Raw genomic sequence first — 57,671 nt, forward strand, 5'->3', positions numbered from 1 at the left:
TAAAACCACACCTGAACTCGTTAAGTTTATTGATCGTGAAAAAGCGAAAGGAAACAGCAACCTGAATTCTTATCTCAATGAGTTTCATCAAAGAACATCCATGCCGGTTTCCATTATTATTCTTACATTTCTGGCTCTTTCGCTGGCTTCCCAGAAAAAAAGAGGAGGTCTTGGCGTAAACCTTGCCATAGGGATTTCCCTTGCATTTGTTTTTGTTTTCTCTTTTGAAGCATTGAAAGTCGTCTCTGAGAACAAAAGCTTATCTCCTGCTGTAGCCATGTGGCTGCCGAATATGGTATTTCTTCCGCTTACCTTGTATTTATACCTTAAAAGGGCTAATCAGTAAGATCAGTAAAGGAGTTTTACTTCTTTATGGTAGAACTTCCTCATCCCATCATTTTCCAGCTCTATCCAGAGTTCTCCTTTTTCGTCTGCATGACGGATGATGCCATTTTGTCGCTCTTTTTCAATTTCAAAAACAGAAATTTCGTCCTTTCGGAATAAATGTTGGTTAAAAAGGCTTAAAATTTCCTGTTCAGAAGGAATGCTTTTCAATCTTTCAATCATAAAATCATGAAGCTGGGATGTGAAATCTTCAAGGTTAAAAACCTTCCCTGTAAGCGATAGAATAGAGCCTGCATGGGATATCTCTTCAAAATTCTCCTGAAGAATATTAAACCCGGCCCCAATGATGAAATAATTATTTTGATTAATTTTCTTCTTTTCAATCAGAATCCCTGTAATTTTTTTACTTTTAAGGATCATATCATTCGGCCATTTTATCTTTACAAGGTTATCAGTCAAATTGGCAAGGAAATCCCGGATAATGATTGCGGTATAATAATTGAACAGAAAATCAGAGAGTAAAAAGTTTTGAGTCTTCACTGCCAGCGTATAAGCGAGATTCTTTCCGGCAAGTGAAGCCCATGTATTTCCGTACTGTCCGCGACCTTTGGTTTGGTTGAAGGTATGCACTCCTATAAAATCTGAATTTTCGTAAAGTAAAAACTTAGAAACTTCGTCATTAGTAGAAGAGCAGTCTTTTAAGTAGAATAGTTGGGTCATTTAAGAAAACTTTAAGACTTTCAGGGCCTAAAAGTAAGGCTAAAGTAAAGAAAAAACAATAAATTTGCAGATTATAGTATTTTTTTAATGAATAAAACAGCAGAAAAGCAAGAATTATTAGATAAAATCGTTGAAGCTATCCAGGATGTAAAGGGAGAAGATATCATGATCTTCGATCTATCCAAGATTGAAAACTCAGTAGCAGAAACGTTTGTAATATGTAGTGGAAACTCAAATACGCAGGTAGCCGCACTTGCAGGCAGCGTAGAGAAAAAAGTAAGAAACGAACTTAAAGACAGACCATGGCATGTAGAAGGTACAGAAAATGCGATGTGGGTGTTGGTTGATTACGTCACCGTAGTGGTGCATATTTTCCAGAAAGAAGTACGTGAGTACTACGATATTGAAGAACTTTGGGGAGATGCAGCCATTACAAAAATTGAAAGTAAGTATTAAATTTTAAAAAGTATAAATGAACAATAAAGGATTCAACTGGTTTTTTCCAATTGTGATCATAGGTCTTTTGTTATTCTTTGGTTCCAATTTTTTAGGGGGCGAGAGTGCAAAATCTATTGATGAAGACGGATTCTTCAGAGAGATGCAGGCAGGAAAGGTCCAGAATATTATTATATACAAGGACACAGAAAAAGCTGATGTTTTTCTTACCAAGGAAGCAAAAGCGGCAATGGTAAAAAAATCTGCCAATCAGAATAATCCCCTTTCTGCGTTCGATATGGCTCCCAAAGCAGATTATTCTGTAAAATATGGAGATCTTCAACTTTTCCTTCAGAAATTTGAGCAGGTAAAAGGAACTAATTCCGCAATCAAAACAACCAAAGATTACGGAGCAGGTAAAAATCCATTTATGGATATCCTGGTATCTGCCTTGATCTGGATTGCCATTTTAGGATTATTTTATTTCCTTCTTTTCAGAAAGATGGGTGGAGGCGGAGGTCCTGGAGGACAGATCTTCTCTATCGGAAAATCTAAGGCGAAGCTTTTTGATGAAAAAGAAAGAATTCAGGTAACATTTAAAGATGTTGCAGGTCTTGAAGGTGCTAAAGAAGAGGTACAGGAGGTTGTAGACTTCCTTAAAAATTCTGAAAAATATACCAAACTGGGAGGTAAAATTCCTAAGGGAGTTCTTCTGGTAGGGCCTCCGGGAACAGGTAAAACCCTATTGGCAAAAGCTGTTGCGGGAGAAGCCAAAGTTCCGTTCTTCTCACTTTCAGGTTCCGATTTTGTGGAAATGTTTGTAGGAGTAGGAGCTTCCAGAGTAAGAGACCTTTTTGCCCAGGCGAAAGCAAAATCTCCGGCTATCATCTTTATTGATGAGATTGATGCCATTGGACGTGCCAGAGGGAAAAATAACTTCTCAGGCGGAAATGATGAAAGAGAAAATACCCTGAACCAGCTTCTTACGGAAATGGATGGTTTCGGAACAGATGTGAACGTTATTGTAATGGCAGCCACCAACAGAGCTGATATCCTTGATAAAGCTTTGATGAGAGCAGGACGTTTTGACCGTTCTATTTATGTAGACCTTCCTGAACTTCACGAAAGAAGACAGATCTTTGATGTGCATTTGAAGAAAATTAAGCTTGACGATAATGTTGACAGAGATTTCTTAGCAAAACAAACTCCTGGATTCAGTGGAGCAGATATTGCCAATGTATGTAATGAAGCGGCATTAATTGCAGCAAGAAATAGCCATACCTCAGTAACAAAACAGGATTTCCTGGACGCTGTAGACAGAATCATCGGTGGTCTTGAAAAGAAAAATATGGCCATAAAGCCATCAGAGAAAAGAAGAGTAGCTTTCCATGAGGCAGGACACGCAACAGTGAGCTGGCTTGTAGAACATGCAGCACCACTTTTAAAAGTGACTATTGTTCCAAGAGGACAGTCTTTGGGGGCAGCATGGTATCTTCCGGAAGAAAGACAGCTGACAACCACCCAGCAAATGCTTGATGAAATGTGTGCTACACTGGGAGGAAGAGCCGCTGAGCAGGTGATTTTCAATAATATCTCTACCGGAGCCTTATCTGATCTTGAAAAAGTAACAAAACGTGCTCAGGCGATGGTTACCATCTACGGTTTGAGTGAAAATATCGGAAATATCTCATATTACGATAGTTCAGGCCAGTCTGAATACAGTTTTGGAAAACCTTATTCGGAAGAAACCGCTACGAAAATTGATGCAGAGATCAAAGCAATTATTGAAGATCAATATGAAAGAGCAATAACAATTCTTACCGAAAATAAAGATAAGCTGGATGCTTTAGCGAATAAGCTTTTAGAGAAAGAAGTGATCTTCCGCGAAGATCTGGAAGAAATATTCGGAAAAAGAGCATGGGATCCTGAATTAACAGAGAAGCCTGTGACGAATACCATTCCTGAAAAAGAAAAGGAAGAGGCTGAAATACCTCAGATCAAAGAAAAAGAAGAAGAAAGCGAAATTCAGGCTCCCGAGAGTCCGACGCAACTCTAAAACTTCTGAAAAATAAACAATGAAAAACCTGACAACCTTAAAATTGTCAGGTTTTTTCATATTTAAAGAGACATTTTTAGAATCTATTGTAATTTATTTCTATTTTTGTATAAAGTTGACTAAAAATAGATTAAGTTGAATTTATTCAAGAGGATTGTAAGCAAACTGACCAACCAGCCTGAGGAAGAGGACCTACAGAGCCTGGAGAAGCTAGGGGATTCGCTGAAAAATGCGGATCTTGACTATAAGTTTGCGCAATTATTTACGCATTCGGGGGGATTTTTTAATTATTGTGCAGATGAAGCGGAAGCTCTACAGACTTTAAATCAAATTATCAAGATAGAAGGTATCAGCAGTACTTTCTGCTGGGACAAAGAACTGCAGAGTTTTTTAAACGTTATAAAGACGCCGTACAGTTCAGAACTGGAGCATTCCAATAATGCTGCATTCATCACCTGTGAGTACCTTATTGCCTATGACGGAAGGATTATGCTTTCCCACAACAATATCCTTCATTACCATTCTTCAAGACTGCCCAATAAAATCATTATCATGGCCAATGTATCACAGATTGTGAACAACCTGAATGATGCGATGGGAAAAATAAAAAGAAACGGTAATATTAAGAACCTGACTTCCATTAGCGGAAGCCAGTCGAAATTAGACTCTTCCAATACCAATACGAAACTTTTTTTATTGCTGCTTGAAGATTAAGCATCAACTTATAAACTCTACATTTTGGACAAAAACCTTATTCAAAGAACCCTCTCCGGACTTGTTTACGTAGCTGTGATCATCCTGTGTACAACTCCGTTGGGCGCACAGCTCATCAACAGTATTTCTCCGGGGCTTATCAAACAGGAATATCTGTATCACGGATTAATCACTCTTTTGCTGGTCGTAGGTTCCTGGGAATGTGTCAAAATCATGAAATTCGGAAAAGGTTATGAAAAATGGATTGTATTTCCGTTGGTCATTTTTATTTTCTATGTATTTTCCAAAAGATATTTTCACCACGATTTCTTTTTCGATTTCAGGTTGAGCGAAATTCTGGCTCTACTGCTGATTGCCATTGCGGTGGTGACTTTATTCAAATATCCTAACGAATTGTATTATGACAGTGGGAAGCTGATCTTTACTGTGATCTATGTGGCGCTTCCGTTCAGCTTTGCATTAGGGCTTCCTAAATATTCAAGTTATAATGAAACCTTTTCACTGGAAGTGATCTTTTTGTTCATTCTGATCTGGAGTAGTGATACCTTTGCTTATTTGGTAGGAAAGTTTTTCGGAAAACATAAAATGGCGCCTAAAATTTCGCCTAAAAAAACCTGGGAAGGATATGGAGGCGGAGTAGTGCTTACGTTGGTTTTATCCTACTTTATAGAACATTACCAGCCTGAACTCAGAGGGAACTGGATGATCGTAGGATTTCTGGTGGCTGCTTTTGCTCCATTAGGAGATCTGGTAGAAAGTCAGCTGAAAAGAAATTTCGGCGTAAAAGACAGTGGGAACATCATTCCGGGGCATGGAGGAGTATTAGACAGGCTGGATAGTTTTATTATCTGCGTTCCTGTCGTATATTTGTACTTTATTTTAGAAAAATTTATTTAATCTCATGAAATTACACAGAGAATCGAAAGGAACGATCACCGTAGCTACCATCGTTTTTATTATACTGGGGGCGCTGGCAATCTATTTTTTAAAGATGTGGTCGCTGCTGATCATTTTACCATTGCTGGTTATTTATAGCCTGGTGTTTTGGTTTTTCAGAGTTCCGGACCGTGATATTTTAGAGCATAGAGAAAACGTAATAGCACCGGTAGACGGAAAAGTGGTGATGATCAAAGAAGTGGAGGAAAATGAATTCCTGCAGGGAAAAGCCATTCAGGTCTCCATCTTTATGTCTCCGCTGAACGTACATATTTGCCGTTATCCGGTTTCAGGAAAGGTGATCTATAAAAAGTATCATCCGGGAAAATATCTTGTAGCATGGCATGAGAAGTCTTCTACAGAAAATGAAAGAACAACCATAGCGGTAGAGACTCCAACAAATCATAAAGTAGTATTCAGACAGATTGCAGGATATGTGGCAAGAAGAATTGTTTTCTACTGTAATGAAGGCGATCAGGCAAAAGCCGGACATGAGTTCGGTTTCATTAAATTCGGATCAAGAATGGACGTATTCCTGCCGTTGGATACTGAGATCATCTGTAAGATCGGAGATATTACAAAAGGCGGTCTGGATGTGATCGCAAGAATGAAAGATTAAGAGTTATCATTCATCATAAAAGCAAAAGACTGTTCGTATTGAACGGTCTTTTTTGTTTGTGGTTATGAGTTTTAATACGCGCGAGTAGAATTGAGTGCTTAGAGTGACTCTCTGTTTTTTTTGGATGTATAATTTTGTTGAACCATAAAAAACACAAATCTGCATATGTTTATTTTTTACATATTTTAATGTAATCGTGAGCTTTATATTCATTATAAGGTTCTAATTGATATATTTTTTTTATTCTAATGATTATTGTGAATTAAAAAAATATTTATATTTATCTAATCGTCATTAAGCGTGACAATTAAACACAACCACCAGTCACTTTTCTTGTTAAAATCAATATTTCAGGTATTTTTTTCTCTCCTGCAGTTTCATATGTTTTTTAACGAGTATTGATATGTGCTTAAGTAGCTATTGGTATTAATAGCTGCATAGCGTTTAAAAAAACAAAAACAAAAAAGATGATATATGAATTTTTCGTTAAGGTGATCCATGGTCAACCTGAAAAAAATAATGCAGATTTTGAAAGCAATTATGCGAGCCTTATTAACAGGTACCTTTTGTTTTTATTCTTGTTATTCTTTTTTTATTCCGTTTTCATTATCCTTTTTTTTGGAGATATTTTGACGTCTACATTTCTCACGATAATCACTTTATTCTGGCTTTTTTTATTGTCTTTGAAAGGTAAAACAAAAAGATTTAAGAGAATTTTTAAAGGTGTTGTGTTTTCTATTTTTATTCTGTTGATATTTATTGTCAGTTTTTTTTACATATACACCTTTAAAAATGCCGGTGTAGAATACTTTTATTTTTCTTTATTATTTGCATTGCCCTTTTTTCTCAATTACAGAGAAGATAATTATTTGGTGCTTATTGTTACTGCAATAATCAGTATCAACTTTATCAGCTGCCTTTATTTCGATTTCAATTTTCTTCCTAAGAGTAATTTTTTTCGGGAAGGGGATTTCAAAACGGTCAGACTCCTCAATATTTTGTTTTCCATTGCTACCTTTTTTATGGATATTGTTTTTATCAAGCAGAAAGATGATCTGATATACGGTCTAATCAAAGATACCCGCATGAAAGATTCTACCATTGAAGATCTGCTGAAGGAAAATAAGGAACTGCTGAAACAGCAAATGCTTCTTAATGATCTTACAGAAGAAGATATACAGGAGATTTTTAGCCTTGCGGAAAATAATTCGCCCCTGTTTTATGATAAATTTCAGATATTCTTCCCTCATTTTATTCCGGCAGTTCTGGAGTTGAATCCCGGTCTCATTTATTCTGAATTATATTTCTGTGCATTGATGAAACTTGATTTTGATACCAAAAAAATAGCCCAATGTACCAACACCAGCATCCGGGCCGTTGAGAGCAGAAAATACAGGATCAGAAAAAAATTGAATATTCCCTCTGAAATCAACATAAACAGCTTTATTTTAAAGATCTGAGGTTCTGTTTGTGATTTTTATTACGCACAAGTAGAATTGCGTACCGGCATACGTCGTGTCATCACAGGATAGAAGGTACTTTTGTGTGTAAGAAATAAAAACATGAATTTGAAAATTATTCATATAGGGACTTTGGTGAAATCGAAAGTCGAAGAACTCTCTATACCCCTCGGTAGAATTGCAAAATTTATGCATTGTAATGAAGAACAGGTAGAGGATATGTATCTGCAGAATAGTATGGATACCGAAGTGCTGTTAAGATGGAGTAAGCTTCTTGAATTTGATTTTTTCAGAATATACTCAGGGCATCTGATTCTCTATGCGCCCCCTACAATGACAGACCGTACCATTAAAGTAGAAAAATCTACTATGGTATTCAGAAAAAGTATCTATACACAGGAAGTAAAGAGTTTTATACTGGATAAAATAAAATCCGGACAGATGAGTACGGTCGAAGTCGTTTCAAAATATAAGATTCCTAAAACCACTCTTTACAAATGGATCAAAAAATGAGTATGCAGCATCCGGATTACCAATGCATCTACACAGATATTATCTCTGAAAAATTTCCTGAAAAATTTTCAGATCCGCTTATTCAGAAGAAACTTCAGTCGCTTTTCACCACAATAGATATTTTACAGCTTGATCAATTAATTTTCGGAGACATGGAATATACATCCGAATTAGAAAACCAACGATTGAAATCGTATGATAAAAATTCTGTGTTGAAAATTCTTGAATATCAGAAGAAAAATAAACTGACGAATGCCCAGACCGCAGCCCATTTTAAAATGAGCAGAAATACCCTTGCCAAGTGGAAGTCTTTATTTCAGGTATAATATATAAATGATACCCACGATTTTAAAAAAGGAATGATGAGTGGGCAAAATCATATTCTGCTGAGAAAATGTGAGTTTTATTACGCACGCGTAGTATTGCGTAGCTATCTTTTAAGCTAAAAGGCTGAAAGGAATATACTTTTGCGGAGGATCATACCGATCACTTTAAAGAACGCAATATTAACCAACAATTAAAAAAACGATGAAAACAAAATTTACAAAACCCAAATTAGGAGTACTGCTTTTAGTGCTACTCTTAACTTTTGGAAAACTGTATTCACAAACCAATGGGGCTGTAGGGATCAATACTGTACTGCCTAATGAAAATTCTGTACTGGATGTTGTTTCAACAGCTAATAATAAAGGGATACTTATTCCACGCCTTACAGAAGCCCAGAGAAATGCAATAATCATTAATAAAGCAGCTGATGACGGTCTTACCATCTATAATACTACGGAAGACTGCTTTAATTACTGGAGCCTGGCAGATGATGAATGGAAAAGTGTATGCGGGCAGCTTGGAAAAGCAGTGTTTACAGTTGACTGCGCCAATACCAAAGCCATGGGAACTTATGTGAAAGGTCGTGAGTTAACCCCTTCAAACTATCTGAGCATTTTTGTGAATGTGACCAAACCAGGGAATTATACCATCTCGGGAACGACTTCCAACGGATATAATTTCTATGGAACGGGTGTTTTTCTTAATACGGGAACACAAACGATCCAGATCGCAGGACAGGGAACCCCTCTGAATATTCAGACAGATACTGTATCATTGACAGCCAATGGTACCGATATAACCTGTACTCCTCCTGTTTCTGTTAATGTGCTCAGTCCTGCAGGAAGCTATACCATGAGCTGTGGAAGTGCAACGGTAAATGGAGTTTATAAAGTTGGAACCGCTCTTACTGCCTCCAATACAATTACACTACCAGTTAATGTTTCCTCATTAGGAAGCTATACCATTACAACCAATACCGTAGATGGAATTTCTTTCAGAGGTTCAGGAACATTTACTGCGACAGGGAACCAGAATGTTACCTTAAGCGGAACGGGTACACCCTCTTCCACAGCCGTAAAAAAGATAACGATCACTTCTGACAGTCAGGGAGGAGTTTCTACCACCTGCAGTGTGAATGTTATAGTGGTGATTCCTGCAAAAAAACTGCTTACAATAGGACTTGGAACAACGTATGGATATAATCTTAGCAATAGCGGAAGACCTTCCAATACATTAATTACAACCAATACTAATTATGGAACACTTCCTGCAAGTACCGTAAAATATGAAGGATGGTCTCAGATTATTGATGGAAGCAATTCTCCAAGTGCTGCCCAATTGAATACCTGGCTATTAGGCTCTGCTCCCGTTGATATCGTGGTAATAGGGTACAGCTATGGAATGAATGCTGCTGAAGCTTCCATTTTCCTGCAATATCTGCAAAAAGGAGGTGTTGTTCTTTCATTCTGTGAAGATAATTCAGGGAATCAGAATTTCTTTAGAACAATCTTTAACGATCCGAGTATTTCTCAATCTACAACAGGAGGTTCCGGAGACGGAAGAACGTATACTTTACCCATTACTTCCGATGATATAACTAATGGTCCTTTCGGAGATATCCGGGGCAAGCTTTGGGGAGATGATGCTACAGATGTTGTATATTTTACAGGATTGCCATCAGGAGAAATAAGTGTTTACTCCAATGCGACTAATGCCAATAACAACACAGGTACAGTTGCGGGTGCTGTCACAGCATTTAAACATAAAAGTTTCAACCTGATATGGGTTGGAGAAGGAGGATTTAATTCTCAAAGCGGAAATACGGGTGATTTAAACTCAAGTACAATATGTCCGTTTATTTTAGATGTAAATAAAAAACCAACACCTAAAACAACTTATGGGACAGCAGGAACATTAATTTATAATTCTACTTTTACAGCCAATGCTTTTGCATGGGCACTTAAACAGGCAGAATTCAGTGGAATTAATACAAAATGATGAAAAAAGTTTTTAAAGATGACTGCGGTATGGGAAACCATACCGCAGTTTTTATTTTATGTATTTCTTAACTTCTTCCGTAAGGCTTATAATAAGCTCCACAGGCAGATCCTTTTCCATATCAATAAGAAGTATTTTGAACTTTTTGCGGTCTTCCTGAAGCAGTTCAGGATGATCAAGCCGGTCCCCGTGATAAAAGCTTACATAATGTTTCTTATGCTTTTTACTGTAATAGAGATAGCACAGCATTTTCTTTTTATACTTGAAGAATGGAAGTCCGAAACTTAACGTTTCTGTAATGTTTTCGGGATCAGATTCAAGGATCTTTTTACGTAAAAACAAAAGAGTACTTCTTTCAGGCTCATCGATTCTGTAGAAGTACTCTTGTATAGGATTCATTTGAATGAAATTTAATTCAATAAACGATTAGTCGAAATTCTGAAGTTCCACCAGTTTGTGGTACATTCCTTTTTTAGCGATCAGTTCATGGTGGGTTCCTTGTTCTACAATATCCCCTTTTTCCATAACGACGATCCAGTCTGCCTTCTGAATAGTGGAAAGCCTGTGGGCAATCACCAGAGAAGTTCTGTTTTCCATCATTTTCTCAAGGGCATCCTGTACAAATCTTTCAGATTCTGTATCCAGGGCTGAAGTAGCTTCGTCAAGGATCATCACCGGAGGGTTTTTCAATACAGCTCTGGCGATGGAAACTCTTTGCTTCTGTCCTCCGGAAAGTTTTCCTCCATCGTCCCCAATATTGGATTCATAACCTTCAGGAAGCTGAGTGATGAATGAATCAGCGTTAGCTATTTTGGCTGCCGCAATGACTTCTTCTCTTGTGGCTTCAGGTTTACCCATTAAGATGTTATTGTAAACCGTATCATTAAATAAAACAGATTCCTGGGTTACCATTCCTAAGAGCTGGCGGTATTCATTCAGTTTTAAATGTTTGATATTGGTTCCGTCAACTAGGATTTCACCTTCACTCACATCATAGAACCTTGCCAGAAGGTTGGCAATCGTTGTCTTTCCGCTTCCGCTTTGTCCTACAAGAGCAATGGTTTTTCCTTTAGGGATAATAAGTGAAAAGTTTTTAAGAATCACATTGTCTTTATCATAATAGAAACCAATGTTTCTGAACTCAATTTGATTGTTAAGCGTAGAGATCGATACCGGTTCTGCAATTTCTTCTACTTTCAGATCATAATCAAGAACTTCCGCTACTCTGTCTAAACTTGCCATTCCTCCCTGAATAGAAGAGATCGCACTAGATAATTTTTTAGCAGGATCAAGGATCTGGAAGAACATCCCGATGAAAACAAGGAAAGCCTGAGGCTGCATTGTCTGCTCTTCAAGGATCTGAGTTCCGGCATACCAGGTAATGATAAGAATGGTTATTGAACCAAGAAATTCGCTCATAGGAGAGGCTAATTCCCGTCTTCGGCTCATATCAATGGCAAAATTCTGCCAGTTGGTTGTTGTCTGATTAAATCTGTTCTTTAGGATTTTATCCGCATTGAAGATCTTGATTACTTTGGAAGATTTTAATGTCTCGTCTACCAGTGAAAAAAGATTTCCTAATTCAGCCTGTGCCTGATAAGCCTGTTTCTTCAAGCTTTTTCCCGTCCACGAAATAAGAAGACCCATGACAGGAAAAACAACTAATGAGAATAAGGTAAGCTGTGGAGATAATATAAATAAGGCGATCAGTGAAGAGATGATCATGAACGGAGCATTGATAAGATCAACCAATACCCCCATAATTCCGCCTTCTACACCTCCAATGTCATTGGAAATTCTGGACATCATATCTCCTTTTCTTTGTTCCGTAAAGAAAGAAACAGGAAGCTGAAGAAACTTATTATACATGGCACTTCTTAAATCACGGGTAATACCCACTCGGTAATTAACTAATAGGAAAGCACCAATATATCTGAAAATATTTCTCAATAAAAATGAACACGCAGTTATTGCACAAAGAACAGCCAATACCTGAACAGCGCCATGCTGATCAATTTCTGCCTGCACAAAATAATAGGCCTTATTTTTTAAAAATTCAAAATAATCACCAACTTCTCCGGACCATACAGGAGGTTTATCCTGCTTCTCAATAGTCCCAAACATTAATCCTAAAATAGGAAGCATTGTTCCTACAGATAAAATGTTGAGCAATGAGTAAAGGATATTGAAAAACATACTCCCGAAAAGGTATTTTCGGTGGGGTTTTGCGAAATGTAGTATTCTTTGTAATGGTTTCATTCAATGAAAAATTGGATAGCAAAATTACGTAAAATTAAAGGAACAGACGTTCTAAATCCTTTTTTTACTTTATTTAATAGGTGTCTATTAATTTGATTTTGTTACAATTCTTATCAGAAGTCTGATATACAGTGAATTTTATTACTATTTCAGATTGAAGGTGAATGAAAGGGCTTATAATAAATAAACCGCCATTCCGGCGGTTTTATTCTGTTAAAATTTTACTTTGTCATTATATTTCGGAGCAAAATTGGCTGGTTTTAATTTTTCAAGCGTTTTCCCGAAATTGTTGATAATATTTGTTAAATTGTCGAAATCTACAACACTTACATCATCACTTTCGTTATGGTAGTGGTGGGCTTTTGTCATATCTACAGTAGAGAATGAATGGGCAATAATTTTCTTTTTAACAAAACTTACATTGTCTGATCTGTAAAACAATTGTTGTGAAGCATAAGGATCCGGATTGATTTTCATTCCGTTCGCTGCATTTTTATTCACCAACTCATCAAGGTCAGAAAACTCATCACCCGTCATAAACAGGGCATTTTTCCCCCATTGAGATTCTGTAGCCACCATTTCAAAATTGAAAAGCGCGGTCATATTATTGTAGATTTTATCAAGATTGGCATCCATTGAGATCGCTTTGGAGCCCAGCATTCCTTTTTCTTCCCCATTGAATGCAATGAAAACCATTGAGAAATCCGGCTTTTTATTTTTGAAATAATCAGCAATACCCGCTAGAGTAGTGATTCCGCTGGCGTCGTCATCAGCACCGTTATAAATATTGTCTCCGGTTTTATCGCTGGTTCCTATGTGATCAAAGTGACCTGAAAATCCTAAATATTTATCTGTTTTTCCTTTTTTGATTCCACATACATTATAAGCTTTCTTTCCTTTGTACTCAAATGGGATCAGATAAGAATTGCCCGTACAGTATTCAAGATTGTTTTCTTTAAAGAGCGATGCGATGTATTCGGCCGCTTTATCATTTTCCGGAGTCCAGATTTCACGGCCTTTCATTTCGTCTGAAGCCAGCGTTGAAAGGATGGTCTGTACTCTTTCTTTGGAAACTTCCTGAGCGGAAATACCAATTGAGAATATAGATAAAGCAAGAAGGGTTAATTTTTTCATGTTAATTACTATTTGGAATGATCTGTCGTATTTTTAACGGAAATGTTGCATCAAGTTATATAAAATTATTAATATATACCCGTTATATACCCGTTGTGCGTTTTAAATTATGCTTGACTTTAGATTGTTGATTTTTTTGTTTAATAGTTTTTATTAATAAATTGAACAATTGTAAGAGCTGTAATCTTTGCTAAAACTCTTGTTTTGAATCCTTCAAATGTTTTTGCATAATTCCTTCTTATCATAAATTGGTCACATAGCTGAGAGAATAATGGTTCAATTCTTTTTCTGTGCTTTTTAAACAAGCAAAACTGTGGTTTGTAGTCTTTTTGGTTGATTCTTTTCAGAGTTTCCAAGGTAATATTAGCATAATTAAACAAATCTACCTGTGCCTCTGATGAGAGATACCCTTTATCACCAAGCAAGATACAATCAGACAACCGTTCTTTAATGTCCTTCAAAAAGTGAATATCATGAATAGATGCCGGACTTAGGTCTATACTTTAAAAAACACCGTTCACAGAACAAACCGCGTGAAGTTGTAGCCATAAAAAGACATTTGCTGTGATGCGCAAAAATCTCTGTTTGGATAACAATACTGTTCATCTTTACATATTTTAGAGCGTGCGTTTAAAAATAATTCCTATTTTTACAATTAATTTTTAACCAAAAATGGTCAATCTATTTTGGAATATGACACAAAAATAGAAATGAAAATAAAAAAAATATTATTTAGCATATTAACTGCTCTTGTTTTAATGATATCAATATTCCTTTATATGAATAAGGATAAATTTGTCTATGTAGGTTCAGTAGATATTATTGAAGTCGATTGCAGCAAAAAAAATCAAATCTTGAGCGAAGTTTTAGAAAGTGACCAAAAGATTAGAAAATCAAACGAACTCATCAAATACGCTAAAGAAGACCATAGGAATCAAGAATTAGTGATTAGCATTATTGAAAAGTGTGGTATGCCAACATTAAAGGAGGTAGGTCAAAAACAAATGGATGCAATCTGGTTAGGACTGCAACATAGTACTAAAGAAATCAGAAAAAAGTATTTTCCACAAATAGAGAAAGCGGTTGAAAATGGAGACTTATCTAAACAACAATATGCATTGATGAAAGATAGGATTTTAATGGACGAAGGAAACCCCCAAATATATGGTTCACAAATCGAAAATGGTAAATTGTATAAATTAGAAAATCCTGAAACTGTGAACGAAAGAAGAAAAAAAATGGGAATGGAACCAATAGAGGATTATTTAAAGAATTTCAATATTCAGTTCAATCCGAATTAACAACACAACATGTAATCACGTAGACGAATCCGGTCATAATTAAATGGAGTGTGTCTCTCACATAAATTTTATTAAAAAAAACATCAACCTAGAGCAGGATAATAAAAAAATTGTAAATATCCAATGGATAATTTAAATAGAGAATATGAGTCATTTATTATCAAAAAACAGTTGTCCTTAAAAATTATTAAAAATAACCCGTTGTGCGTTTTAAATTATGCTTGACTTTAGATTATTGATTTTTTTGTTTAAATAGTTTTTATTAATAAATTGAACAATTGTAAGAGCTGTAATCTTTGCTAAAACTCTTGTTTTGAATCCTTCAAATGTTTTTGCATAATTCCTTCTTATTACTTTGAAAAACACGGTTCAAAGAACAAACCGAATGAAGTTTGTAGCCATAAAAAGACATTTGCTGTGATGCGCAAAAACCTCTGTTTGGATAACAATACTGTTTATCTTTACATATTTTAGAGCGTGCGCTTCTGGAGATTTTACAGATTTCCAAAGGCATACTGTCGACAATACCCATATATTCGGCAGTCAAGACGAGGCTTACAACCTCTAAATCCTTCATTTTGGGAATACGTCTCTGGTAAGATAAAAGTGTTTCATCTGAAATTTCCCGTAAAACCTCCAAAATTCTTTCGTAATTTGCAATTAAGTTGTTCATTGTAAATGTTTTGTGGTAAAAACAATTTACTGATTTTCAATCGAATGAACAACTTATTTCTTTGTATTCATAATGCACAACGGGTTAATATATATGATAAGAGATCAAAAAGATTGGAGGTTTAAAGTTTAAATTGAAAATGCCCAAATAAAAAAACAGCTCCTTTCGGAACTGTTCTCACTCAAAAAATCGTTGTAAGGCTATCGAAGTCGGTCTACAGATTTTACGAGCCTCTCATCTCTTCGGATGTAAGTGTTTGCAATAAGCAGACAGATCACCGCGATCAATGGGAAAACTGGCTCAATACCCTTCTCAGGAAACTGAATTCCTCCGGATAAGTTGAGTAACCAATACGCCAATACGCCAATCAACAAAACGTTTATAATGATGCTGGTGGTATTCAGCAAAATTTGTCTTTTTCTGTTTTTGAAACTGAAAATACTCAATGCTCCTGCTAAAACAAGCACGATGCAGCTTATATCAATCACCGGAATACTGCCGAAAACAGCAACATCCTGTCCTGAAATAAAAAGGAAAACAGCAGCTAAAACTGCTAATAACGTCCATATGGTCTGTATTCTCTGTAGCATTGAATCTCAAATTCCAGGCAAAAATAATATAAATTTTGCACAATTCAAAAATAAGTGTAGATTTGCATTATACAATGTACTTGAAAACAAAAGTCACCGGACTTACTTTTCTTACTCACAATTAATTACATTTTTACATTAAATATGTTTAACATAGAAACGTTAAGGTCAAAATCCGTAACGGAACTGACTAAAATCTTAAAAGATTTGGGCGTTAAAGTTGCAAGAAACAGCAATGAAAATGATAAGATCTTTGCTATTCTTGACTTTCAGGCTTCTAATCCCAAAGTCTCAAAAGATTATTTCAACGCCACAGAAACCAGTGTGACCACTGAAGAAGCCCCAGCAGAGAAACCTGCAAAAGCCCCAGCGAAAAAAGCGGCCCCAAGAAAAACTGCGGCCAAGCCCAAAGCAGAAGCAAAAGCTCCGTCAGAAAAAGCACCTAAAGCTGAAGAAAAACCAGAAGAAACAGTACCGGTAGTTCAGGAAGTAAAACCGGAAGAACCAAAAGCTGAAACGCCAGCAGTTCCTGAAGAAACACCAGCACAGGCAGCAGCCAAAAAGAAAAGAAAAAGGGTTACCACCAATACAGGTAATACAGAAGCTGCCCCACAGGAAAAGCCTGAAGCTCCAAAAAACACAGAACCCAAAGAATCTGCTCCGTCAGAAGAAAGGCCTAACAACCCTCAGTCTCAGGCCAGACCTCAAAACCAAAGAGGACACAATCATCCGCAAAACAGCGGAAATCAGCATAAAAATCAGAACCAGAACCAGAATCAAAATCAGCACAGGCATGCTGAGAAAGCTGAAGAGCATACCGAACATAAGAAAGAGTTTAGTTTCGACGGTATGGTAAGCATTGAAGGGGTTTTAGAAATCCTTCCCGATAACTACGGGTTCCTGCGTTCATCAGATTTTAGCTATATCTCTTCTCCTGATGATGTGTATGTTTCTACTGCACAGATCAGAAATTATGGTTTGAAAACCGGAGATACGGTTAAAGGAATTGTAAGACTTCCAAAAGAAGGTGAAAAATATTTTTCATTATTAAAACCTACAGAAGTTAACGGCCGTGATCTTGCTTTCATCAAAGACCGTGTCGCTTTTGAATATTTAACTCCGCTTTTCCCTGAAGAGAAATTCAATCTTGCCGGGAACAATTCAACAATGTCAACAAGAATTGTTGATTTGTTTGCCCCAATCGGAAAAGGACAGAGAGCGATGATCGTTGCCCAGCCTAAAACGGGTAAGACCATGCTTCTTAAAGATATTGCGAACTCTATCGCTTCCAATCACCCTGAAGTATATATGATGGTTCTTCTGATTGACGAACGTCCTGAAGAAGTTACCGATATGGAAAGAAGTGTAAATGCAGAAGTTATCGCTTCTACCTTTGATGAAGCTGCAGAAAAGCACGTAAAAGTAGCTAACCTTGTTTTAGCAAAAGCCCAAAGAATGGTAGAATGCGGACATGATGTAGTAATCTTACTGGATTCTATTACCAGACTGGCAAGAGCTTATAATACCGTGACACCTGCATCAGGAAAAGTTCTTTCCGGAGGTGTTGATGCGAATGCCCTTCACAAGCCAAAAAGATTTTTTGGTGCTGCCAGAAAAATTGAAGGCGGAGGTTCATTAACGATTATTGCAACGGCTCTTATCGATACCGGTTCTAAAATGGATGAAGTGATCTTCGAAGAATTCAAAGGAACAGGTAACATGGAGCTTCAGCTAGACAGAAAAATTGCCAACAGAAGAATCTATCCTGCAATTGATCTTGTCTCCTCCAGCACGCGTAGGGATGATCTTCTTCTTGATGAAGTAACTTCCCAAAGAATGTGGATTCTGAGAAAGTACCTTTCTGAAATGAATCCTGTGGAAGCTATGGAATTTGTGAATAAAAACATCAAAGGAACATTGAACAACGAAGAGTTCCTGATGTCTATGAATAAATAAGTTAATTTAATTGTTGTTAAAGAAAAGCACGGAGATCATATGTCTCCGTGCTTTTCTATTTTTTATTGGGATTTAAAATTCCTGTTTCTAAAATAAGTTCATTCGTTTTAGGATTAAATTTATCCGTTGATAATACAGGCATTTTTCCTTTGATCTAATCCTGGTCAGGATGATGGGTATTATTATGAAGGGTTTTCAATTTTTCAATACGAGCCGGCTTTCCATTGATTAATATATTTTTCTGGATAACCTTGATGTAAGGAATATCTTTGTAATACAGATGGTCTTCAGAGCCTTTAAAACGGGGCTTAGAGGCAAAATCAATAATGAATCTGTATTGCTCCAGAAATGAAATTATATTTTTATTCATTTTAATTTTCTTTCCGGGAAATGCCAGAGAGCCTATTGTGATCATTTTGTGGGATTTTAAATCTTCTGCAGTCATAGTAAGCCATGTGTGTTCATATTCTCCCCAGGTGAAATAAGAGTCTTTTTCATTGATATTTTGTGGAAAAGCCTTTCCCGGGATATAGCCATCTTTTTTGATCGTAATGCGGTAGGTTCCCTTGTTCCAGTTAATTGGGTTTCTTACGCTGATGAAGTCTCCTTCTCCGTCAGAGCTGATGAAATAACCGTCAGTTTTTAAAGCATTTCTATCTCGTTCATACCATCTGGAGAAAATTCCGTTGAAAGGAATATAATTATCCTGCTTTCCTGTTTTTGAGCCGATACCATCTCCTTTTGACTGGATACCGCAGTAGATTGGAATGTTGTTAAATTCCAGATTGAAAGGTGCTATATAAAAATAATAATCCTTTGGAACTTCATTGCCAATTTCCAGATCAATGGAAATGGATTCAAAATCTTCAATATCCTCTTTTAAGGTGTAAAAGGAATTAGTGTAGTGAAGGGAGGAAGAAGAATGCTGTCAGGATAAACATTTTGAGATTTCATCGTTTTTTCCGTTTTCTGATTCAGGTCGCTGTCTTCATATTTCTTTTTTAAGTCTTCCTTAGTTTGTGCGGTAAGAGATAAGAATACACAAAGTAGCAGAGAAATCATGATTTTTACTTTTATCAAATACAATTTATGGGGTAAATGTAGAAATAGTTGGGTATAAATTAAAATTTAATTCATTCTAAATCAATATATCAATGTTAAAGATTTATTAAAGTAATCCCCAGTTTTTGATTATAGCTTAAATAATGGCTAAATTTGGATATAACATTAAAAATAAAAATTATGTCATTTGAATTACCAAAATTAGGATATGCTTATGATGCATTGGAACCTACTATTGATGCAAAAACAATGGAGATCCACTATACAAAACATCACCAGGCATATATCGACAATTTAAATAAAGCTATTGAAGGAACTGATCTTGCAGACAAAACAATTGAAGAGATCTGTAAAACAGGAACTGATAAGCCTGCAGTAAGAAATAATGGAGGAGGACACTTCAACCACTCTTTATTCTGGGAAATTCTTACGCCGGGCGGAAGCAAAGAGCCTGTAGGAAATGTAAAAGCAGCTATCGAAAACTACGGAGGTCTTGATAAATTCAAAACTGACTTCTCTGATGCGGCTAAAACAAGATTCGGTTCAGGATGGGCTTGGTTAGTTAAGAATGCTGATGGTTCCGTATCAGTATCTTCTACTCCAAACCAGGATAACCCATTAATGCCTGTTGCAGATGTAAAAGGAACTCCGGTTCTTGGATTAGACGTTTGGGAGCATGCTTATTACCTGAACTACCAGAACAGAAGGCCTGATTATGTTTCTGCTTTCTTTGATGTAGTAAACTGGGATAAAGTAGAGGAATTATTCAACAAATAATTTTTAGCTATTATAAAAATAAAAGGTTCAGAAGCAATTCTGAACCTTTTTTTATGGTTGATCATTTGAATAAAAATGGTTAGCAAATAGATCACCGGGTTACATCACTTCCGGAAAGACCATTCATTTTCAGTTTGTACCGCCAGTTGACATAAGCAAATACCTGATAGAGTTTATACTCAAATTTTATCCCATACTTCTCTTTGGGATCATAATCAATTCCGGATTGTATGATATTCCTATATTTCCCGGAATTGTAGTAAGAATTCCATTCTGTAACCAGAAATGTATTTTTTGTTTTCAGATAAGATTCAGAATACTGACTAATCGGTTTGGCTACTGCATTTACAAAGTAGTCAAACTGAGAATCCATTACGGTAAGTTCCCATTCACCATCTTCATTTTTAGACGGTTTCATTTCAGATTTCTCTTCATTCTTCTTGGGGCTGTCCTGGGAAAAACAGCTTAGAGGAAGACATGAAAACAGGAGAATGATAAGTATGTTTTTCATAATCATGAATTTACATAAAAAAAGCACTCAAAAATGAGTGCCGTTTTATTTTTTATGGTTCTTTCTGCAGAACAACAAAAGCCGGGAAGTGGTCGCTGTATCCGCCGGTGAACTGATCACCGTTCCAGGACCTGAAAGGATAGCCTTTATAATTACCTTCTTTGTTCACCAAATAAGCAGGAGCAAAGATTTCTGCTTTGTAAACAGAATATTCTTTCGTTACCTGATCAGCAATCACATTTTTAGAAACGATGATCTGGTCAAACAGGTTCGGAGCATCCTGATATGCTAAAGAAGCAATCCCTTTTTTGTATAGAGGATACATTAAGTTAAGATACGGTGTCGTTTCGCTTAGATCTTTAGGGCTGGCCACTGCTTTTAAGTGGTTTTTTAAACTCGCACTTACAGGATCATCATTGAAGTCACCCATTGCGAAGAGTTTAGTAGAAGGATCTGCTGCTCTTACGCTGTCCATCTGCTGCTTAAGTAAAGCGGCAGCGGCATTTCTTTTCGGAAGTGAAACTGCTTCACCTCCTCTTCTGGAAGGCCAGTGGTTCATGAAGAAAGCTACTTTTTCATTATCAAGGAATCCGGTTACCACCAGAATATCTCTGGTATATTCTCTTTTTCCCTTCTCATCAAAGATCTTTAATTCTTTCTTTAAAGAGTTGCTTACTGTAAATCTTCTTTTCTGATAAATCAGGGCAACATCAATGCCTCTGTAGTCATAAGAATTGTAATGAACAATTCCGTAATCATATTTTGCCAGGGCAGGCTGCTTGATAAGATCTTCAATTACCTGTCTGTTTTCTACCTCAATAAGTCCTACCACAGCAGGAGCTGTTTTGGTATATTGGGCACCCATTTCAGAAATTACTTTAGCTTCGTTGGCTAGTTTTGCCTTATAGATTTTAGTGTTGTAGTTCTTAGCACTGCTTGGAGTAAACTCTTCTGAACCGCTTTGGTATCGTACGGCTTTTTTACCCTTTAAAGCATCATCGCTCCACGGCCCGTCATGTTTTTCAGCTTCTAAAAACTTGATAGAGTCAAGTGGGATGCTTCTGTGAAAAGCAGGATTGCGGATGTCTTTAGTACCATCAATATAATCTGCTGAACGTATAGTATCCCAAAGGTTTTCTACATTCAAAAAGCCAACAGCAGCCACTTTCCTAAGTTTCCCCTGTTGTGCAAAAGCCATTATTGAAAAAACGATGGCCATAAAACTCATAAATCTCTTCATCCTCTAGAGTATTAAAATTATTTAAACGACAAATTTACCTTTTTTTAATTCATCCCATTTTAAATATTTGTAAATTTAAAACAGTATAAATATAATTCTTTTATATAATGATTCATAAAAGTGTGCAATGTTAAGAAAAAATAATGTTAAAAAAGTTTTAAATTCTAAATTTTGATTAAATTTGTGCCCCCAAGTTTTAAACTGTTGAAAATTAAGAAGAAAAGTATTAAAAAAAATAAATATACTCATGATTAAAAAACTATCATTAGTCTCTTTATTTACTTTACTTCCTGCTTCCTACTATTTTGCGCAGACCACTGTGTTTGCGTATCTTAAGGATGTGGAAGGAAAGCCTGTTGAAAAGGCTGAAGTAGATCTTAAAGGGAGTGAGAATGATGTAACGGCTGATAAAATTGGATACTTCCAGTTTGTAGACCTTCAGCCGGGCCATTACCAAATTGTGATTGCGAAACCAAACTTCGAGACGAAAGTAATGGAGTTTGATGTAGCAGCAGACGAGAAAAGAAAGGATTTAGGGGCTATTACCCTATATTCTGCTCTTACAAGCGCAGATCAAGGTCTGGCTATCATTGAGGGTGATGACGATGATGACGGAACCAGCGGTCAGGCTTCTACAGTAGGATTGTTGCAGTCTTCTCAGGACATCTTCAGCAGAATTGCTGCTTTTGATCTAGGATTTTACTGGTTCCGTCCGAGAGGAATCGACGGAAGAACCGGAGAGTCAATGCTGAATGGAGTTTCCATGTTGAAATCTGATAACGGAAATGTTGATTTCGGAAATTGGGGTGGTCTTAATGAAATTACAAGATATCCTGAGATTTCAGCTAACCATTCTCCGTCTGAATACGCTTTTGGTGGTAATAGCTCTGTGGTTTACAAAAACACAAAAGCTAGTGAGTATAGAAAAGGATTTCAGTTTACACAATCTTTAACCAACAGAAATTACAGAAACAGAACTTCTTTACGTTATTCCTCAGGAATGAACAAAAACGGATGGGCATTCACTGTAATGGGGGCAAGAAGATGGGCTGAAGAAGGGATCCAGGAAGGAACTTTCTATGATGCCTACGGAACTTATTTAGGAATTGAGAAAAAGTTTAATGACAAGCATTCAATGACATTCAACTTTATCGGAGCTCCTTACAGAAGATCTACTGCAAGCCCTAGTACCCAGGAAGTTTATGATTACAGAGGTGTACATTATAGTTCGTATTGGGGATACCAGGATGGAGAACAGAGAAGTGAAAGAGTAAGAAAAGGTTTCCAGCCTATCTTCCAAATTCAGGATTTCTGGAAAATTAATAAAAAATCTTCACTTTGGACTTCCGTTTCTTACCAGTTCGGAAAAGATAAAGGTTCCCGTTTAGACTGGCAGAATGTACAAAACCCTTCTCCGACTTATTACAGAAACCTTCCAAGTTATTATGATTCTTTAAATCCTGATGCTTCAGTGGTAAATGCTGATGGAACAATGACGACAGCGCAGGATGCTTACAGAACATCATTGGCGGCATGGCAGTCAGGAGATCCGAGAGTTACACAGCTGGATTGGGATAAGCTTTACAGAAGAAATATGTCTCAGGCTCCAGGTACTTATTACGGGCAGACAGGTAAAAGAGCTTTATATTATTTAGTAAATGATGTAAGCGATGATAAAATCTGGAATGCAGCCACTCACTTTGTGCATAACTTTACCGATACTACTAAATTCTTATTGAACGTATCTTATCAAAACTATTATTCTGAGCAATACAGAGAGGTAAATGATCTTCTGGGTGCAGATTTTGTACTGAACAGAGATCCATTTGCAGCGACAAACCAGCCAGGAAAATCAGGTTTATTTAATGATGGTGAAGAAAATGTAACCAAGAGAGTAGGAGATAAAATGGGGTATGATTATATTTTCAGAAGACAGGAAGTAAAAGTAAACCCTGGAGTAAAATTCTCAACCGGAAAATTTGATGTATTTGTTTCTGCTATGGCAGGATATTCAACTTCCAACAGAGAAGGCTTATTCAAACATTATCTATACAAAGACTCATTCGGAAAAGGTGGTGATTACAACTACTGGAATTATGGTCTTAAAGGACAGCTTATCTATAAGCTAAACGGAAGAAACTTCTTGGTTTATAACGGAGCTTATTATTCTCAGGCTCCTTATTTAGAAGACTTATTTGTAAACCCAAGAGTTAACGGATCTGTTGCTCCTGGAGTGAAAAATATGGTAGTCAATGCTAATGACCTTAGTTATGTTATTGCTACACCTTTCTTAAAAATGAGATTTACAGGTTTCTTAGTGGATACCGATAACGAAACTACAGTTCAGAGATTCTTTGCAGATGGTATTCCATTAGCAAGCGTTGATGCTGACGGTAACCAAACCAATGTTCAGAGTGCATTCGTTTCTCAGATCATGACTGATGTGAAGAAAAGAAATATGGGCTTGGAATTAGGAGTTGATGTGAAGGTATTGCCTACATTATCCTTACAAGGTCTGGCAAGTATCGGACAATATACGTATCAGAATGATCCTACCACTTATTTTGCTTCAGATGCTGTAGGTGCTTTTGCCAACGGACTTCCTTATACAAGTATGGGAAAAGCTTATATTAAGTCTTACCGTCAGGGAGGAACACCTCAACAGGCATTCTCTCTAGGTTTCCGTTACAATAACCCGAAATACTGGTGGGTAGGTGCTAACTGGAACTATTTTGATGAAAATTATCTTGATCCGGCTGCATTAGTAAGAACAGAATCATTTGTTCAGAATGATAATTCTTCTACACCAATTTACGGCTTAACAGAATCAGAGTTAAGAAGAGTTTTACGACCGAACAAACTCCCTTCTTCTTTCTTCCTGAATGCTAATGCCGGTAAATCCTGGATGATTGGTAAATATTATGTATTACTTTCCGGAACAATAAATAACATTCTGGACAACAGAAAGTATATTACAGGAGGATTCGAGCAGACAAGAAATGCAAAATATACTAGTTTTGCTCAGGATTTTGACAGAGAGTTTACTTTGTTTGCACCAAAATACTGGTATACTCAAGGAAGATCATATTTCGTGAATTTACAGTTTAGATTTTAATCAGGCTATTTAACTACTTTAATTTAAAAATTATCAAAATGAACATAAAGAAATACTTAAGTTCGGTAACAGGAATTGCAGTTGCAGCAATGGCTATTACCTCTTGTGTACAAAAAGATGAGTGGGATACCCCTCCAATTCAGTGTGAGAACAAATTTGCAGCACCAAACATTTCGCTTGCAGATTTTAAAGCTCAGGCACCTGCTACCGGGTTTAAACTCATTGAAACTGATCAGATCTTTGACGGTTATGTGATTTCTTCTGATGAAAGTGGAAACTTCTATAAAACCATTTCTTTCCAGGATAAACCGGAAAACCCAACTGCTGGTCTTCAGATTGAAGTTGACAGATCCAGCAACTATGCTGATTTCCCTGTAGGAGCACATATCAGAATTAATGCTAAAGGTTTAAGATTAGGACTTGACAGAGGAACAGTTAAAATTGGTTCTGTAGACCCTACTTATCCTATCGGAAGAGTTCCTTCTATCTTATTAGGCAGATATATGTCAGGAGTTTGTGGTGGAAACGGGCTTGAGGTTGTTAATATCAAGCCTTTAGAATTAGCCAGCCTTAATGCTGCTAAGAGTGATCAATACATCAATACATTGGTTAAAGTTTCTAATGCTCAGTTCTCTATCAATGATGTATACCCTGTTAACAAAGCATATATTGATTATGTTGGAGGTGCTGGTGTAGATACAGACCGTGGACTGGAAGATGGTGCAGGAGGTTCTGTTACACTGAGAAACTCAGGATTCTTCTCTGAAGGAGCTACTTTATTGCCAACAGGAAACGGAGATATCACTTTCGTAGTAAGCAAATATATTTCTACATGGCAGATGCTCATAAGAAATACTAAAGATGTTAATTTCAAGGGGAGCAGAATTGATGCAACGCCGCCTAAAGGAGGAACTGCAATTGCTTATTCAGGGGCATTTCTTGAAAACTTTGAAAGCTACCCAACTACTCCTACCAACCTTGAGGTATACCCTAAATATGTAAATGATCCTCTGTTAGGAAACAGATATTGGCAGTTGAAAACGTTCGGCGGTAACAAATATATTCAGTTAGGAGCGAATTCAGGTACCGGAAATTATGTAACTTATTTTGCTGTTCCAGTTGACTTTACAGCAGCTAACCAATTTAAATTTGACGTTAACGTTGGATTCTGGAATGGGAATGCTTTAAAAGTATACTATACAACTAACTATACGCCGCTTGGAGATATTACGGCCGCAACAAAAGTAGATATTACGTCTGCCTTTACAATTCCACAAACACCTGCTGGTCCTAACGGTGGTTATGGTACATTAACCCCTGCAGGAACATACGATATTCCTGCTTCATTAACAGGTAACGGATTTATTTTATTTGAATATACCGGAAGTACTGGTGGTGTTACTACAACGATTCAGTTAGATAATATTCAGGCTCTATAATCAATAGATAAGAATATTTTAAATACAAAGACCGTCTTGAAAAAGGCGGTCTTTTTGTTTTTACCCCATCAGATAATTTACAAAAAAATACGACAAGTTTTGTCGTTTCATAGAAATATATTTGCAAAACAAGCATTTATGATTGTATAAAAAACACCACTAAGTGATAAAATTTATAATAATTCTTTTTAATAGGGATTTAATATATGCTAATAAATGTTAATTTTGTAAACATGTAATAAAATAAAAACAAAATGAGAAAACTCTACATGAGTGCATTAGCGATATGCACAACCCTGAGTATATCAGCTCAGGAAATTCTTTGGCAGAAAGACATCAAGTCTTCCACTCAGGATTTTCTTAGCCAGATTACCACTACCATCGATCAGCAGTATCTGATTACCGGAAGTTCTATCCAGACAAAAAACCAACAGCAAGCTGCTGGCAGTCAAAAGCAAAACAACGGTTACGATTTCCATTTGGTTAAACTGAACCAACAGGGAGAAGAGGTCTGGGAAAAATACCTTTCAGGGCAAAATCACGACTATCTTTCCGCTTCTGTTTCTACTCAGGAAGGAGGATTTCTTATCGCAGGAACCTCTTATTCCGGAAAAGGACTGGACAAAAAAGAAGAATCCAAAGGCGGATCAGATATCTGGCTGGTAAGACTGAATGAATTCGGGGATGAATTATGGCAGAAAACTTTAGGAACTGCTTCCGATGAAGAAGCCAGAGCAGTTGTTCAGACTACTGACTTAGGATTCTTTGTAGCAGGGAATATTCAAAACTCTTCCAAAGGTTACGGCTCTAAAGATGCCTGGATCATCAGACTGGATAAAAATGGGAAAGAACTTTCTCAGTTGATCTTAGGCGGAAAAGGACTGGATGAAGTGGAGAAAATGATCCCAACCCGTGATGGCGGCGTATTGTTAGGGATTTATTCAAGAAGTGATAAGACAAATATGAGTAATCAGCAATCAGTAAGGAGTAATGGAGTCTCAACGGGAACTTCAGTTACTCATAATTCATCATCTGCTGAAAAACTAGCAGTATCGGAAGCCATTAGCCAGAAGCCAAAAGCCAGCAGCAATTTCGGTGAAGGCGATTACTGGATTGTGAAGCTGGATAAGAACGGCAAAGTAGAATGGGAAAAGAATTATGGAGGAAAAGGAGATGATCATTTAAGAACATTAGCTTTAATATCCACGGGCTATCTTATCGGCGGAGAATCAAGGTCCGAGAGATCCGGAAACAAAACGGTAGGAATAGAAGAAGGTACTGATCTGTGGCTTATAGCTTTAAATGAAAGAGGAGAAGAACAGTGGCAAAAATCTTACAATTTTAAAAACAGGGATATCCTGATGGGGATGAGTGTGATTCATTCTGCAGATGATAAAACTTCCAAAGGTATTTTACTGGGCGGTTACACCCAGGCAGAAGGCAGAATAGAAAAAGACGATGAAACGTTTTGGATGCTGTATCTGGATCAGGAGGGTAATGAACAGTGGAGAAAATACATCGTAGGAGAAAACCGGAAGAAAGAAGAAAGGCTTTCGGATATTAAACTCAACAGAGATGGTTCTATTATCCTTGCCGGGACCAGTGCAGAAGAACTTGGAAAAGAGAACTGGAAAGTCGTGAAGTTGGGAGACAGTCAGATTGATAAACTGATCCAAAAGCAGGACATCAAGATTTATCCGAATCCAGTCTCCGATTATGCTTATATCGAGATAGGAATGGAATTCAAAGATGCAGATATTCTGGTGTATGATATGGGAGGAAGACAACTTCAGAATATAGAGACGAAGAATAAAGTGACTAAGATCAATACTCAACCACTGGTTCAGGGGGCTTACTTGGTGGTGATCAAGACGGATACGAATAAAACAGCGAATGCAAAACTGATAAAAAAATAAACTAATGAAAAGAATAATTATTTATAAGGTGATAATTATTGGGCTTGGAGTGATATCAATTAATAAATTTAAATCTCAAGCTAATAAGTTTTTAAACCCTAATGGTAGTATTACATTAAATACAAGTAATACAGAAGGCATTTTCTCAACTGCTACAATTAACGAAAGTGAAGGAGTTCCGGATATTAAAATACCTCTTTTTAATATAAAATCAGGAGATATAGAATTTCCTGTAAAATTAGTTTATGATGCTAAGGGTATTAAAACAAACCAAAGAGCATCAAATGTAGGGTTAGGCTGGACGTTATACCTTCCTGCGATTACAAGGCAAATTAATGATGCTAATGATTTTGATGACAACTTATCTGGAACAGGAGGGTATGGACCCAAAAGAGTCGGATATTTCACAAGAACTAAAAATAATGTACTGTATGATTTTGCAAATCATGGCAGAAATGATCTTACTAATATAGATGAAATTCCTGATGAATATACTGCCGTACTTTTAGATGGAGCCAGTTCTTTTTTCTTCGAAAACGAAAATTCATATCAGTTAATGACCAGAAAAAGGATTAAAATATTCCCAACAAAAGAATCTCATGTTGAAATGCAAGGTCCCGATTATATTAACAATGACTTTTATAAGATGTCGATTCTCGATGATAATGGAATAAAGTATGATTTTAATGAAACGGAGGTGTGTAGTTTTGCATTTGCTGAAGATTACTACAATACTCCAGGCTCAATAATGGAGCAGATACCCACTATTTCCAATTGGAAAGTGTCAAAAATCAAAGATACAAGGAATAATGAACTTTTATTTGAATATACTCCTTCACAGTTATATAATGAAGAGAATTATTACAATGCGAGGGAAATAGGTTCTGGTTACTATTCTAAATTGATTGATTTTCAGCATAATATTTATGGTTTAGGTTATTATTATAATATTTTAACACCTTTTCCAAATCAGAACCCTGGTCTTCATTTAAAAGGCTTTTTAGATCCTGGGATGTCACGTTCGCTCCCAATCGCTACAGCACCTACTTATGAATATAAATCTATAACGGAGTCTAAAGCTTATAAAAAACTAAGCGACCTCACAAAAATTAGCTTCAAGGAAGGATATGTGAAGTTTAATTATGATTATACAAGAACTGATACCAAAACGGGAGAGAAGGCTTTAAGCTCTGTTGAACTTTATGATTCTAATAATAAATTAATAAAGAAATATGATTTTGTTTACTCATACTTTGATAATATAGATGTTAATAGTAATATTCCTGGGATAGACAAAACAAAAAGGTTAAGATTAGATAAGGTATTGGATCAAAATAATTTAAGTTATGAATTTAAATATGATAATACACCGCTTCCGAGTTTAAATTCAAAAGCGTTTGATTATGGTGGATATTATAATGGGAGTAATCAGATTGAAAGTTATATTGGAATGCCAGATAATACTTATTATTACCCTAATCAAAAAGAATGGTCACTTCTTCCATTCCGCTTAAATCCAAATGATATTTATGGAAACAGCTATTTTAATGAACACATTATAGAATATGCTAACGGTGTCGGAGGGATTACAAGAGAACCCAATGAAGTTTTTGCGAAAGCAGGTATATTGACAGATATTGTTTATCCGACAAAAGGGATTCAAAATTTTGAATATGAGTCAAATGAATTTAAGATTTTCGAAAAAGTCCAGACAGCTCCAGGCTTAAGAATAAAGAAAATTAATTTTAAAGAAGGAAATGGTACATTAAAGAGCATAAATTATAAATATACTGATGAGAATGGATTTAGCTCTGGTACTATGCTGAAACCTCCTTATATAGGTTATCCCAAAACTCAACTTTTTAAAGCAGAAAGAATTACTAATAATCAGGACCCTCTATTTGGGACGATTAGCACTGACTATAACGGTCTCCCTAATTTTAATGTTGACAAATTAGGAATGCTTTTTAAAGTTATTGATAGGCCTTCTCAAATAAAAATATATTATAACAGGGTTGAAAAAAGTGAAACAGACAATGGAAAAACTGTTACAGAATATACAAATAATGAAGAGCTTAAAATGGGAACTTCGTGGTATACTCCGGTTTTCAGCCCTTCCACATCGACTCCTCTTGCATATATTTTTCCATATTGGGTAAATGTGAATTTAGCTAGTGGCTTATTTACAACTAGCGGGTATGAATTCCCAGAGTTTTTAGCCACTAATTCTGGATATAGTTTGAGATTCGGAGGTATAATTGATTATTCTAAATTGGGACAAATGGTAAAACAAAAGATATATAATAATACAGGTAATTTACTATTTGAAAATAAAATCAACTATAAATATGTTCATCCCAATTTTCCAATTTCTGCGGACAAATCTTTTTCAAAACCAATATTTAATACTATTCCAAATTCTTTTTTTGGTTCTAATTATATAGGTTTTATATATAATCCACAGGGTACAATCAGCATCAGAAATTATTATGCAGCACAGCTTATAGAGTCAACAGAAGAAACATCATATTTCACATCAGGAAATGTTTATAAAAAGATGTTTTATGAATATTACCTTAATGATCATTCTATGCCGGTGACTCACACTTATCAGGTAGACCCGACAGGTTTTATCAAAGGAAACCTGTTTAAATTTCAAAAATTTGATGATCCAAATGTTATTAACAATAACCTTACAACACAGATTGTTGGGCAGGCAACTTTTGCTGGAAAAGATATATTGGATGATTACAATAGACCATATATGTCTAATGATATGTATGAAACAGTATATTCATCAGATGCCACTACTAATGGCCTTTTTCTTCCAAAATCCGAAATCCATATTAAAAGACCTAATTTCAATACAGCTGAAGTATCAAATATTTTGAAAAAATATAATTTATATGATAATAAGGGGAATATTTTGGACTATAATGAAGGAGAAGAAGGAGTTCCAATTACTACCATATGGGGGTATAACCAGACATTACCCATTGCTAAAATAGAAGGTATTAAATATACTGATCTAATGCAGTTATTAGGGATGTCAACCTCTTCTACTGGATACCTGAATCTTGAAATTGTGACAAAATCAAACTCAGATGTGGATCAGGGATCTGAAGCAGACTTGATGAATAGTTTGGATGGATTTAGAAATAATGCAGCTATGAAAAATTATAAAATAACAACCTATACCTACGATCCCCTCATCGGTGTAAAAAGTATAACTACACCATCAGGTTTCAGAGAAGTTTATATTTATAATTCAATGAATAAGCTGAAGGAAGTCAGAGAAAATACTGTAAATGGAAATATTCTTAAAGAATATCAATACAACTATAAATAATGCCGGATTATGAAAAAATTAATACTAATACAGATATTGTTGTTGGTCAGTTTTTTTAATTCACAAACAACGACAGAAAACTTTATACAGACCAGAAAATACCTTGATCCGGTTGTTGCTACAAACGGAAGTGCAAAACAGAGCCAGGTAGTACAGTATTTTGATGGTTTAGGAAGGCCAAAACAAATAGTAGACGTGAAGGCTTCTCCAACAACTAAAGATATTGTGACCCATATTGAATATGATAACTTTGGAAGACAGACGAAAAATTATCTGCCAATACCACAATCTGCGACATCTAATGGAGCTATCTATTCTTCTCCTTTATCCGCATCTTCTTCAGCTTATGGAGGTGAGAAAATTTTCTCTGAAAAAATACTTGAAAGTTCACCTCTAGATAGAGTTTTACAAGAAGTTCAGGTTGGAAATGACTGGACATCACATCCTGTAAATTATCAGTACGATACAAATAGTTCTGGAGATTATGTAAGGAAATATGAAGTGATTACTACTTGGGATAACATTAATAAGATATTTTTGAACTCTGTACAATTGCTTCAATATTATCAACCCAATGAACTCTATAAAAGCTCTGTAAAAGATGAAGATCAAAATGAAACAATAACATTTAAAAATAAATATGGTCAGAAAGTATTGATAAGGAAAGTTTTGAATGCTTCAGAAAATGCAGATACCTATTATGTTTATAATGATTCAGATCAATTGGTATTCGTAATTCCGCCTTTAGCTTCAGCTCCTACTGTAGAAGCCGTAACAGTAGAAAATCTCTATTATCAATACCGTTATGACATTAAGAATCGGTTAGTAGAAAAGAAACTTCCGGGTAAAGGCTGGGAATATATGGTATATGACAAATCAGACCGGTTAGTCCTTACTCAGGATGTTAACTTAGAGCAGAAAAATGAATGGCTGCTTACCAAGTATGATCCCTATGGCCGGGTTGCTTATACGGCTGTCATTGCAGGGGGCAGTAGGAGTAGTATGCAGTCTCAGGCAGGTCCTAATTTAATTATGGAAAAGAGGCATTCCGGAGGGTTCACTCAGGATGGGATGCAGGTGCAATATACCAATGATTATTTTCATGTTCTTAAAAAAGTATTGAGTGTCAATTATTATGACAGCTACCCACAGTATAGCTTCAATCCCTCTTTTCCATCCACTATTGAAGGAGAACCTGTTTTAACAGATACCTATTCTCAGAATGGCAAAAGCACAAATGGACTTTCTGTGATGAGCCTGCTAAAGAATATCGAAGATGATAACTGGACTAAGAATTATTATTATTATGATACCAGAGGAAGAGCTATTGGTTCTCATTCTATCAACCATCTGGAAGGATATACCCATAGCGAATCTAAGCTGGATTTTACAGGAATTGTTCAGAAAACGGTCACAAGGCATAAAAGACTGAGTTCCGACGCTGAAAGAGTAATTACAGAAAATTTCACGTATGACCATCAGAACAGGTTATTAGTTCATAAACACCAGATTGATAATAACCCTGAAGAAATTCTGGCTCAGAACAGCTATAATGAACTATCTCAGCTGGAAACCAAGAAGGTTGGGGGAACTAGTGCGGGATCACCGTTACAGACCATCAACTATCAGTATAATATCAGGGGCTGGATGAAACAGATCAATGATCCTACGAATTTAGGAAATGATCTGTTTGGTTATAAGATTAAATATAATCAGATAGAAGGACTGGAAACCCCTAATACAGACTTTCCTAACCTCAAAGTAAAACCAAGATTCAATGGAAATATTGCCGAAGTAGACTGGAGAACCAAAACAGATCCAAATGACTATTTGAGAAGATATGGTTATGTTTATGATAACCTGAATAGGCTATCCGCAGGTTTTTATCAAAAGGACAATAATCCGTCTGCAAAAGAATATTTTGAGAAAATGGATTACGATCTTAACGGAAATATTACCAGCCTTAAAAGATCTTCTGCTTTAAATGGAAACACTACTGCGGCTCTTATAAATAATATGAATTATACATATGAAGGAAACAAGCTTATTTCAGTAAATGATGTTGTACCGAATTTTCAGGGATATTTAGGAGGCATCATTAAGTATGATAATAATGGTAATATGACTGAAAGTACAGATAAAAAAATTAAAATCACATATAACCTCTATAACCTTCCATCTGTCATTTCCAACAATACCGGAAAATCTAGTTTTTCTTCAAATTATATTTATAGAGCTGATGGAGTAAAGGTTAGAAAGGAAATTATTTCGAACATTGGTGGAAGGGTCATTGATTATCTTGATGGGTTCCAATATCAGCCAGATATGGTAATATGCATAAACTGTCCGTTTCCTCCTTCTGAACTTCAATTTGTTTCAACTTCAGAAGGTTACTTTGATTTTAGGAAAAATAAGTATATTTACAATTACACCGATCATCTTGGAAATATAAGACTAAGTTATATGGGAGGAGAATCCGGAATAGAGGTTATTGAAGAAAGTAACTATTACCCTTTTGGATTACAACATATAGGCTATAATAGTTTAGACGGAAATCCGACCTACCAATATAAATATAATGGAAAAGAACTTCAGACAGAAACAGGAATGTACGATTATGGCGCAAGATTCTATATGCCTGACTTGGGAAGATGGGGTGTAATAGATCCACTAGCAGAAAAGTCTAGAAGATTTTCACCTTATAATTATGCGGCAAATAACCCTGTCAGGTTTATTGATCCAGATGGAAGATCAGAAGAGGACTGGTTTAGAAATTCGTTAGGACAAATGGAGTTTAGAGATGATATAAGAAGTCAGCAAGACTTAGATGACAAAGGTATAAATGGGACGTATGTGGGTGAAACCTGGCAGGATGGAGATCTATATTATGCCGCAGATGGATGGATTTATGCCGATTCTGCGGAAGGGGAAGGAAAAGCTATTGCTAATGGAAGAGTTACTGATGTGGGTGAAATAGTTTTATATTCAAAAAAAGCTATAGCTGAAAGAAACTTAGAAGATTCTCGTAGGCGTTTAGGAGAAGCTGAAAATGATTTTTGGGGCCGTTATGCAGTAGGCTTTACCCTAGGAGGAAGCCTGGCAAATTTTACGGGAAGTGTAACTATGGCCTATAATTTAGGTTCTGGAACAGTTAATTTTTTTGGAACATATGGAACACAAAATATACCTAGTATAGGAATAGGAACGCAAATTAATTTTATGAATGCTTATGGAAAAACTTCCGATGGTAAAAATTTCAAAGATGTTTTTGGTGGTATGGTTGGTAATTCTAAGGCTTACTCTGGTGCTTATGGGATAGGTGTTGAACATAGTAGAAGTTCTAATGAATATGGTGATTTTTCTCCTTCTGGAACAGCAACTACAAGTATAAGCCTTAAATTGGGATATGGTGGGGCAAGGGCCGATACTAATACATATAATCTTAGTAAGATGTATTACGGCTTTACCCCTCAATTTGATTAATTTCATATAAAGATGCTCATGAAAATATCATTAACTTATATTTTTATATTTTTTCTATTCTGTTCTTGTAAGAAAGTTGACTGTTCAAAATATACTGAGATGATTTCTCAAGAAGAGTGTAATGTTGTTGTAGATATAGCCCCAACTAATTCTGTTTGGTTTAAAATCAAAGGATATGATCCGGTCACACATGATCTTAAAGTTTCGGAAACAAGTAACAGATGGTGGAACTTATATGCGGATGAAATAGAAATTGGAGATACAGTTGTCAAAAAGAGAGGAGAACTGACTTTTAATATTCATAAAAAAGATACTGTTATCATTCATAAATGGAAATGTTATGAAAATTAATTGTTAGAAAATTCCCTGCTCCTGCACGAATCCTTTCGTATAGTACACAAAAATCAGCCCTCGCAACTTGCGAGGGTTTTTATGTTATCAATTGCGGTCTTTTTTAGTATGAAATCTATCCCAACTCCACAAAAAAACCACCGCATCAGCAGTGGTTATATTTTAAATTGTTCTGTTTGTTTAGAACGATACTTCATTCACTTCCTTGCCCCGCTGGAAACTCATTACTTTCTGGCTTCCTTTGTAAGAAACACTAACTACGTTGTTCTGCTTCGGGAAAGAACTTAAAAGGATCGTGTTTTTAATCTTTAAGGTATTGATGTCTGAAACGCCTCCGGTTTCAAAGTATACCCATACAGTTTCTCCACTGACCTGACTTCCGGTGAAGGTAATCGTTTTCGGAGCCCCATTAACGTACACATCAAAATTATTGTTCACATATTTTTTTACTTCTGCTTCAAACCCAGCCGTGTTCGGATTGATTTTAATAGCATCAGAGATATGGTTGGTATTCATTTTTGTGGTAAACTTCAATGTTTTGCTTCCGTCGATATAATCCACTTTGGTCATTGAAGAGAAAAAGTCTACATACATAAAACTCATTAACACAAAAAATGTTAAAATTCCTGATATATATAAAAGTTTTTTCATCTTAATTAATAGATTTACAATCATACTTGCTTATTATATAAGTCACAAATAATATGCCAATTAAAAATTAACATTCACAGAATACTTATCATAAAATGCTTTGATGTGAGCAACAGCTTCATCTGCAGTGTCTACGACTCTGTACAGGTCAAGATCGTCAGCTGCGATCATTCCTTCTTCCAGCAGGGTTGCTTTGAACCAATCCAGCAGACCGTCCCAAAATTTGCTTCCTACAAGAACAATAGGGAACTTTCCTATTTTATTAGTCTGAATAAGGGTCATTGCTTCCGTAAGCTCATCCAGGGTTCCAAAACCGCCCGGCATCACCACAAAACCTTGAGAATACTTTACAAACATTACTTTTCGTACGAAAAAGTAATCAAAGTTCATAGAGTATGATTTATTGATATACGGGTTAAAATGCTGTTCAAACGGCAGATCAATATTAAGCCCTATGGATCTTCCCTCAGCATTGAAAGCACCTTTATTTCCTGCTTCCATAATCCCCGGTCCGCCTCCGGTAATGATTCCGAAGCCCAGTTTGGTGATCTTTTCAGCAATTTCTACCGCCATTTCGTAATACGGGCTTTCCGGTTTCAATCTTGCAGAACCGAATATGGATACACACGGGCCTATTTTAGCCAGTTTTTCATAGCCATCAACAAATTCTGCCATTACTTTGAAAACCATCCAGCTGTCTTTGGTAATGGTTTCGTCCCAGGTTTTCTGTCTGAGACTATTGTGTAGTTTTGTTTCGTTAATATCAAGTTCCGGATTTACTAAACTCTCATCCCTGGTTCCATCTATTTCCATTGCAAAATTATTTAAAATGTTTTTCGGCTTCTATTACAGATTCTGGTCTTCCTACATCCACCAGGATGCTGTCATGTACAAAACCGTGAATATGTTCGGTTTGCATGAGGTCAAGATACTCTTCCATAACAGAGAATTTGCCGGTTCTTTTTATTTTTTCAAAGATAACGGGGTTGATACAGTGAATGCCGCTGAAGGCAAGAGCTTTGAAACCTTTGTTGAATTCCGCAAGTCTCTGTTCTCCGGTCTGTACATTCAGCCAGCCTCTCAAAACCATATCATCATTGAAAAGAAGTTTTCTCGAACTTTCACGGTCCGAAACCGCTAATGTAGCAAAATCTTTTATCTTTTTGTGGTATTCTACCAGCGCATTGATATTGATTTCCGTTAAAATATCAGCATTCATGATCAGAAAATCTTCCCCGTGATCGAGGAATTTTCTAGCAAAAATCAAGCCGCCTCCTGTTTCCAGCAGCTCTTCTCTTTCATCAGAGATTTCAATGCTGCATCCGAAATTACTGTTTTTATGTAAAAAGTCAACAATCTGATCCCCAAAATGATGAATGTTAATCACAAAATCGGTAATTCCGAAACTTTTCAGGTATTGGATATTCCTTTCTAAAAGTGGTATGCCGTTTACTTTAGCCAAAGCTTTTGGATGATGATCTGTAAAAGGTTTCAGTCTTGTGCCTTTTCCTGCTGCGAAAATGAGAGCTTTCATATAGTATGGGTAATAAGTGATGGGTAATAGGTCATGAATAATCGTAAGTAAAATTACTTATTGCTCATTACTGATTACCGATATTCAGGTGGTGCTGTTCGTCATGGTGAAGGCTTATTTCTGTACCTTCAGGATATTTTTCGCGGATGAATTCGGCAATTTTGATCGCTGAATAGACAGATCTGTGCTGCCCCCCGGTGCATCCGAAACTGATTTGAAGATTTTCAAATCCTCTTTCCAGATAATTGTCGATATTGATGGAAATGATGTTTTTTACCAGCTCAAGGAATTTAGGCATTTCGGTTTGGGTTTCCAGATATTCCTGAACGCCGGGATCATTTCCGGTCTGCGTTTTATATTCTTCAATTCTTCCGGGATTCAGAATTCCTCTGCAATCAAAAGTGAAACCGCCTCCGTTTCCGGTATTGTCTTTAGGAATTCCTCCTTTTTTGTACGAAAAACTGTGTATGTCGATGTGTAGCATTTCTTCTTTTTTTATTTTATTTGAACTATTAAGGTTGATTAAGTTTTAAGGGAAATTAAGATTTTGATCAATCAAAATTATTCAGGAGCTCTTTATAATGTTCGTTAATAAAAGAATTTAAGACTTTATTATATTATCTGTGAAAACATTAATCTTAACATTTAAAAGCTCTTAATGGTTTAAAATGACATTAATTTTTAATTTTGTTTCCTCCGTTGTGAGTTGTTTGATCACTTTTTTCAATTCAGGAAAGTCATCCATCTGTTCCCAGTATTCTGCGAATTGGGCAATATTTCTGATTCCCATTTCCAGACTAGTAAGGAAATGCTGTTTCCGTTGGATGAGCCCTCTAAATCCATAAGCACCAAGTACCTGCAGGAATCTCATCATCTGTAATGGTCTTACCGATTTTTTTAGTTGAGATTGGTTTTCCATATTTTCAAACTGTGAAATATAGAAATCAAGCATTTCATTTTTAAAGTCTTCCGGAAAATTGGCTTTAGCCTGAAAAAGAAAAGAAATTACATCATACATCAACGGTCCTTTCATCGCAGACTGGTAATCAATGAAAGAAACCCCGTCATTTTCATCCACCATAATATTTCTGGCCTGAAAATCACGGATCATAATCCCTTTGGGCTCCAGGGTTTCAATAAGAGTGGCTATTTTTCTGAATTCTTTCAATAAAGCTGACTTTTTGTACTCCAGTTCGAGCACATCTGCTACAAAGTTTTTAAAGTAATACAGATCGTGGATCACCGGAAGTTCATCATAACTTTCATATTCAAAAGTTTTAGCGAAATCTATTTTCCCTTGTGTAAGAACCTGAAGCTGGAAAAGTTTTTCCAGAGTTTGCTTTACCAGAGATTGTATCCGGCGGGAAAGCCCTTCTTTGGTAATAAGCTCTGAAAGGGTATTTTGCCCAAGATATTGCTGAATATACATTTTTCTGTCATCAGAAATTGCAAATATCTTTGGGGTATTAAGGTTGAGCTCAGAGAAAATTTCAGAATAATAAAGAAAACTTTCATTTTCCGGAATATTCTCATTGCCGGTTACAATATATTTCCGGGTGCCGGATGCGGCCAGAAAATTCATCCTCGCAGAGCCGCTTTGAGCTAATGTAATAAACTCAGAAGAAGTTTCACCCAGATAATTTTCAAAAAATCGTTTTGCGTTTTCGGAAGTCATAATATGGAAACAAATATACTAATTTACAGTGAGTAGAGAATAGATGCCGGATGAAGGTTTTGGATGATTGTAAGGTGAAGATTATCAGTGGTATGTGTTTGATTTGGGATTTCACTTGTTTTAAAGGCTTCTCGTGTTTTTCATCTTCCTGCTTTGATGTTTCATCCCCAAAACCTTAACTTTTCTCCTTCATTTTCACCCTAATTTTTATCTTTGCAGTATGCTAAAGGATTTTAAGCCTGTTTTACATATTCTGCTGAGGTTCATCATCATCTATATGGTGCTGCTTTTTGCATATCAGTTTTATCTGAACAGCGGAAAAGGAGAGGGGCTTGATCTTTTTTCAAGAATGATTGCCGGACAGGTAAGCAGTATCCAGAATGCGCTGGGCTATCCAACACGTCTTTATGATGATATCAAAAATGAGCAGGTCTGGTTTTATGTAAAGAAGGATTATGCGACCAGAATGGTGGAAGGCTGTAATGCCGTTTCTGTAATGATTTTATTTGCTGCTTTTGTATTTGCTTTTTATAAGGGGGCAAAAACGTTTGTATTTGCTCTTGCAGGCCTCGCTTTGTTGTATGTAATGAATCTCATAAGGATTGCTGCCCTGAATATTGTGATGACCGATCATGCTGAATACGGAAAAATGTTCCATGATTTTGTTTTCCCTGCAATTATTTATGGGACGGTAGTGCTTCTTTGGCTGATATGGATCAAATTTTTTGCTTTAAAACATGAAAATTCTTAGCTGGCTATTGGTAGTAGTGGGAATCTACGGCCTTGCAGGGGTGAGGTTGCTTGAAGGACAGATTTTCTATGATCCTTTTCTGGACTATTTTCATGAAGCCAATAAAAATATTGAATTTCCACAGTTTGAATGGGGGAAGCTGCTCATATCACATCTTTTCAGATTTTTGCTGAATCTGCTTTTTTCCTGCCTGATTATTCAGTGTCTGTTTAAAAAACGCGATTGGACAATACAGGGAGCCCTTCTGATCACGATTATTTTTGTGATTACCCTTCCAATCTACCTTTACTGTATCTATGATCGTTTCGATATCGGATACCTTTTCTCCTTTTATATGAGAAGGTTCGTCATTCAGCCTCTAACATTGCTACTGATTGTCCCTGTATTTTACTACAGAAGACAGATGCTTATGGGAAAAGAAAGCTGAAAAAGAACGTAAATAACCTTAGTTCAGAATAAGAATATCTAATTGATGAAAGTTTGAAGCCAGATGATGGAAGAGGGAGGTTCTGAAGGTCATCAATAATAGATTGCCATCTTTTTTAGCTAATTTGATTTTACAGATGTTTTCAGTATTTATAACTAAAAGCGACTTCCCTCTTCCAGCCTTTAATTCCTTAACCCGATTCAGGTTAAACAAGTGAATATGGTACCAGTTATTACTCTACTGAATGCTTATCAACACTTGTTACATTTTCAGGAGTCCATTTAACTCTTTTTACAAAGTCTTTTTCGCGGACCGGACAGTCTTTGATCTGGCAGACCGGGCATGAGATGGTTTTACAATCATCCATATGGAAATTGAATTCGATATTTCTTTTGATATTTTGGGCAAGAAGGACAATCATTTTTTCCATCTCGTTATGGGCATCGCGGAGGCTATAATACCAGGGTAAAGTAATATGAGCATCAATATGAAGGGAGGCCCCGAATTGCTGGATTTTCATGTTGTGAACATCAATCCATTCTGTTTTCCTGTTATCTTCCAAAACCCTGATGATCTGATTAAGAAGTTCCGGATCCTGTTCATCCATAATCCCGCTTAAGGATTTTCTTACAATTTTATAGCCTACAAAAATAATGTAAGCTCCAAAAACAAGGGCTACCGCTGAATCCAGCCAATAGATTTTAGTAAAATATACAACGACTAAACTGACTACTACGCCAAGAGTGGTTATGGTATCAGATTGAAGGTGCTTTCCGGAAGAAACAAGCACCAGTGAATTCTCTGCCTGACCTTTTTTAATGGAAATATAGCCAAGAAGATAGTTAACAATAGCCGTTGCTGCTATAATCCATATGCCCAGATCCAGCTTGTCAAGAGTTTTTCCGACGATAAGACTGTGAGCACCTTCATAAATAATCATGATTCCTGCAATGGCAATCAGGGCCCCTTCTATACCGGATGTGACAAACTCTACCTTTCCATGGCCGTAAGGATGGTCTTCGTCTTTGGGTTTTGCAGCAAGATAAAGAGAGTAGAGGCCCATAAATGCACTGATTACATTTACGATACTTTCCATGGCATCTGAAAACACAGCATCTGAATTGGTGAGTTTCCAGGCGATGATCTTTCCGATGAAAAGAATGACTCCAAAACCGGCAATCCATTTTTGAAAGCCTATTTTATCTTTATTGTTTTTCTTTTTTTTGTCCATAGGTTTGATAAAAAAAAGAATCTCAATTTTGAGACCCTTTTTTATTTTGTTAGTTTAAACTAAGTTGTTGGCTGCTAAGTATTCTGCAATCTGTACAGCGTTCGTTGCGGCTCCTTTTCGCAGATTGTCTGCTACGATCCAGAGGTTGAGCGTTTTGGGCTGTGAAAGATCGCGTCTTATCCTGCCGACGAAAACTTCGTCTTTCCCTTCGGAATACAGCGGCATTGGATATTCGTTGTTTTTTACGTTATCCATTACTACTACGCCCGGGGTTTCGGATAAGATTTTTCTTACTTCGTTGAGGTCGAACTCATTTTCAAATTCAATGTTCACACTTTCTGAGTGGCCTCCCTGTACCGGAACTCTAACAGCTGTCGCTGTTAGGTTGAAGGTGTCATCCCCTAAAATTTTCTTAGGTTCTTTCATCAGCTTGATCTCTTCTTTTGTATAGTCATCATCACTGAATACATCACAGTGAGGAAGAGCATTTTTGAAGATCTGATAAGGATATACTTTGGTTACGGAGTCATCTCCGCTGATCTCTGAGTTCAGCTGGTCTACAGCAGCTTTACCGGTTCCTGTTACCGATTGATAGGTGGAAACGACTACTCTTTTAAGATCATATTTTTTATTCAAAGGTCCTAAAACCATTACGAGCTGAATGGTTGAACAGTTCGGGTTGGCAATGATCTTGTCTTCTTTGGTTAAAACATGGGCATTGATTTCCGGAACGATCAGTTTTTTATCCGGATCCATTCTCCAGGCTGAAGAATTGTCGATAACCGTTGTTCCGACTTCTGCAAAAAGAGGAGCGAATTCCAGGGAAGTAGAACCTCCTGCAGAGAAAATAGCAATATCAGGTTTGGCAGCTATAGCGTCCTTCATGCTTACAATCGTAAATTCCTTCTGTTTATACTTCACCTTTTTACCTACAGATTTTTCGGATGCTACCGGAATTAATTCTGTTACAGGGAAGTTTCTCTCCTCCAAAACTTTAAGCATAACTTGTCCAACCATTCCTGTTGAACCTACTACAGCTACTTTCATTGATTTAATTAAAAATTTAAAGATTAAACTATTTAAAAAGTTAACTCATAAATGATAACTTATTTTTATGTTTTTAAGCCCCAAAGACTCTTGTCCAAGGGAATGCGAATGCAAATAAACCTGCCGCTATAAGCCCCATGATTACAATTCCTAAAGAAATGGTATCGTTGGATTTTACTTTTTTGTTGATGATGGTCATCAATACGGCCGCAATAAGCATAGAAAATGGATGTTCTACATATTGAAATCTTAAATCTGCATTTTTCATCACAGATCCCATATCCATTCCTTTAGTAAAGTTGATCACCAACATAATGATTCCCAAAAGGAACTGGATGTGGAAGAAGATCATTGTAAAGAGCGTGGTCTTCTTCAAAAATTTGTTCACTTTGCCGCTGAAGCCGAACATGGTTGCTAAAAGCGCAATAATAAATAATGCTACTAAAAGAAGCTCAAGATACCCGAATCCTTTGTGGGCATTAAGTAAAATTTTGTAAAAATCCATAATCAATTTTTTTTGTACACAAATATAACAAAAATCCCGGCGAAAAGCCGGGATTTGATAGGTATAAAATCTATAATATTAGAATCTATATGAGATTGATGCAGACCATGTTCTTCCGAATCCAAAGAATACTTGGTTAGAAGTATCCAAACCTTTGTAGAAGTTTGCTGGATTGTTGATGTAAGCATTATATAGTTGCTGTGCCTGCTGATCAGTATTAGTAGATGTTTTGAAATCAGCAACATCTTTAACATGATTTGAAGACTTACCATCAGAGATATAAGTAGTATCAAACAGGTTATAAACATTACCCGTTACAATAAGTCTGTTTCCGTTATTCAGGTTGAAAGAATAAGATACACCTAAATCAAAAAGATTATAGCTAGGCATCTTTAAAGCTCCTTTTTCAGCTGCTTTTGGAATTACGCCATTATTGATGATGAAATTTTGGTCAATGTTAAATGTTCCGTATAAATTATCAGCATATCTCCAAGTACTGAAAACGCTAAGTTGTTTTACTGGTTTTAAAGTAAATCCTAAAGCTGCAGTTGTTTGTGCTGCATCAGAAACTTTAATACCATCTAACGCCAGCTGTACTGAGTTACTGTTAGTTTTAGGATCAGTTATAGCAACGTTATTATCATCGAATAATTCTCCAACAGGATTGTTTTTGTATTTCCAGTTACCTATTGAGAACATACCGTTTAATTCTAAGTAATCTGTAACTTTATAGAATGCTTCGAATTCTGCCCCCATGTGAACTTCCTGTACACCTAATAAGTTTACATAAGCTCTGGTTTGGTTATTTGGATTTGATGGGGTAGGAGTATTAATATTAACATTGGTAACTCTTTGGAATCTGTCTTTCCATGAAGTGTAATACAGGTTAACATTAGCTCTGAAAGCAGAACTTCTGAATCCGTATCCTAACTCTGCAGAAGCAATTTTTTCGTTCTGTAGATTAGAATTTAATACCTGTTGATTATTTGGATATACCGCATAGTTATTAGGCTGTTTAGAATAATAACCCATATTGGCAAAAACGTTATGCTGCTCATTGATATTATAGTTGATACCAGCTTTAACATTGTATCCCCAAATTCCTTTAAATCCGGTTTTAGTATTAACTACCTGATTTTGTTGTTTGGTAACACCGTCTATAACCCAATTGTCAATTCTCTGGAACTGCTGATTGGAAAGTGACCCTTGTAGAAATGCTGAAATGGCATCGTTTGAGTATTCCAACTGTCCAAAAGTTCCTAACCACATTACTTCTCCGTTAAAGTTTCTGCTGGCAATCTGTGAATTATCTTTGATTGCTTTTACAAAAGGATTAGCAGAAGGCTTAGGCTCGTAAGATTGTGTAACAGAGTAGTATGGTGCTGCATTCAGGTTACTGTTTTCACGATATTCTGAATTCCCTAACATTCCTGAGATAAGACCCGGGTGGTAACCATAATAATATCTTCCGTCTAAACCTGCAGAGAAGCTCCAGTTAGAATTAATTTTATGTTGGAAGTTAGTTAAGAAACCATACCAGTCATGAGAATTAATATGTGATCTTCTTACAAGACCACTAGTTCTGGTGGCAATTCCCGGATTTGGATTAGCAGGAGCTGCTGTACCGGCAGCGTTTGAGAAATCTGGGATGGCTGCTCCTTGGTTCCATGCATAGATATCATCAAATCTGATTTGTCCCTGGTCATTTTTAAGTTTTGCACTGTTGATATTATTACCATTAATACCTCCTAGGAAACCTGTTCCTCCACCTCTTCCCCAAGAAGCATATAATACAGTGGATAACTTAGATTTTTCTGAGATATTCCAATCCCAGTTAACAGATGCTACAGGTTTGCTGTAAAAGTTAACGGATTGAGAGTAAACATCTCCTTTTAAATATCCCCAGTTTGGATTATATCTTCTGTTAGGTTCTCCGTTTTCACCATATTTAATGAAATCGGAAATTCTACTCTGATAGTTTTGCATGTGCCATTGAGGAGCACCTGTAAAAGTAAACTGGAAATCATGCTTTTTATTAGGTTGGTAACCTAAAGCGAAATAATAGTTATATGATTCAAAATCAGTTCCATCAACATACATTGCTCCTGCTGTTCTTGACATTAAGAACGAAGAAGACCATCCTTTTGCTGACTTACCTGTATTGTATGAAAATAAAGTTTTAAGATATCCATCATTACCAAGTCCTACAGTAACGTTACCTTCTCTTTTTTTGTCCGCCGCTCTTGTTAGTACGTTAATAGTACCTCCAATAGATGCGATTGCTAATTTAGAAGATCCAAGACCTCTTTGTACTTGCATTGCAGAAGTTACGTCAGATAGTCCTGCCCAGTTTGACCAGTAAACAGATCCGGATTCCATGTCATTTACAGGGACACCGTTTATCATTACAGCAGTGTTGTTCATATCAAATCCACGAACATTAACTCTACCGTCTCCAAATCCACCGCCTCCTTTAGTTGCATAAATAGACGGGGTTGTGTTTAAGATTTCAGGGAATTCCTGATTTCCTAATCTTTCAACAATCTGAGCTTCTTTAATTGTTGAAACTGCTACCGGAGTTTTTCTATCTTTAGCGATATCGGCAACACCAGTTAATACAACTTGTTCAATGTCATTAGACTTCGCTTTTGCGGTGTCCTGAACTTGTTGAGCATAATAGACACTGGCTGTAGAAAGTGTGATTACTGCAGACAGCATCGATTTGTTGATTAATTTCATAATCGTTAGTAATAATTAGATTTAATTTTCTGCAAAATTCGCAAAATAAATTTTAACTATTATTAACTCAATGTTAATTTTTACTAAATCTTAATAAGCTTTATGTTGTTGATTTTCAGTATTATGGACAAAAGTTGAATTTCTATATGAAAAAAATCATATTGTTGAATTTTTAACAAACAGGGGCTCTTTTTATTAAAAATACAACGCTATTTCACGGCTTTGAGACTCAAATCGATATTCTCAGCCGAGTGAGTAAGGGCTCCGGCGGAGATAAAGGTAACTCCTGTAGAGGCTATTTCTTTTAACATATCACGGGTAATTCCACCTGATGCTTCAGATTCACATAATCCATTGATCATTTCTACGGCCTGTCTCATCGTTGGAACATCCATATTGTCAAGCATGATTCTGTCAACTTTTGCTTTGATAGCTTCCTGAACTTCGTCAAGATTTCTTGTTTCTACCTCAATTTTTAATTTTTTCTTATGGGTTTTGATATAGTCTTTAGCCATTTTTACAGCATTGGTAATGCTTCCGTTGTAGTCAATATGATTGTCTTTCAGCATGATCATATCATATAATCCATATCTGTGATTGGTTCCTCCGCCTATGGCTACTGCCCATTTTTCACATATTCTGAAATTAGGCGTTGTTTTTCTGGTGTCTAAAAGTTTGGTTTTTGTTCCCACCAGTCTTGAGTCCCACTCGTGAGTTAAAGTGGCAATTCCGCTCATTCGCTGCATGCAGTTCAGGATCAATCTTTCGGTGGAAAGGATAGACCTTGCGCTTCCGGTTACAATAAGGGCGACATCTCCTACTTTTGCGGCAGCTCCGTCTTTGATGAAGGTTTCAACCTTCAGGTTTTTATCAAAAGTTTTAAAAATAATTTCTGCCAGCTCTACCCCTGCTAAGATACAATCCTGTTTTACTAAAAGCTTGGCGCTTTGTTCAAGATCCTGAGGAATGGTGGAAAGAGTGGAGTGGTCGCCATCCTGAATGTCTTCTTCAAGAGCGTTTTTAATAAATGTTTTTAATGCTTTATCGGTAACGTAGCTGGGCTTTTTCATTATACTATTTTGTTTAGGCTAGATCTTTATTGTAAAATGCTCCTTTATTTTCTTTCATTTCCATAGATTCGGTAATGATAAGATGGGCAACGGTGGTCAGGTTTCTTAGTTCTGATAACTGAGGGGAAAGAATGGAGTAACGGTAAATTTCATCCACAGCAGCGGCAATCTCCTGATGTTTCTGGAGTGCCATATTTAAACGTCTGTTGCTTCTCACGATACCTACCAGGTCACTCATCATTTCCTGAAGCTGTTTTCTGAGATAGCTTACGATAACCATTTCATCCATGATTTTCATACCTTCTTCGTCCCATTCCGGTACTGCTTTCAGATCATCGAAATTGAAGTTGTTTTCATTCAGCAGTTTTACTGTTTTCATAGCGGCATTGTGCCCGAAAACTAAACCTTCAAGTAAAGAATTTGAAGCCAGTCTATTGGCTCCGTGAAGGCCTGAATTGGTACATTCACCTACAGCAAAAAGGTTTCTTATGGAAGATTGCCCGTCTCGGTCTACTTCAATTCCGCCCATCAGATAGTGGCAGGCAGGAACAACAGGAATAAGCTGTGTGAAAGGGTCTATTCCTTCATCTTTACATTTTTTATAAATATTCGGGAAGTGTTCAAGGAATTTTTCATGATCCATTTCGCGGCAGTCCAGACCTACATATTCGTCCCCGGAAATTTTCATTTCATTGTCAATGGCTCTTGCCACGATGTCTCTGGAGGCCAGTTCTTCACGCTCATCATATTTATGCATAAATTTTTCGCCTTTTTTGGTTCTTAATTTAGCGCCGTCTCCACGCACCGCCTCTGAAATCAGGAAAAGCATGCCGTCAATCTTGCTGTAAAGTGCGGTTGGGTGAAACTGATAATACTGCATGTTGGAAACCTTTCCTTTGGCACGGGCTACAAAAGCAATTCCGTCACCGGTGGCAATGGTAGGGTTGGTTGTATTTTTGTAAACATGTCCGGCCCCTCCGGTAGCCACCAAAGTGATCTTTGATGTGATTTTCTTGATTTTTCTTGACTTTTCGTCCAGAATGTAGGCTCCGTAGCAGTGAATATCACCTTCGTTCAGTTCTTTTCCCGGAACGTGGTGCTGGGTGATGATGTCTATAACGTAATGATGATCAAGTATCTCAATATTAGGACTGCTATTGGCTGTTTCAAGCAGTGCTCTTTCAATTTCAAAGCCGGTGATGTCTTTGTGGTGTACAATGCGGTTTTCCGTGTGGCCGCCTTCTCTTCCTAACGCAAATTTTCCGTTTTTCATGTCGAAGTTGGCGCCCCATTCTACAATTTCATTAAATCTTGCAGGGGCTTCCTTTACTACCATTTCCACCACATCGCGTTTGTTTTCACCGTCTCCGGCACGCATGGTGTCCTCAATATGTTTGTCGAAATTATCGTTTTTGAAATCGGTGACCACGGCCAGTCCGCCCTGTGCATATTTCGTATTGCTTTCGTCTTCGTCAGATTTGGTTACGATGATGATCTTGGCATCAGGAAACTGTTCAGAAACTTTTATGGCATAAGAAAGTCCCGAGATACCGGAACCAATTACTAATACATCCGCTTTTATCATATGCTTGCTTTAGGTACAATCGTTTAATATCAAATAAATTTAAACAATTTTTCGTTTGGTTTTCGTACTTTTTTCATGTGTTGGAAGTGATCTTCCTCGGAACGGTACCCTAAAGCGAGGGTAACGGTTACTTTTTCGGTTTCGGGATTGATATTCAGAACTTCTTCTATCACATCCTGCCGGAAGCCTTCCATAGGGCATGAGTCAATATTCTCGATAGCGGCGGCATACATCAGATTGGCCAGTACTATATAAGATTGTTTTTCTGCCCACGTGAAAATTTCATCCTGTGTTTTCTGGCTGATATGCTGGGTAATGCTTTTTTTAAAAAGATCGAGATTTTCCAACGGAGTTTCCCTTACTTCAGAAATATGACTGAAGTATCCCCGGATATAGTTTTCCTCAATGGTTTTCTTTGAAATGATCACAATGAGATGGGAGCACGTAGAAATTTGAGAAGGATTATAGAAAGCAGGAATTAACTTCTGCTTCATTTCTTCACTTTCAACAACAAAGATTTTGTAAGGTTGAAGTCCCAGTGAGCTGGCCGACAGTTTTCCTGATTCAAGAATATTATGCAGGATTTCCTGAGGAATGATCTCATGGTTAAATTTCTTCACAGAATATCTTCTGCTTAAAGCTTCCAAATAATTCATAGGACAAATTTAAGAATTGAATGCGAATAAAGCGTGTTTAAAATCAAATAAAAAAATCACTCCGTTTCCGAAGTGATTTCAAATATTAAAACTGATAATGATGAATTATTCTCTATTCTTTACCATGATCCATCCTGAGAATTTTATTGGGGTTCTGTTTTTGTTATTTTCATTCCATGTTACAGAATACCAGTAATTTCCGGTAGGGACTTTTTTGCTTCCATTGGTGGTTCCGTCCCATCTGTACTTGTTGGATTTGTCTGCAAGGAAAAGTTTGTATCCGTATCTGTCAAATATTCCTATTTCCAGATTGAGCTTTCCTGCCAGTGCAGAATAGTCAATAGCATCATTTACACCGTCTCCGTTTGGAGTAATTACATTGATAAGATTAGGTACGGTAATATTGACGATAATAGGATCACAATCATAGCTGTCTTTAACGTATATTTTGGTTTCTCCTCTGGCCACATTGGTGAAGATATTGGACTCCTGCCAATGTACATTGTCCATTGAATATTGGTACGGAGGAGTTCCGCCATTGGTGAAAACGGTCACTGTACTTCCTGAAATGTCAATACTGGTTACTACTGGCTGTTCGGAAGCATAAACTTTTACTGTTTGTGTAGTAATACAACCTCCTGTATTCAGTTTTACCCAATATGTTCCAACGCCTACATTGCTGATAGACGGTGTGGTTGCTCCTGTGCTCCATTCATAGCTACTGAATCCTGGTCCTGCATCCAGCGTTGTCTTATCTTCAATACAGATAATCTTATCTTCTAAAACATTGGATTTTACCGGAGCAATAACTGTCAGAGTGACCTTTGCAATAGAATAGCAGCCCTGTGTATTGAAAACTTTTACATAGATGACACCGCTTGGAGCCGTATAAGCAAGGAAGTTTAAAATTTCATTGGTTCCGTCAATGGCATCTGTCAGAGAAGGATAGTATTTTTTAGTAGCTCCTGTTACTGTGGTTACCGTAGCATTACTCAGGTTGAATGTTCCCAGTGAAGGATTGGCTTCAAGGAAACATGATCTTAAAGGAGCATCCGTTACTGTTACTATTGGATGAAGGTTTAATGTTATTTTTGATGTACTTACGCATCCTTGGGGGGTAGTTACCTTTACGAATATGGTTGCAGCTCCGGAAGCATAAGCGGTAGGGTTGGGAATTTGATTGATCCCTGCATTCAGATCATGCATTGTATTGTAAAACTCTTTAATACATCCCGGAATGTTGGTGACTGCTGCGGAGGTAAGATCAAATGTTGCGGTTCCCGCATTGTTGTTATTACATCCTGTTAAGGTAGCATTGTCTGCTGCAAATGGAGTTGGATTCAGTTGTATGACGCCATCTCCGTTGTCACACAGGGTAGAGCTGGGATCTTTGATCACCACTTTGATTGTTGTATTTCCAGAATATTGGAAGCTGGTAGGATTGGAAATAGGAGTAGAGCTTCCCAATACATAATAGGTGAAAACATAATTGCCAGGATTATTAACAAACTGGGCATTATAAGAAGTAAGGTCTACAATGCCGTTTCCTGTAGCAGGATTGGTGCAGACAAAAGGAGTTACCGTATTGTTAAGAATAGGAACTTTATCTACATAAACTTTTACATTTTTAATGGAATGTCTGGCACTTGCACCTCCGGTGGCTGCCGAGAATCCAAAATATCCCTGAGACATTCCCACTGCTCCTCCTGACGGAGCAAAAGATTGATCAACAATCTGTACGCCGTTGATTTTAATCTTAATAATCCATCTGTCAGGGTTGATAAGATCTGTTTCGCCGTTTACTTCTACGTGTCTAAAATCTGGTCCAACAAATGGCTGGGTAGGATTCAGATCTGGAGAGTGAAATGTACTTCCGGGAGTGTTGTTAAATTCGATATTGTTTCCGGCGGTATCATTCGTTCCATACAAAAGATGTACTTTGCTCATCTGGCCTTCTGTGGTATTGTTGAAAATATCAAAACCAACCATTAGCCCTGATGCATTTCCGGGAACTCCCAAACCTCCTCCTGAAACGAATCCTGTAGGGGGATTGGCAAGATACCAGAAGGTGAAACCGTCACCTCTTCCGAATTGGGTGGTTCCGTTTCCGTCAATTCTAAAGTCGAATTCCACTTTCCATTTGTCACAATAGCTCAATGTAATGGGAGTGGCTAATTTTATGGCTCCATACAGGCTGGTGTTATCTGTGGTAAGTCTTATAAAATCACCACTGACTGCTGCGTTTGATACAAGATCCCACCCGGTAGTATTTACAGGATTGCCTGTAAGCTGGTAGGTTTGAGAAAACGTTTGCCCTGAGAAGCCTAATAAAATGGTTAAATAATAAAAGAGTAGTTTTCTTTTCATGAAGTGGATTAGTTTTGGGTTGTACTTGTAAATATATTTATTTTGGTTCGTGATATGTAATGTATAATTGTCAATTACATAATATAAATTGTCAATTTGTTAATTAATTTAATGTATCTATGAGAAATGGATAAATAAATTAACGTGAGTCGGGATGAGAATTTTTGATTTATAGAGCTTGGAAGCTGGGGATGGAAGAGGGAGGTTCTGAAGGTCATCAATAATAGATTGCCATCTTTTTTAGCTAATTTGATTTTACAGAGGTTTTCAGTATTTATAGTCAAAAGTGACTTCCAACCTCCTTCTTCCATCTTCCAACCTTTTATATTTAAACTTCCTTAACCCGAACTACGGTTAAATTAATAAGACTGTGTTAGTTTGCTTAGATACTTTTTAGTTTTGCTTATAAAAAAATCACTCCAGGGGAGGAGTGATTTTTATACGGGACAATTATTCTCTGTTTTTTACCAATATCCAGCCAGAATATTTTGTAGCGGTATTGTTCTTGTCATTTTCATTCCATGAGATGCTGTACCAGTAAGTTCCTGTAAGGATCTTTTTTCCTGATGCTGTTCCATCCCATGTGAAGTTTCTCATTTTATCGGCTTCATATAGTTTATTGCCGTATCTGTCATATACGGTGAACACCAGATTCTTCTTGTAAGCAAGTATAGAGTAGTCAATTACGTCGTTGATGTTGTCCCCGTTAGGAGTGATGGCATTGATCAGATTTGGAACGGTGATCTGTATCGCTACAGGTTCACAGTTATAGAAATCTTTTACATGTACTTTAGCTTCTCCTCTGTGCAGTCCTGTGAAAGTATTTGAATCCTGCCAGTTGAGGCCATCCAGAGAATATCTGTAGGGAGGAGTACCTCCTGATACATTCACTATAACGGTTGTATTGCTGATCTCTATACTGGTAATAACAGGATTAGCAGAAGCAATGACCTTAACTAATTGGGTGGTGATACAGTCACCTGTTTTTAACCTTACCCAATACTGGCCAACACCCACTCCTTGGATAGAAGAGGTTTTTGCTCCTGTACTCCATTCATAGCCATCGAAGCCTGGGCCGGCATCAAGATTGGTTCTGGCATCCACACAGATGATTTTATCTTTTAAAACTGAGGATCTCACCGGAGGAAGTACAACAAGGTTGATTTTTGCAATGGCAAAACATCCATTGGTATCTGTTATCTTTACAAATACAGCGGTGCTTGCGGACATATACAGATTGGGATTCATGATCTCGTTGGTACCAGCCAGAGCATCTGCGATACTTGTATAATATTTTTTTGGCGGATCTGTTAATGAAGTTACATCAGCAGAAGTAAGATCAAATATTCCATTCGTAACATTGGTTTCTATGAAGCAGGACTCCAGAGTGGCTTCTTTTACAGGTGTATCCGGGTAGAATGTAAGATCGATTTTAGCTGTTCCTGTACATCCCAGAGGAGTTGTTACTTTTACATATACTGATCCGGCGGGAGACAGATAGCTGGAAGGATTCGTAATTTCGTTTGTCCCGGCATTTAAGTCATTGAGGGTTCTGTAATATTTTTTGCTAACACCCGGAACACCAGTTACGTTGGCGGATTCAAGATTGAAAATTGCCTTTCCTGATTTATTGTTATTACAGGCGGTAAGGATTCTGTCGTTAGCAGTGAATGGTGCAAGTACCAGCTGAATCTTTCCATCCGGGTTATCACACAATACTCCGGCGTTGTCTTTTACAATAACAGTAACGGTTGTGTTGGCGTTGAACTGAAAGTTTGTTGGATTGGTTATCGGTGTTGATCCCTGTAAATAGGTGAAGGTATACGCTGATGGATTACTGACAAACTGAGAGTTGAAAGTCGTTAAGTTTACAGATCCGTATCCGGTACTTGGATTCGGGCAGAAAGACTGTGTAGCAGTAGGCTGAAGAATAGGAACTTTATCTGTATAGATTTTTACATTTTTAATGGAATGTCTGGATCTTGCACCTCCTGTAGATGCTGAAAAACCAAAATATCCTATAGTCATTGCGGCAGCAGCACCTGAAGGAGTAAAAGACTGGTTGCAGATTACATTATTATCAATTTTTATCTGTACAATCCAGTTAGCTGGAGCTGCCGGATCTACCTGAGCCGTTACTTCAACGTGTTTGAATGTGGTACCCTGAAAAGGCTGGGTTGAATTCAGATCCGGTGAATGAAAAGAGCTTCCCGGAACATTGAAAAATTCTACATTATTCGTGTCGTTTGTGTTAACAACCTGCCCGTAAGCAACATGTACTTTGCTCATTGTTGCAGCGGTTGTATTATTATAACTGTCAAACCCTACAATAAAACCAACTGCATTTTGAGAAACTCCAATACCGGCACCTTGTACACTTGTAGCCGGGGGGTTTGCTAAATACCAAAAAGCAATTCCGTCTCCATTGGCTGTCTGGTTAGAATCCATTCTGAAATCAAATTCTACTCTCCATTTGTCACAGTATTTCAGATTGATAGGATCGTTCAGCCTGATCGATCCGGATTGGCTATTGGTATCCGGTGTCAGTTGTATAAAATCGCCATTAACCTGGGTGGGTGAAACCATGGTCCATCCTGTTGTATTTACCGGATTTCCAGCAAGTTGATAGGTTTGAGAAAATAGAGCTCCTGGTAAAAAACATAACAGGAGAAAAATATAAGACAATAAATTTTTATTCATTGAATCAGATTTATTTTTATTAGATGTGTAAATATATTAAATCCTGATTAATAAATATAATGTTAATTTTACTTATAATGATATAAAATATTCAAAATATAGTTAAAGCTTAGATGAAATAGTGAATGTTTTCAATTCAATTTTAGAATTGATAAAAATTAAATCAAAAAAGTGTATTGTTTTCCAGCCCTTCAAAATAATTGTCAACTTCTAAATCTGCAGAAGCCGCGGCCGCCACGGCCAGTTTATCACATAATTCATTCTCAAAATGCCCTGCGTGCCCTTTTATCCAGTGCATTTTTGGGGTATGAATTTTATAGAGTTCTGCAAATCTTTTCCAGAGATCCGGATTTTTTACATTTTTCCAGCCTCTTTTAATCCATCCGGAAAGCCAATTCTGATTGATGGCATCGGCAACATATTTACTGTCTGTATAAACATGGATATCATTTTCTGTTGATTTCAGTTTTTCCAAGGCGGTAATCACAGCAAGAAGCTCCATTCTGTTGTTGGTGGTTTTTCTGAAACCTTTGGAAAAAGTTTTCTGATAATTTTTTTCAGGCACACGCATGAGAATGCCATATCCTCCTTTTCCGGGATTTCCGCTACAGGCTCCGTCAGTGTATATTTCGATTTTCAAGTACTTTACAAGGCTAAAAAATTAGAAAGGGAAATCATCATCATCATCAAAATCATTCATGGATGATCCTGAAAGTTTTGAACTATCCGGAAGATCAAATGCTGCTCCAGGCTGAATAGTGGTTTTTATCTTGTCAAATCCACTAGGTTCATTAGATCCGAAATTAGACGGATATCCTCCTGCACCCCCGTCAAGAGCTGCTTCAATATCTCCGAATTTTGCAAAATGTTTCAGGAAGGACAATCTTACATCTGCAGTTGCACCGTTTCTGTGTTTTGCGATGATCAGCTCAGCCTGATTTTCAGTAGAGGTTTCCTGTCCTTCTTCGTCATTATCCCATACCGTAATCTTGTAATATTCAGGTCTGAAAATAAATGATACGATATCCGCATCCTGTTCAATCGCTCCGGATTCCCTTAGATCGGAAAGCTGAGGTCTTTTTCCAGGGCGTGTTTCCACGCTTCGTGAAAGCTGGGAAAGTGCAATTACCGGGACATTTAATTCTTTTGCGATGGCTTTTAATGAACGGGAGATCATAGAGATTTCCTGTTCACGGTTTCCTACGCCTTTCCCGCCGCTGCCGGCCGTCATCAGCTGAAGGTAATCCACCATGATCAGTCTTACGCCATGCTGCATAACCAGTCTTCGGCATTTGGCACGGAAGTCAAATATAGATAGGGAAGGGGTTTCATCAATATACAGTGGTGCGTTTTCCAGTTCAGATACATTGGAAAATAGTCTCTGCCATTCTTCATCATCAAGAGTTCCTTTTCTCAGTTTTTCAGATGAGATTCTGGTCTCTGATGCGATCATTCTGGTGATAAGCTGTACGGATGCCATCTCCAGAGAGAATAATGCCATAGGGATTTTATGTCCTACGGCGATATTCCTTGCCATGGAAAGAAGAAAGGCCGTTTTACCCATCGCCGGACGTGCGGCAATAATAATAAGGTCGGAATTTTGCCAGCCCCCCGTTTCTTTATCTACATCCCTGAATCCGGACGGAACTCCCGAAAGCCCTTGTTTGTCTTTCAGAGATTTGATGGTGTCAATAGCTTGTTTTACCAATGAGTTGGCGGTGTCAAAACCTTTTTTGATGGTTCCGTTGGTGATTTCAAAGAATGACTGTTCAGCTTTGTCTAGAAGTTCAAATACATCGGTAGATTCTTTATAGGAAGAGTCAATCACATTAGCTGAAACATTGATGAGACTTCTTAAAATATATTTTTCAAGAATAACACGTACATGGTATTCAATATGGGCGGATGAACTTACTCCCATAGTGAGATCAATGATATAATGATCACCCCCCGCCTGAATGAGCTTATCTGTTTTTTTCAGGTCCTGGATAATGGTCATTAAGTCTACAGGGTGATTGCCTTCGTAAAGCTTTAATATCGAAGAAAAGATAATCTGATGTCTTGGGTCGTAAAAAACTTCCGGAGTAAGAAGGTCAATAGAGTGGTCCAGACCTTTTTTGTCAATTAAAAAAGTTCCGATTACCAGTCTTTCGAAGTCTACTGCATTAGGAGGCATTTTCCCATCCGCAATTGACAGTTCTTTTGCAAAGTTTCCGTGGGTAAGGGATGATAATGTTTCTTTCTGCGCCATGGTGCAAAGATAGTTTATTTAAAAAATAATTTAAAGTGAGTATTTAACAAATTGTTCACAATCTTTCGGAACAGGCTGTTAACAGAAGATAAGGTTTGTGGATAAAAAAATCACCCCATTGCTGAGGTGATTTTCCGGATATTTTAAAGTTGTTTAATCTTTATTTTTTAACAGTATCCAGCCTGAATATTTAATTTCAGTGCTGTTTTTATCATTTTCGTTCCATGATATGGTGTACCAGTAGGTTCCTGTAGGGATTCTTTTGCCAAATGCCGTTCCGTCCCATTTGTAGCCTTTAAATTTGTCTGCTTCATGCAATTTGTTTCCGTATCTGTCATAAACAATGAAGATCAGATTCTTTTTGTAAGATAATGCGGAGTAATCAATCTCGTCATTTACTTTATCTCCGTTCGGAGTAATTGCATTAATCAGGTTAGGTACTGTAATGGTGATATGGATCGGGTTACAGTTGTATGAGTCTTTTACATATACTTCATTTTCCCCTCTCGGAAGTCCTGTAAATGTATCAGAATCCTGCCATGTTAAACCGTCTATTGAATATTTATACGGTGCTGTTCCTCCGGTAACATTTACTTTGATTGTATTGTTAGTGATTTCCACACTAGAGATAACAGGCTGCTGAGAAGCACGTACCGTTACCATCTGAAGAGTGAAACATTTTCCGGTTTTCAGTTTTACCCAGTGTACTCCTATTCCTACATTGCTGATGGACTGTGTCTTTTCACCAGTGCTCCATTCGTATCCGTCAAATCCAGGTCCTGCATCCAATGTTGTTTTGGCTTCAGCACAAATTGTTTTGTCTTTCAATACGGTAGATTTTACCGGAGGAAGTACTGTAAGTGTGATTTTAGCAATTGAGTAACATTGAGTGGCATTCGTTACCCTTACATAAACTACTGTACTTTCAGTCATGTGATTTTCAGGATTTTGAATAGCATTTGTTTCTTCAACGGCGTCCTCTAACGTTTTGTAATATTTTTTAATATCTGCATCAAGTGCACCAACATTTGCAAGGGTAAGATTGAATACAGATGATGTAGTATTATTTTCAAGATAACATTCTTCAATAACAGCATCTTTAAGCTTCACAACCGGATAGAATGATAGTCTGATAGCGGCTATAGCTGTACATCCATGCACAGAAATTAATTTTGCATATACTATTTTTTCATTGGAAACATA

General features: G+C 36.9%; 47 protein-coding genes and 2 pseudogenes (2 of these 49 cut by a window edge). 21 read left to right on the plus strand and 28 right to left on the minus strand.

Going from position 1 to position 57,671, the window contains the following annotated elements:
• A protein-coding gene (locus tag FW768_RS16585) for an LptF/LptG family permease (RefSeq protein ID WP_153399948.1) crosses the window boundary here: on the plus strand, window positions 1-346 show its 3' portion. It extends 764 nt beyond the left edge of the window; only the last 346 of its 1,110 coding nucleotides appear in the window; its start codon lies off the left edge, out of view; the stop codon is at window positions 344-346.
• Between the two features lie 2 nt (window positions 347-348).
• Here FW768_RS16585 and FW768_RS16590 read toward each other — a convergent pair whose 3' ends face one another.
• Window positions 349-1,065, minus strand: coding sequence for a biotin--[acetyl-CoA-carboxylase] ligase (locus FW768_RS16590; protein WP_153397304.1), 717 nt, complete (start codon window positions 1,063-1,065; stop codon window positions 349-351).
• A gap of 87 nt (window positions 1,066-1,152) precedes the next feature.
• Here FW768_RS16590 and rsfS point away from each other — a divergent pair, with 87 nt between their 5' ends.
• The 9 genes from rsfS to FW768_RS16635 all read left to right on the plus strand — a co-directional run bounded on the left by rsfS (window position 1,153) and on the right by FW768_RS16635 (window position 10,123).
• Entirely contained in the window at window positions 1,153-1,521 is a 369-nt protein-coding gene (gene rsfS / locus FW768_RS16595; RefSeq protein ID WP_153397306.1) for a ribosome silencing factor, read from the plus strand.
• A gap of 16 nt (window positions 1,522-1,537) precedes the next feature.
• Window positions 1,538-3,556, plus strand: coding sequence for an ATP-dependent zinc metalloprotease FtsH (gene ftsH / locus FW768_RS16600; RefSeq protein WP_153397308.1), 2,019 nt, complete (start codon window positions 1,538-1,540; stop codon window positions 3,554-3,556).
• Window positions 3,557-3,691: 135 nt separating this feature from the next.
• The gene (locus tag FW768_RS16605) at window positions 3,692-4,270 is read left to right on the plus strand and encodes an LUD domain-containing protein (RefSeq protein WP_185151998.1); all 579 of its coding nucleotides are present in this window, start codon (window positions 3,692-3,694) and stop codon (window positions 4,268-4,270) included.
• A gap of 24 nt (window positions 4,271-4,294) precedes the next feature.
• Window positions 4,295-5,167 carry a phosphatidate cytidylyltransferase gene (locus FW768_RS16610; RefSeq protein ID WP_153397312.1) on the plus strand — a complete coding sequence of 291 codons (873 nt, stop codon included), beginning with the start codon at window positions 4,295-4,297 and terminating at the stop codon, window positions 5,165-5,167.
• Window positions 5,168-5,171: 4 nt separating this feature from the next.
• Window positions 5,172-5,825 (plus strand): phosphatidylserine decarboxylase family protein, encoded by a 654-nt coding sequence (locus FW768_RS16615; protein ID WP_153397314.1) that lies wholly within the window; start codon window positions 5,172-5,174, stop codon window positions 5,823-5,825.
• A gap of 1,085 nt (window positions 5,826-6,910) precedes the next feature.
• Window positions 6,911-7,285: a helix-turn-helix transcriptional regulator gene (locus FW768_RS23745; protein ID WP_231128710.1), complete on the plus strand. Its 375-nt coding sequence runs from the start codon at window positions 6,911-6,913 to the stop codon at window positions 7,283-7,285.
• Window positions 7,286-7,387: 102 nt separating this feature from the next.
• Window positions 7,388-7,798 (plus strand): transposase, encoded by a 411-nt coding sequence (locus FW768_RS16625; RefSeq protein ID WP_153397318.1) that lies wholly within the window; start codon window positions 7,388-7,390, stop codon window positions 7,796-7,798.
• Window positions 7,783-8,124, plus strand: coding sequence for a helix-turn-helix domain-containing protein (locus tag FW768_RS16630; RefSeq protein ID WP_231128711.1), 342 nt, complete (start codon window positions 7,783-7,785; stop codon window positions 8,122-8,124). Before FW768_RS16625 ends, FW768_RS16630 begins: the two co-directional genes overlap by 16 nt.
• Window positions 8,125-8,326: 202 nt before the next feature.
• A complete protein-coding gene (locus FW768_RS16635) occupies window positions 8,327-10,123 on the plus strand; it encodes a hypothetical protein (RefSeq protein ID WP_153397319.1) in 1,797 nt (598 codons plus the stop codon).
• A gap of 51 nt (window positions 10,124-10,174) precedes the next feature.
• On the opposite strand, the gene FW768_RS16640 is transcribed toward FW768_RS16635, so the two are convergent.
• The 4 genes and pseudogenes from FW768_RS16640 to FW768_RS23750 all read right to left on the minus strand — a co-directional run.
• Window positions 10,175-10,522, minus strand: a complete 348-nt coding sequence (locus tag FW768_RS16640; protein WP_153397321.1) for a DUF1801 domain-containing protein — start codon at window positions 10,520-10,522, stop codon at window positions 10,175-10,177.
• A gap of 27 nt (window positions 10,523-10,549) precedes the next feature.
• The gene (locus tag FW768_RS16645; RefSeq protein WP_153397323.1) at window positions 10,550-12,382 is read right to left on the minus strand and encodes an ABC transporter ATP-binding protein; all 1,833 of its coding nucleotides are present in this window, start codon (window positions 12,380-12,382) and stop codon (window positions 10,550-10,552) included.
• Window positions 12,383-12,595: 213 nt separating this feature from the next.
• The gene (locus FW768_RS16650) at window positions 12,596-13,516 is read right to left on the minus strand and encodes a M28 family peptidase (RefSeq protein ID WP_153397325.1); all 921 of its coding nucleotides are present in this window, start codon (window positions 13,514-13,516) and stop codon (window positions 12,596-12,598) included.
• A gap of 102 nt (window positions 13,517-13,618) precedes the next feature.
• Window positions 13,619-14,147, minus strand: a pseudogene (locus FW768_RS23750) (IS982 family transposase); the annotation flags it as partial.
• Between the two features lie 79 nt (window positions 14,148-14,226).
• Between FW768_RS23750 and FW768_RS16660 the strand changes: the two are divergent.
• Window positions 14,227-14,817 carry a DUF6624 domain-containing protein gene (locus tag FW768_RS16660; RefSeq protein WP_153397327.1) on the plus strand — a complete coding sequence of 197 codons (591 nt, stop codon included), beginning with the start codon at window positions 14,227-14,229 and terminating at the stop codon, window positions 14,815-14,817.
• 352 nt (window positions 14,818-15,169) lie between these two features.
• Here FW768_RS16660 and FW768_RS16665 read toward each other — a convergent pair.
• Window positions 15,170-15,490 (minus strand): annotated as a pseudogene (locus tag FW768_RS16665) (IS982 family transposase); the annotation flags it as partial.
• A 200-nt stretch (window positions 15,491-15,690) separates the two neighbouring features.
• On the minus strand, window positions 15,691-16,080 hold the full coding sequence (locus FW768_RS16670) for a DUF4293 family protein (RefSeq protein WP_153397329.1): 390 nt from the start codon (window positions 16,078-16,080) through the stop codon (window positions 15,691-15,693).
• Between the two features lie 144 nt (window positions 16,081-16,224).
• Here FW768_RS16670 and rho point away from each other — a divergent pair, with 144 nt between their 5' ends.
• A complete protein-coding gene (gene rho, locus FW768_RS16675) occupies window positions 16,225-18,036 on the plus strand; it encodes a transcription termination factor Rho (protein WP_153397331.1) in 1,812 nt (603 codons plus the stop codon).
• Between the two features lie 154 nt (window positions 18,037-18,190).
• On the opposite strand, the gene FW768_RS16680 is transcribed toward rho, so the two are convergent.
• Together FW768_RS16680 and FW768_RS16685 are read right to left on the minus strand one after the other, a co-directional pair.
• Window positions 18,191-18,451: a hypothetical protein gene (locus tag FW768_RS16680; protein WP_153397333.1), complete on the minus strand. Its 261-nt coding sequence runs from the start codon at window positions 18,449-18,451 to the stop codon at window positions 18,191-18,193.
• Between the two features lie 464 nt (window positions 18,452-18,915).
• On the minus strand, window positions 18,916-19,098 hold the full coding sequence (locus FW768_RS16685; protein WP_153397335.1) for a hypothetical protein: 183 nt from the start codon (window positions 19,096-19,098) through the stop codon (window positions 18,916-18,918).
• Between the two features lie 180 nt (window positions 19,099-19,278).
• Between FW768_RS16685 and FW768_RS16690 the strand changes: the two genes are divergently transcribed.
• Window positions 19,279-19,875: a superoxide dismutase gene (locus tag FW768_RS16690; protein WP_153397337.1), complete on the plus strand. Its 597-nt coding sequence runs from the start codon at window positions 19,279-19,281 to the stop codon at window positions 19,873-19,875.
• Window positions 19,876-19,966: 91 nt separating this feature from the next.
• Here the strand turns inward: FW768_RS16690 and FW768_RS16695 are convergent, their stop codons facing one another.
• Both FW768_RS16695 and FW768_RS16700 read right to left on the minus strand, forming a co-directional pair.
• Window positions 19,967-20,386: a DUF6146 family protein gene (locus tag FW768_RS16695; RefSeq protein ID WP_153397339.1), complete on the minus strand. Its 420-nt coding sequence runs from the start codon at window positions 20,384-20,386 to the stop codon at window positions 19,967-19,969.
• 52 nt (window positions 20,387-20,438) lie between these two features.
• Window positions 20,439-21,626, minus strand: coding sequence for an endonuclease/exonuclease/phosphatase family protein (locus FW768_RS16700; protein ID WP_153397341.1), 1,188 nt, complete (start codon window positions 21,624-21,626; stop codon window positions 20,439-20,441).
• A gap of 247 nt (window positions 21,627-21,873) precedes the next feature.
• On the opposite strand from FW768_RS16700, the gene FW768_RS16705 reads away from it, so the two are divergent.
• From FW768_RS16705 to FW768_RS16730, 6 genes are all read left to right on the plus strand, one after another.
• The gene (locus tag FW768_RS16705; RefSeq protein ID WP_153397343.1) at window positions 21,874-24,741 is read left to right on the plus strand and encodes a carboxypeptidase-like regulatory domain-containing protein; all 2,868 of its coding nucleotides are present in this window, start codon (window positions 21,874-21,876) and stop codon (window positions 24,739-24,741) included.
• 38 nt (window positions 24,742-24,779) lie between these two features.
• Window positions 24,780-26,180, plus strand: a complete 1,401-nt coding sequence (locus FW768_RS16710; RefSeq protein ID WP_153397345.1) for a DUF5689 domain-containing protein — start codon at window positions 24,780-24,782, stop codon at window positions 26,178-26,180.
• Between the two features lie 254 nt (window positions 26,181-26,434).
• Window positions 26,435-28,096 carry a T9SS type A sorting domain-containing protein gene (locus FW768_RS16715; RefSeq protein ID WP_153397347.1) on the plus strand — a complete coding sequence of 554 codons (1,662 nt, stop codon included), beginning with the start codon at window positions 26,435-26,437 and terminating at the stop codon, window positions 28,094-28,096.
• A 4-nt stretch (window positions 28,097-28,100) separates the two neighbouring features.
• Window positions 28,101-31,445, plus strand: coding sequence for a hypothetical protein (locus tag FW768_RS16720; RefSeq protein WP_153397350.1), 3,345 nt, complete (start codon window positions 28,101-28,103; stop codon window positions 31,443-31,445).
• Between the two features lie 9 nt (window positions 31,446-31,454).
• Window positions 31,455-34,928 (plus strand): DUF6443 domain-containing protein, encoded by a 3,474-nt coding sequence (locus FW768_RS16725; protein ID WP_153397351.1) that lies wholly within the window; start codon window positions 31,455-31,457, stop codon window positions 34,926-34,928.
• 99 nt (window positions 34,929-35,027) lie between these two features.
• A complete protein-coding gene (locus tag FW768_RS16730; protein ID WP_231128712.1) occupies window positions 35,028-35,279 on the plus strand; it encodes a hypothetical protein in 252 nt (83 codons plus the stop codon).
• Window positions 35,280-35,459: 180 nt separating this feature from the next.
• Here FW768_RS16730 and FW768_RS16735 read toward each other — a convergent pair whose 3' ends face one another.
• The 5 genes from FW768_RS16735 to FW768_RS16755 form a co-directional block, all read right to left on the minus strand.
• Window positions 35,460-35,930, minus strand: coding sequence for a DUF6702 family protein (locus FW768_RS16735; protein ID WP_231128713.1), 471 nt, complete (start codon window positions 35,928-35,930; stop codon window positions 35,460-35,462).
• Between the two features lie 60 nt (window positions 35,931-35,990).
• Entirely contained in the window at window positions 35,991-36,743 is a 753-nt protein-coding gene (locus FW768_RS16740; RefSeq protein WP_153397357.1) for an LOG family protein, read from the minus strand.
• A 7-nt stretch (window positions 36,744-36,750) separates the two neighbouring features.
• The gene (locus tag FW768_RS16745) at window positions 36,751-37,464 is read right to left on the minus strand and encodes a nucleotidyltransferase family protein (RefSeq protein WP_153397359.1); all 714 of its coding nucleotides are present in this window, start codon (window positions 37,462-37,464) and stop codon (window positions 36,751-36,753) included.
• Between the two features lie 67 nt (window positions 37,465-37,531).
• Complete coding sequence (locus FW768_RS16750) at window positions 37,532-37,948, minus strand: RapZ C-terminal domain-containing protein (RefSeq protein ID WP_153397361.1); 417 nt, start codon at window positions 37,946-37,948, stop codon at window positions 37,532-37,534.
• A gap of 171 nt (window positions 37,949-38,119) precedes the next feature.
• On the minus strand, window positions 38,120-39,139 hold the full coding sequence (locus FW768_RS16755; protein ID WP_153397363.1) for an aminoglycoside phosphotransferase family protein: 1,020 nt from the start codon (window positions 39,137-39,139) through the stop codon (window positions 38,120-38,122).
• A gap of 220 nt (window positions 39,140-39,359) precedes the next feature.
• Here FW768_RS16755 and xrtF point away from each other — a divergent pair, with 220 nt between their 5' ends.
• Both xrtF and FW768_RS16765 read left to right on the plus strand, forming a co-directional pair.
• The gene (xrtF, locus tag FW768_RS16760; RefSeq protein ID WP_153397365.1) at window positions 39,360-39,890 is read left to right on the plus strand and encodes an exosortase family protein XrtF; all 531 of its coding nucleotides are present in this window, start codon (window positions 39,360-39,362) and stop codon (window positions 39,888-39,890) included.
• Window positions 39,877-40,317, plus strand: a complete 441-nt coding sequence (locus tag FW768_RS16765; protein ID WP_153397367.1) for an exosortase F system-associated membrane protein — start codon at window positions 39,877-39,879, stop codon at window positions 40,315-40,317. The genes xrtF and FW768_RS16765 overlap by 14 nt, the downstream gene beginning before the upstream one ends.
• Before the next feature lie 232 nt (window positions 40,318-40,549).
• On the opposite strand, the gene FW768_RS16770 is transcribed toward FW768_RS16765, so the two are convergent.
• The 12 genes from FW768_RS16770 to FW768_RS16825 all read right to left on the minus strand — a co-directional run.
• Window positions 40,550-41,548: a cation diffusion facilitator family transporter gene (locus FW768_RS16770; protein WP_153397369.1), complete on the minus strand. Its 999-nt coding sequence runs from the start codon at window positions 41,546-41,548 to the stop codon at window positions 40,550-40,552.
• Between the two features lie 54 nt (window positions 41,549-41,602).
• Window positions 41,603-42,595 carry an aspartate-semialdehyde dehydrogenase gene (locus tag FW768_RS16775; protein WP_153397371.1) on the minus strand — a complete coding sequence of 331 codons (993 nt, stop codon included), beginning with the start codon at window positions 42,593-42,595 and terminating at the stop codon, window positions 41,603-41,605.
• Window positions 42,596-42,668: 73 nt separating this feature from the next.
• Complete coding sequence (locus tag FW768_RS16780) at window positions 42,669-43,100, minus strand: hypothetical protein (RefSeq protein WP_153397373.1); 432 nt, start codon at window positions 43,098-43,100, stop codon at window positions 42,669-42,671.
• Between the two features lie 78 nt (window positions 43,101-43,178).
• The gene (locus FW768_RS16785; protein ID WP_153397375.1) at window positions 43,179-45,839 is read right to left on the minus strand and encodes a TonB-dependent receptor; all 2,661 of its coding nucleotides are present in this window, start codon (window positions 45,837-45,839) and stop codon (window positions 43,179-43,181) included.
• Window positions 45,840-46,048: 209 nt separating this feature from the next.
• The gene (nadC, locus tag FW768_RS16790) at window positions 46,049-46,909 is read right to left on the minus strand and encodes a carboxylating nicotinate-nucleotide diphosphorylase (protein ID WP_153397377.1); all 861 of its coding nucleotides are present in this window, start codon (window positions 46,907-46,909) and stop codon (window positions 46,049-46,051) included.
• A 13-nt stretch (window positions 46,910-46,922) separates the two neighbouring features.
• Window positions 46,923-48,494, minus strand: a complete 1,572-nt coding sequence (nadB, locus tag FW768_RS16795; protein WP_153397379.1) for an L-aspartate oxidase — start codon at window positions 48,492-48,494, stop codon at window positions 46,923-46,925.
• A gap of 29 nt (window positions 48,495-48,523) precedes the next feature.
• Window positions 48,524-49,150, minus strand: coding sequence for an NAD(P)H-dependent oxidoreductase (locus FW768_RS16800; protein ID WP_153397381.1), 627 nt, complete (start codon window positions 49,148-49,150; stop codon window positions 48,524-48,526).
• A 105-nt stretch (window positions 49,151-49,255) separates the two neighbouring features.
• Window positions 49,256-51,517, minus strand: coding sequence for a T9SS type B sorting domain-containing protein (locus FW768_RS16805; RefSeq protein ID WP_153397383.1), 2,262 nt, complete (start codon window positions 51,515-51,517; stop codon window positions 49,256-49,258).
• A 450-nt stretch (window positions 51,518-51,967) separates the two neighbouring features.
• Window positions 51,968-54,217, minus strand: a complete 2,250-nt coding sequence (locus FW768_RS16810) for a T9SS type B sorting domain-containing protein (RefSeq protein WP_153397385.1) — start codon at window positions 54,215-54,217, stop codon at window positions 51,968-51,970.
• A 163-nt stretch (window positions 54,218-54,380) separates the two neighbouring features.
• Complete coding sequence (gene rnhA, locus FW768_RS16815; RefSeq protein ID WP_153397386.1) at window positions 54,381-54,857, minus strand: ribonuclease HI; 477 nt, start codon at window positions 54,855-54,857, stop codon at window positions 54,381-54,383.
• 21 nt (window positions 54,858-54,878) lie between these two features.
• Window positions 54,879-56,468: a replicative DNA helicase gene (gene dnaB, locus FW768_RS16820; RefSeq protein WP_153397388.1), complete on the minus strand. Its 1,590-nt coding sequence runs from the start codon at window positions 56,466-56,468 to the stop codon at window positions 54,879-54,881.
• Window positions 56,469-56,621: 153 nt separating this feature from the next.
• On the minus strand, window positions 56,622-57,671 hold the 3' portion of the coding sequence (locus FW768_RS16825) for a T9SS type B sorting domain-containing protein (protein WP_153397390.1). 1,068 nt of this gene lie beyond the right edge of the window; the window shows 1,050 of its 2,118 coding nt (coding positions 1,069-2,118); its start codon lies off the right edge, out of view; it ends in the stop codon at window positions 56,622-56,624.

It is taken from the genome of Chryseobacterium vaccae (assembly GCF_009602705.1).
GTDB classification, from domain to species: domain Bacteria; phylum Bacteroidota; class Bacteroidia; order Flavobacteriales; family Weeksellaceae; genus Chryseobacterium; species Chryseobacterium vaccae.

Bases quoted from the DNA above. Each gene is read 5' to 3' on its own strand.
- FW768_RS16590 (WP_153397304.1), bottom strand. From the start codon at position 1,065: ATGACCCAACTATTCTACTTAAAAGACTGCTCTTCTACTAATGACGAA.
- rsfS (WP_153397306.1), top strand. From the start codon at position 1,153: ATGAATAAAACAGCAGAAAAGCAAGAATTATTAGATAAAATCGTTGAA.
- ftsH (WP_153397308.1), top strand. From the start codon at position 1,538: ATGAACAATAAAGGATTCAACTGGTTTTTTCCAATTGTGATCATAGGT.
- FW768_RS16615 (WP_153397314.1), top strand. From the start codon at position 5,172: ATGAAATTACACAGAGAATCGAAAGGAACGATCACCGTAGCTACCATC.
- FW768_RS23745 (WP_231128710.1), top strand. From the start codon at position 6,911: ATGAAAGATTCTACCATTGAAGATCTGCTGAAGGAAAATAAGGAACTG.
- FW768_RS16625 (WP_153397318.1), top strand. From the start codon at position 7,388: ATGAATTTGAAAATTATTCATATAGGGACTTTGGTGAAATCGAAAGTC.
- FW768_RS16630 (WP_231128711.1), top strand. From the start codon at position 7,783: ATGGATCAAAAAATGAGTATGCAGCATCCGGATTACCAATGCATCTAC.
- FW768_RS16635 (WP_153397319.1), top strand. From the start codon at position 8,327: ATGAAAACAAAATTTACAAAACCCAAATTAGGAGTACTGCTTTTAGTG.
- FW768_RS16640 (WP_153397321.1), bottom strand. From the start codon at position 10,522: ATGAATCCTATACAAGAGTACTTCTACAGAATCGATGAGCCTGAAAGA.
- FW768_RS16645 (WP_153397323.1), bottom strand. From the start codon at position 12,382: ATGAAACCATTACAAAGAATACTACATTTCGCAAAACCCCACCGAAAA.
- FW768_RS16650 (WP_153397325.1), bottom strand. From the start codon at position 13,516: ATGAAAAAATTAACCCTTCTTGCTTTATCTATATTCTCAATTGGTATT.
- FW768_RS16660 (WP_153397327.1), top strand. From the start codon at position 14,227: ATGAAAATAAAAAAAATATTATTTAGCATATTAACTGCTCTTGTTTTA.
- FW768_RS16670 (WP_153397329.1), bottom strand. From the start codon at position 16,080: ATGCTACAGAGAATACAGACCATATGGACGTTATTAGCAGTTTTAGCT.
- rho (WP_153397331.1), top strand. From the start codon at position 16,225: ATGTTTAACATAGAAACGTTAAGGTCAAAATCCGTAACGGAACTGACT.
- FW768_RS16680 (WP_153397333.1), bottom strand. From the start codon at position 18,451: ATGATCACAATAGGCTCTCTGGCATTTCCCGGAAAGAAAATTAAAATG.
- FW768_RS16685 (WP_153397335.1), bottom strand. From the start codon at position 19,098: ATGATTTCTCTGCTACTTTGTGTATTCTTATCTCTTACCGCACAAACT.
- FW768_RS16690 (WP_153397337.1), top strand. From the start codon at position 19,279: ATGTCATTTGAATTACCAAAATTAGGATATGCTTATGATGCATTGGAA.
- FW768_RS16695 (WP_153397339.1), bottom strand. From the start codon at position 20,386: ATGAAAAACATACTTATCATTCTCCTGTTTTCATGTCTTCCTCTAAGC.
- FW768_RS16700 (WP_153397341.1), bottom strand. From the start codon at position 21,626: ATGAAGAGATTTATGAGTTTTATGGCCATCGTTTTTTCAATAATGGCT.
- FW768_RS16705 (WP_153397343.1), top strand. From the start codon at position 21,874: ATGATTAAAAAACTATCATTAGTCTCTTTATTTACTTTACTTCCTGCT.
- FW768_RS16710 (WP_153397345.1), top strand. From the start codon at position 24,780: ATGAACATAAAGAAATACTTAAGTTCGGTAACAGGAATTGCAGTTGCA.
- FW768_RS16715 (WP_153397347.1), top strand. From the start codon at position 26,435: ATGAGAAAACTCTACATGAGTGCATTAGCGATATGCACAACCCTGAGT.
- FW768_RS16720 (WP_153397350.1), top strand. From the start codon at position 28,101: ATGAAAAGAATAATTATTTATAAGGTGATAATTATTGGGCTTGGAGTG.
- FW768_RS16725 (WP_153397351.1), top strand. From the start codon at position 31,455: ATGAAAAAATTAATACTAATACAGATATTGTTGTTGGTCAGTTTTTTT.
- FW768_RS16730 (WP_231128712.1), top strand. From the start codon at position 35,028: ATGATTTCTCAAGAAGAGTGTAATGTTGTTGTAGATATAGCCCCAACT.
- FW768_RS16735 (WP_231128713.1), bottom strand. From the start codon at position 35,930: ATGAAAAAACTTTTATATATATCAGGAATTTTAACATTTTTTGTGTTA.
- FW768_RS16740 (WP_153397357.1), bottom strand. From the start codon at position 36,743: ATGGAAATAGATGGAACCAGGGATGAGAGTTTAGTAAATCCGGAACTT.
- FW768_RS16745 (WP_153397359.1), bottom strand. From the start codon at position 37,464: ATGAAAGCTCTCATTTTCGCAGCAGGAAAAGGCACAAGACTGAAACCT.
- FW768_RS16750 (WP_153397361.1), bottom strand. From the start codon at position 37,948: ATGCTACACATCGACATACACAGTTTTTCGTACAAAAAAGGAGGAATT.
- FW768_RS16755 (WP_153397363.1), bottom strand. From the start codon at position 39,139: ATGACTTCCGAAAACGCAAAACGATTTTTTGAAAATTATCTGGGTGAA.
- xrtF (WP_153397365.1), top strand. From the start codon at position 39,360: ATGCTAAAGGATTTTAAGCCTGTTTTACATATTCTGCTGAGGTTCATC.
- FW768_RS16765 (WP_153397367.1), top strand. From the start codon at position 39,877: ATGAAAATTCTTAGCTGGCTATTGGTAGTAGTGGGAATCTACGGCCTT.
- FW768_RS16770 (WP_153397369.1), bottom strand. From the start codon at position 41,548: ATGGACAAAAAAAAGAAAAACAATAAAGATAAAATAGGCTTTCAAAAA.
- FW768_RS16775 (WP_153397371.1), bottom strand. From the start codon at position 42,595: ATGAAAGTAGCTGTAGTAGGTTCAACAGGAATGGTTGGACAAGTTATG.
- FW768_RS16780 (WP_153397373.1), bottom strand. From the start codon at position 43,100: ATGGATTTTTACAAAATTTTACTTAATGCCCACAAAGGATTCGGGTAT.
- FW768_RS16785 (WP_153397375.1), bottom strand. From the start codon at position 45,839: ATGAAATTAATCAACAAATCGATGCTGTCTGCAGTAATCACACTTTCT.
- nadC (WP_153397377.1), bottom strand. From the start codon at position 46,909: ATGAAAAAGCCCAGCTACGTTACCGATAAAGCATTAAAAACATTTATT.
- nadB (WP_153397379.1), bottom strand. From the start codon at position 48,494: ATGATAAAAGCGGATGTATTAGTAATTGGTTCCGGTATCTCGGGACTT.
- FW768_RS16800 (WP_153397381.1), bottom strand. From the start codon at position 49,150: ATGAATTATTTGGAAGCTTTAAGCAGAAGATATTCTGTGAAGAAATTT.
- FW768_RS16805 (WP_153397383.1), bottom strand. From the start codon at position 51,517: ATGAAAAGAAAACTACTCTTTTATTATTTAACCATTTTATTAGGCTTC.
- FW768_RS16810 (WP_153397385.1), bottom strand. From the start codon at position 54,217: ATGAATAAAAATTTATTGTCTTATATTTTTCTCCTGTTATGTTTTTTA.
- dnaB (WP_153397388.1), bottom strand. From the start codon at position 56,468: ATGGCGCAGAAAGAAACATTATCATCCCTTACCCACGGAAACTTTGCA.